The sequence below is a fragment of the bacterium genome (genome assembly GCA_016708315.1).
Lineage (GTDB): Bacteria > Zixibacteria > MSB-5A5 > CAIYYT01 > CAIYYT01 > JADJGC01.
The window spans coordinates 286,779-344,449 of sequence record JADJGC010000002.1 but is presented as its reverse complement, the minus strand read 5'-3'; the positions used below and the strand labels follow the sequence as shown (position 1 = coordinate 344,449).

General features: G+C 51.3%; 51 protein-coding genes and 1 pseudogene (2 of these 52 cut by a window edge). 17 read left to right on the top strand and 35 right to left on the bottom strand.

Annotation, left to right across the window (positions count from 1 at the left end; translation table 11 throughout):
- Positions 1 to 1,251: the 3' portion of a carboxypeptidase regulatory-like domain-containing protein gene (locus IPH59_01820; GenBank protein MBK7090452.1), read on the top strand. It extends 969 nt beyond the left edge of the window; only the last 1,251 of its 2,220 coding nucleotides appear in the window; its start codon lies beyond the left edge, outside the window; its stop codon occupies positions 1,249 to 1,251.
- Positions 1,252 to 1,324: 73 nt separating this feature from the next.
- Here the strand turns inward: IPH59_01820 and IPH59_01815 are convergent, their stop codons facing one another.
- The 10 genes from IPH59_01815 to IPH59_01770 all read right to left on the bottom strand — a co-directional run bounded on the left by IPH59_01815 (position 1,325) and on the right by IPH59_01770 (position 11,379).
- Positions 1,325 to 1,792, bottom strand: coding sequence for a 23S rRNA (pseudouridine(1915)-N(3))-methyltransferase RlmH (locus tag IPH59_01815; protein ID MBK7090451.1), 468 nt, complete (start codon positions 1,790 to 1,792; stop codon positions 1,325 to 1,327).
- A complete protein-coding gene (locus IPH59_01810; protein MBK7090450.1) occupies positions 1,792 to 2,190 on the bottom strand; it encodes a YjbQ family protein in 399 nt (132 codons plus the stop codon). Before IPH59_01810 ends, IPH59_01815 begins: the two co-directional genes overlap by 1 nt.
- Positions 2,187 to 3,107: a signal recognition particle-docking protein FtsY gene (ftsY, locus tag IPH59_01805; GenBank protein ID MBK7090449.1), complete on the bottom strand. Its 921-nt coding sequence runs from the start codon at positions 3,105 to 3,107 to the stop codon at positions 2,187 to 2,189. The genes IPH59_01810 and ftsY overlap by 4 nt, the downstream gene beginning before the upstream one ends.
- Entirely contained in the window at positions 3,107 to 6,931 is a 3,825-nt protein-coding gene (gene smc / locus IPH59_01800; GenBank protein MBK7090448.1) for a chromosome segregation protein SMC, read from the bottom strand. Before smc ends, ftsY begins: the two co-directional genes overlap by 1 nt.
- Before the next feature lie 21 nt (positions 6,932 to 6,952).
- Positions 6,953 to 7,504 (bottom strand): hypothetical protein, encoded by a 552-nt coding sequence (locus tag IPH59_01795; protein MBK7090447.1) that lies wholly within the window; start codon positions 7,502 to 7,504, stop codon positions 6,953 to 6,955.
- A 14-nt stretch (positions 7,505 to 7,518) separates the two neighbouring features.
- Positions 7,519 to 8,394 (bottom strand): DUF4115 domain-containing protein, encoded by an 876-nt coding sequence (locus IPH59_01790; protein ID MBK7090446.1) that lies wholly within the window; start codon positions 8,392 to 8,394, stop codon positions 7,519 to 7,521.
- Positions 8,391 to 8,939 (bottom strand): septum formation protein Maf, encoded by a 549-nt coding sequence (maf, locus tag IPH59_01785; GenBank protein MBK7090445.1) that lies wholly within the window; start codon positions 8,937 to 8,939, stop codon positions 8,391 to 8,393. The genes IPH59_01790 and maf overlap by 4 nt, the downstream gene beginning before the upstream one ends.
- An 86-nt stretch (positions 8,940 to 9,025) precedes the next feature.
- Positions 9,026 to 9,478 carry a D-tyrosyl-tRNA(Tyr) deacylase gene (locus IPH59_01780; GenBank protein ID MBK7090444.1) on the bottom strand — a complete coding sequence of 151 codons (453 nt, stop codon included), beginning with the start codon at positions 9,476 to 9,478 and terminating at the stop codon, positions 9,026 to 9,028.
- 232 nt (positions 9,479 to 9,710) lie between these two features.
- Positions 9,711 to 9,899 (bottom strand): hypothetical protein, encoded by a 189-nt coding sequence (locus tag IPH59_01775; GenBank protein ID MBK7090443.1) that lies wholly within the window; start codon positions 9,897 to 9,899, stop codon positions 9,711 to 9,713.
- Complete coding sequence (locus IPH59_01770) at positions 9,889 to 11,379, bottom strand: hypothetical protein (protein MBK7090442.1); 1,491 nt, start codon at positions 11,377 to 11,379, stop codon at positions 9,889 to 9,891. The genes IPH59_01775 and IPH59_01770 overlap by 11 nt, the downstream gene beginning before the upstream one ends.
- A gap of 220 nt (positions 11,380 to 11,599) precedes the next feature.
- Between IPH59_01770 and IPH59_01765 the strand changes: the two genes are divergently transcribed.
- The 4 genes from IPH59_01765 (at position 11,600) to IPH59_01750 (ending at position 14,921) form a co-directional block, all read left to right on the top strand.
- Positions 11,600 to 11,863 carry a hypothetical protein gene (locus IPH59_01765; GenBank protein ID MBK7090441.1) on the top strand — a complete coding sequence of 88 codons (264 nt, stop codon included), beginning with the start codon at positions 11,600 to 11,602 and terminating at the stop codon, positions 11,861 to 11,863.
- Between the two features lie 78 nt (positions 11,864 to 11,941).
- Positions 11,942 to 12,526 carry a dockerin type I repeat-containing protein gene (locus tag IPH59_01760; protein ID MBK7090440.1) on the top strand — a complete coding sequence of 195 codons (585 nt, stop codon included), beginning with the start codon at positions 11,942 to 11,944 and terminating at the stop codon, positions 12,524 to 12,526.
- A gap of 156 nt (positions 12,527 to 12,682) precedes the next feature.
- The gene (locus IPH59_01755) at positions 12,683 to 13,942 is read left to right on the top strand and encodes a hypothetical protein (GenBank protein MBK7090439.1); all 1,260 of its coding nucleotides are present in this window, start codon (positions 12,683 to 12,685) and stop codon (positions 13,940 to 13,942) included.
- 22 nt (positions 13,943 to 13,964) lie between these two features.
- Positions 13,965 to 14,921, top strand: coding sequence for a hypothetical protein (locus IPH59_01750; protein MBK7090438.1), 957 nt, complete (start codon positions 13,965 to 13,967; stop codon positions 14,919 to 14,921).
- Between the two features lie 66 nt (positions 14,922 to 14,987).
- On the opposite strand, the gene dnaK is transcribed toward IPH59_01750, so the two are convergent.
- The 24 genes from dnaK to IPH59_01630 all read right to left on the bottom strand — a co-directional run bounded on the left by dnaK (position 14,988) and on the right by IPH59_01630 (position 46,864).
- Complete coding sequence (gene dnaK, locus IPH59_01745) at positions 14,988 to 16,898, bottom strand: molecular chaperone DnaK (GenBank protein ID MBK7090437.1); 1,911 nt, start codon at positions 16,896 to 16,898, stop codon at positions 14,988 to 14,990.
- A 98-nt stretch (positions 16,899 to 16,996) separates the two neighbouring features.
- On the bottom strand, positions 16,997 to 17,437 hold the full coding sequence (locus tag IPH59_01740; protein ID MBK7090436.1) for an Hsp20/alpha crystallin family protein: 441 nt from the start codon (positions 17,435 to 17,437) through the stop codon (positions 16,997 to 16,999).
- Positions 17,438 to 17,671: 234 nt separating this feature from the next.
- On the bottom strand, positions 17,672 to 18,823 hold the full coding sequence (locus IPH59_01735) for a PQQ-binding-like beta-propeller repeat protein (protein ID MBK7090435.1): 1,152 nt from the start codon (positions 18,821 to 18,823) through the stop codon (positions 17,672 to 17,674).
- The gene (locus IPH59_01730) at positions 18,804 to 19,346 is read right to left on the bottom strand and encodes a hypothetical protein (protein MBK7090434.1); all 543 of its coding nucleotides are present in this window, start codon (positions 19,344 to 19,346) and stop codon (positions 18,804 to 18,806) included. Before IPH59_01730 ends, IPH59_01735 begins: the two co-directional genes overlap by 20 nt.
- A 56-nt stretch (positions 19,347 to 19,402) precedes the next feature.
- On the bottom strand, positions 19,403 to 22,135 hold the full coding sequence (locus IPH59_01725; protein MBK7090433.1) for a PD40 domain-containing protein: 2,733 nt from the start codon (positions 22,133 to 22,135) through the stop codon (positions 19,403 to 19,405).
- 23 nt (positions 22,136 to 22,158) lie between these two features.
- Entirely contained in the window at positions 22,159 to 24,792 is a 2,634-nt protein-coding gene (locus IPH59_01720) for a HEAT repeat domain-containing protein (protein ID MBK7090432.1), read from the bottom strand.
- A 215-nt stretch (positions 24,793 to 25,007) separates the two neighbouring features.
- Positions 25,008 to 26,084, bottom strand: a complete 1,077-nt coding sequence (locus IPH59_01715; protein MBK7090431.1) for a hypothetical protein — start codon at positions 26,082 to 26,084, stop codon at positions 25,008 to 25,010.
- Positions 26,085 to 26,223: 139 nt separating this feature from the next.
- The gene (locus tag IPH59_01710; GenBank protein ID MBK7090430.1) at positions 26,224 to 27,111 is read right to left on the bottom strand and encodes a DUF3473 domain-containing protein; all 888 of its coding nucleotides are present in this window, start codon (positions 27,109 to 27,111) and stop codon (positions 26,224 to 26,226) included.
- Between the two features lie 5 nt (positions 27,112 to 27,116).
- Positions 27,117 to 27,821 carry a CpsD/CapB family tyrosine-protein kinase gene (locus tag IPH59_01705; GenBank protein ID MBK7090429.1) on the bottom strand — a complete coding sequence of 235 codons (705 nt, stop codon included), beginning with the start codon at positions 27,819 to 27,821 and terminating at the stop codon, positions 27,117 to 27,119.
- A gap of 3 nt (positions 27,822 to 27,824) precedes the next feature.
- The gene (locus IPH59_01700; protein ID MBK7090428.1) at positions 27,825 to 28,943 is read right to left on the bottom strand and encodes a tetratricopeptide repeat protein; all 1,119 of its coding nucleotides are present in this window, start codon (positions 28,941 to 28,943) and stop codon (positions 27,825 to 27,827) included.
- Positions 28,944 to 28,953: 10 nt separating this feature from the next.
- Positions 28,954 to 30,468 carry a hypothetical protein gene (locus IPH59_01695; protein ID MBK7090427.1) on the bottom strand — a complete coding sequence of 505 codons (1,515 nt, stop codon included), beginning with the start codon at positions 30,466 to 30,468 and terminating at the stop codon, positions 28,954 to 28,956.
- Between the two features lie 12 nt (positions 30,469 to 30,480).
- Positions 30,481 to 30,837 carry an SLBB domain-containing protein gene (locus tag IPH59_01690; GenBank protein ID MBK7090426.1) on the bottom strand — a complete coding sequence of 119 codons (357 nt, stop codon included), beginning with the start codon at positions 30,835 to 30,837 and terminating at the stop codon, positions 30,481 to 30,483.
- Positions 30,797 to 31,462: a polysaccharide biosynthesis/export family protein gene (locus IPH59_01685; protein ID MBK7090425.1), complete on the bottom strand. Its 666-nt coding sequence runs from the start codon at positions 31,460 to 31,462 to the stop codon at positions 30,797 to 30,799. The genes IPH59_01690 and IPH59_01685 overlap by 41 nt, the downstream gene beginning before the upstream one ends.
- 5 nt (positions 31,463 to 31,467) lie before the next feature.
- Positions 31,468 to 31,752 (bottom strand): diguanylate cyclase, encoded by a 285-nt coding sequence (locus IPH59_01680; protein MBK7090424.1) that lies wholly within the window; start codon positions 31,750 to 31,752, stop codon positions 31,468 to 31,470.
- Complete coding sequence (locus IPH59_01675; protein MBK7090423.1) at positions 31,652 to 33,214, bottom strand: GGDEF domain-containing protein; 1,563 nt, start codon at positions 33,212 to 33,214, stop codon at positions 31,652 to 31,654. Before IPH59_01675 ends, IPH59_01680 begins: the two co-directional genes overlap by 101 nt.
- Positions 33,215 to 33,331: 117 nt before the next feature.
- On the bottom strand, positions 33,332 to 33,508 hold the full coding sequence (locus IPH59_01670) for a hypothetical protein (GenBank protein MBK7090422.1): 177 nt from the start codon (positions 33,506 to 33,508) through the stop codon (positions 33,332 to 33,334).
- Positions 33,502 to 34,056, bottom strand: coding sequence for an STAS domain-containing protein (locus IPH59_01665; GenBank protein MBK7090421.1), 555 nt, complete (start codon positions 34,054 to 34,056; stop codon positions 33,502 to 33,504). Before IPH59_01665 ends, IPH59_01670 begins: the two co-directional genes overlap by 7 nt.
- The gene (locus IPH59_01660; protein MBK7090420.1) at positions 34,044 to 34,835 is read right to left on the bottom strand and encodes a ParA family protein; all 792 of its coding nucleotides are present in this window, start codon (positions 34,833 to 34,835) and stop codon (positions 34,044 to 34,046) included. The genes IPH59_01665 and IPH59_01660 overlap by 13 nt, the downstream gene beginning before the upstream one ends.
- A complete protein-coding gene (locus tag IPH59_01655) occupies positions 34,832 to 36,892 on the bottom strand; it encodes a SpoIIE family protein phosphatase (protein MBK7090419.1) in 2,061 nt (686 codons plus the stop codon). The genes IPH59_01660 and IPH59_01655 overlap by 4 nt, the downstream gene beginning before the upstream one ends.
- On the bottom strand, positions 36,858 to 37,661 hold the full coding sequence (locus tag IPH59_01650) for an ATP-binding protein (protein ID MBK7090418.1): 804 nt from the start codon (positions 37,659 to 37,661) through the stop codon (positions 36,858 to 36,860). The genes IPH59_01655 and IPH59_01650 overlap by 35 nt, the downstream gene beginning before the upstream one ends.
- An 84-nt stretch (positions 37,662 to 37,745) precedes the next feature.
- On the bottom strand, positions 37,746 to 39,596 hold the full coding sequence (locus IPH59_01645) for a PorV/PorQ family protein (protein MBK7090417.1): 1,851 nt from the start codon (positions 39,594 to 39,596) through the stop codon (positions 37,746 to 37,748).
- Entirely contained in the window at positions 39,593 to 43,882 is a 4,290-nt protein-coding gene (locus tag IPH59_01640) for a hypothetical protein (protein MBK7090416.1), read from the bottom strand. The genes IPH59_01645 and IPH59_01640 overlap by 4 nt, the downstream gene beginning before the upstream one ends.
- Positions 43,883 to 43,991: 109 nt before the next feature.
- On the bottom strand, positions 43,992 to 45,065 hold the full coding sequence (locus IPH59_01635) for a mechanosensitive ion channel family protein (GenBank protein MBK7090415.1): 1,074 nt from the start codon (positions 45,063 to 45,065) through the stop codon (positions 43,992 to 43,994).
- A 17-nt stretch (positions 45,066 to 45,082) separates the two neighbouring features.
- A complete protein-coding gene (locus tag IPH59_01630; protein MBK7090414.1) occupies positions 45,083 to 46,864 on the bottom strand; it encodes an Ig-like domain-containing protein in 1,782 nt (593 codons plus the stop codon).
- 99 nt (positions 46,865 to 46,963) lie between these two features.
- On the opposite strand from IPH59_01630, the gene IPH59_01625 reads away from it, so the two are divergent.
- The 10 genes and pseudogenes from IPH59_01625 (at position 46,964) to IPH59_01580 (ending at position 55,561) form a co-directional block, all read left to right on the top strand.
- On the top strand, positions 46,964 to 48,118 hold the full coding sequence (locus IPH59_01625) for an aminopeptidase (GenBank protein ID MBK7090413.1): 1,155 nt from the start codon (positions 46,964 to 46,966) through the stop codon (positions 48,116 to 48,118).
- 1,978 nt (positions 48,119 to 50,096) lie between these two features.
- Positions 50,097 to 50,576, top strand: coding sequence for a DUF2975 domain-containing protein (locus IPH59_01620; protein MBK7090412.1), 480 nt, complete (start codon positions 50,097 to 50,099; stop codon positions 50,574 to 50,576).
- Positions 50,577 to 50,586: 10 nt separating this feature from the next.
- On the top strand, positions 50,587 to 50,790 hold the full coding sequence (locus IPH59_01615) for a helix-turn-helix transcriptional regulator (protein MBK7090411.1): 204 nt from the start codon (positions 50,587 to 50,589) through the stop codon (positions 50,788 to 50,790).
- A 202-nt stretch (positions 50,791 to 50,992) separates the two neighbouring features.
- Positions 50,993 to 51,625, top strand: a complete 633-nt coding sequence (locus IPH59_01610) for a hypothetical protein (protein ID MBK7090410.1) — start codon at positions 50,993 to 50,995, stop codon at positions 51,623 to 51,625.
- Positions 51,626 to 51,715: 90 nt separating this feature from the next.
- Positions 51,716 to 52,405 (top strand): zf-TFIIB domain-containing protein, encoded by a 690-nt coding sequence (locus tag IPH59_01605; protein MBK7090409.1) that lies wholly within the window; start codon positions 51,716 to 51,718, stop codon positions 52,403 to 52,405.
- A 187-nt stretch (positions 52,406 to 52,592) separates the two neighbouring features.
- Positions 52,593 to 53,190: pseudogene (locus IPH59_01600) on the top strand (dihydrofolate reductase family protein).
- 8 nt (positions 53,191 to 53,198) lie between these two features.
- On the top strand, positions 53,199 to 53,753 hold the full coding sequence (locus tag IPH59_01595; protein MBK7090408.1) for a dihydrofolate reductase: 555 nt from the start codon (positions 53,199 to 53,201) through the stop codon (positions 53,751 to 53,753).
- Positions 53,754 to 53,761: 8 nt separating this feature from the next.
- Positions 53,762 to 54,118, top strand: a complete 357-nt coding sequence (locus tag IPH59_01590; protein ID MBK7090407.1) for a nuclear transport factor 2 family protein — start codon at positions 53,762 to 53,764, stop codon at positions 54,116 to 54,118.
- Positions 54,119 to 54,249: 131 nt separating this feature from the next.
- Positions 54,250 to 54,759, top strand: coding sequence for an SRPBCC domain-containing protein (locus IPH59_01585; protein MBK7090406.1), 510 nt, complete (start codon positions 54,250 to 54,252; stop codon positions 54,757 to 54,759).
- Between the two features lie 118 nt (positions 54,760 to 54,877).
- On the top strand, positions 54,878 to 55,561 hold the full coding sequence (locus IPH59_01580) for a hypothetical protein (GenBank protein ID MBK7090405.1): 684 nt from the start codon (positions 54,878 to 54,880) through the stop codon (positions 55,559 to 55,561).
- 595 nt (positions 55,562 to 56,156) lie between these two features.
- Here the strand turns inward: IPH59_01580 and IPH59_01575 are convergent.
- A complete protein-coding gene (locus IPH59_01575) occupies positions 56,157 to 56,606 on the bottom strand; it encodes a hypothetical protein (GenBank protein ID MBK7090404.1) in 450 nt (149 codons plus the stop codon).
- Positions 56,607 to 56,785: 179 nt separating this feature from the next.
- Here IPH59_01575 and IPH59_01570 point away from each other — a divergent pair, with 179 nt between their 5' ends.
- Together IPH59_01570 and IPH59_01565 are read left to right on the top strand one after the other, a co-directional pair.
- The gene (locus IPH59_01570; GenBank protein ID MBK7090403.1) at positions 56,786 to 57,283 is read left to right on the top strand and encodes a VOC family protein; all 498 of its coding nucleotides are present in this window, start codon (positions 56,786 to 56,788) and stop codon (positions 57,281 to 57,283) included.
- Positions 57,284 to 57,449: 166 nt separating this feature from the next.
- Positions 57,450 to 57,671: the beginning of a hypothetical protein gene (locus IPH59_01565; GenBank protein ID MBK7090402.1), read on the top strand. Its footprint extends 321 nt past the window's final position; only the first 222 of its 543 coding nucleotides appear in the window; the start codon lies at positions 57,450 to 57,452; its stop codon lies beyond the right edge, outside the window.

Genomic DNA, 57,671 nt, shown 5'->3' with positions numbered 1-57,671 from the left:
GCCGCCGTTCTGGTAACGGTAATGATCATTCAGAGTCTCACCGCACCGGCTCCGATGAAAGCTACCCTCTTTGGTGTTGTCACCAATTCCGAGACCAGCGAAGTCCTTGCCGGGATTTCCGTCTCTATTCCGCAGATTAATGCGTCGACCGTCACAGATGAGCACGGCGTTTTCAAATTCGCCTCCGTTCCAGATGGACGCTACGATGTCAAAGTTGAAGGCGGTCTCTATGAAGCTCGCTTCTTCCCCGTCGTCATCCAGAACAACCAAAGCGATATCGTCTACGGCAGTGTCAATCCGATTCTCCCGCAGTCGACTACCAGTTCATTAACGTCGCGTCCGGCGCCGGTAGAATCAGTTCCTTCCGAAGAACAGCCCGAATTGGGAACACTCAAGATTCACTGCAATGTTCCTGATGCTACTGTCCTTCTCGACGGAAAGATGCTCGGCAAAATCAGTCAGACCTTCAAGCGTCTCAAACCGGGAGCCCGTAATTTCGTCATCCGCGCGGACGGTTATCAAGAGATCGCGCAAGTCGTCAATATCGTTGGCGGCGAAACAACCGAACTCACCGCGAATTTGCTCGCACTCGCTGATGACAAACCGGTAGAATACACCGCAGATGATTTCTTTGATCAAGCCGAATCGCTTTTCCGTGAACAGAAGTACATCGAAGCTGTCGGCTACTATACCTTGGCATTGGCAAAGAACTCTTCAATGGTGAAGTCATATCTCCGCCGTGCAGAAGCTCATCTTCAGGCCGGCAAGCGTTTGAATGCTCGCGCTGACTATCGCTCTGCCGCTGACCTCTATATCAACTCGGCAATGTATAGCCAGGCAATCTTCTGTTACGACAAGATCATCGAATTCCAACCCGATGCTTCTGACGCCTTCAGCCTTCGCGGCTGGGCTAAAATCTCAGCGGGAGACTACGACAATGGACTGACCGACCTCCAGAAGGCTCTCTCCTTCACGCCGGACGACCAGCAGGCGCTGTTCGACGTCGGCAAGGCATACTATGTCACCAATCGTTACAAAGACGCTGAGAAGATTCTCAAGAAGATTCGCAAACACGGCGATGAATCCCCTGAAATCTATGGCTACCTTGCCCTGACTGAATTGGCGCAAGGCGACGAAAGTGATGCCCGCAAGGCGTACGATTCCTTCCGTAAAGTCGCGACATCGGCACAGCTTGCCCGCATGTCAACCCAATCCGGTTGGCAGAGATTAACGGCGTTGGCAGGAAACTAATACAGAAAAGAGAGGCTAGTCCAGTTTCGGGGCTCGGCCCCACCGTTAACGCGGTGGGGCCTTTTATTTGTATCTACTTGTGGTACTTCGATCCCGCTTCAATCGAGCAGGCACGATACAACTGCTCAAGCAGTACGACGAGTGTCAGCTCATGCGGAAATGTCATCGCCGAAAGTGAAATGTGGTCTTTGTACTGCTGCTTGAGTTCATCACTCAGTCCGAAAGCACCGCCGACAACCAAGTGTACATGCGAACTTCCCTGTTTGATATGACTGATCAGTGCAGAGAACTGCTCCGAACTTAATCGCTTCCCCTGTACATCGAGCAAAAGAACATAGCTTCGCGGTGCTATCGCTTTGCTAATCCGCTCAGCTTCAATTTCAAGTACCTGAGCCGGAGTCTGCGTCGCGCTGTCCGCTTCCTTGACAGATGTCAGTTTTAGTTCGGCGTACTTCGACAATAGCTTTCGATAGTGATCAATCCCCTCTTGAATCCAAGGGAATTTGATCTTACCAACACTGATAATCTCAATCTGCAACATCAGCCGCTCACCAGCTTGACTATGAACTCCCGACTCCTCGGTCCATCAAATTCGCAGAAGTACACACCCTGCCACGTTCCAAGCACCAACGCCCCATTCGCCACGATGATTGTTTCCGAACAACCAACTAACGACGACTTAATGTGCGAGTCTGAATTTCCCTCGGCGTGGCGGTAGCCATCTTCTTTGGGAAATGACTCACCCAACTTTTTCAGGACATCTGATTTCACCGATGGATCAGCATTCTCATTGATCGTTATTGCCGCTGTCGTATGTGGCGTGAAGACCACGCAGATCCCGTCTCGGAATTTTGCGGTGTTAATGAACTCTTGAATTTGTGTGGTGATGTCGATGAGCTGATTGCGAGCCGTCGTTCGGAGAGCAAATCGCTGGATCATGCAAACATTGCTTCGACGAAGTCGCGCGGCTTAAACTCGTCGAGATCGTCCATTTGCTCGCCAATTCCGATCAGTACGACCGGAAGTTTGAACTTGTCGACAATTGAAAACACGGCCCCGCCTTTGGCGGTCCCGTCAAGCTTCGTAATGATCACGCCATCGAGCTGAAGCAACTTATCAAATATTTCCACCTGCTGGAGCGCATTCTGCCCCGTCGTCCCGTCGATCACAAGTAACGTCTTATGCGGCGCGTCGGGCATCGCCTTCTTGATGACCCGCTTCACCTTGCTAAGCTCTTCCATCAAATTCAACTTGGTGTGCAACCGCCCGGCAGTGTCAATGATCACCATGTCATCGCCCCGCGATATCGCCGCTGATACGGCATCAAATGCCACCGATGCGCTGTCGCCGCCTTCTTGACCTTTGACAATGTTACAGCCGACGCGTCCGGCCCAGATCGTCAGTTGCTCGATCGCCGCCGCCCTAAACGTGTCTGCCGCCGCCATCGTTACCTTCTTGCCGTCATTCATGAATCGGCGCGCGATTTTCGCAATCGATGTTGTCTTGCCGGTACCGTTGACGCCGACAATCATAATGACATGAGGCTTCTGCGCCACTTCAAAGAACGAACGCCCGCTATCTTGAAAAGCAAACAGTTCCGTCAGCGAATCTTTCAAAAGTCCATACACTTCATCGGAATTATCAATGCCCTGTTTTGCTACGCGCGATTTGAGATCGTCAACAACCTTGCCGGTTGTTTCTACACTGATATCTGCGGAAATGAGAATTTCTTCGATTTCGTCTAACAACCCCGCGTCGATCTTCTTGTGCAGACCGACCGCAGTCTTGAGTTTGCTGACGATGTTTTCTTTTGTCTTGAGAAGCCCCTGGGCGAGCTTCTTAAACGAGAATCCCATTAATCATCGTCCTCATCATCGTCATCATCATCCTCGTATTCATCGTCATCGTCTTCATCGTACTCTTCGTCATCTTCTGGACCGCCCAAGGTCGACTCACCTGCCGCAGGTCTCGTTTCAATCGCTTTCTCGCTCTTTCCAACCGGCTCATCGAATTCTGCGCCAAGCTCTTCATCAAAAGCAGTCATTGCGAGCACTGGTTCGGGCTGAGGTTCCGGCTCAACAGACTTTGCCTCTTGTCCAGTGAACTTCATCACCTCAAGTTCGGTGCGTCGACCCTTGCCCTCAAAATCAACCGATACAATCTGGCTCACACCCGGTTGTTGCATCGTGACACCGTAAAGACGATCGCATTGTTCCATCGTCCGCTTGTTGTGAGTGATGATGATAAACTGCGTCTTGCCGATGAAACTCCGCACCATGCGCAAGAATCGCATTACGTTGGCATCATCCAACGGCGCGTCAACTTCGTCAAGAATACAGAACGGTGAAGGCTTTACAAGATAGATGGCAAACAACAGCGAAATCGCCGTCAATGCCTTTTCGCCGCCCGACAACTGCGTGATATTCAAAAACCGCTTGCCGCGTGGACGTGCCGAAATTTGCACCGGCGATTCCAGCGGGTCCTCTTCATTCTCAAGACGCAAATCTGCTTCGCCGCCCTGGAATAACTCCGCGAACACTTGCTGGAAATTCGTGCGCACTTGAACGAAAGTCTCCGAGAACATCTTGCGCGCGGTCGTGTTGATGCGCGTTATCGTCGACTTGAGATCATCTTTGGCTCTGGTGAGATCGTCGATTTGTCCGCGCAAGAAACGCTCGCGTTCCGACTCACGCTCATATTCTTCCAGCGCCAGCATGTTGACCATGCCGATCTGTTGTTGCTTACTGCGGCAATCCTGAAGTTCCGCTTCCAGTTCATGGAACGTTTCATCCGCCAGCGGCTCCGGCATGACGATTGAGATTACATCAATATCGTAAAGCTCACGCAACTGACCGATTACATCTTCGTGACGTGCGTTGAGTTCAGTCTCCTGCACCAACAGCGTCTGATTCTGATTATTCAGTTCTTCGCGTTGTCTGCGATTCGCTTTGAGTATCTGGTCGAATTCCGACTGCTTCTCGCTCAGTTCGCCTTGCTTAGACGTCAACGCCAATTCTTCGCTTCGCAATGACTCGCGCTCTCCAGCCTTCTCTTCCAGCTGTCTGCGGCAATCCGCAATGCGTTCTCTTAGTCCCGCAATCTCAGTCACTCTCGCTTCACACGTGCGAATCCGATACTCGCGCTGAGAGTGCATCTCCGTGGTTAACTCGTCAATGCGTTGAAGATTGTTTTCCAGCGAGTTGAGTTCTGTCTGCTGACGAATTCCCCGAAGTCGCAATTCCTCGACTTGTTGCGCCGCACTGTTGACATCGTGCTGAAGCGTCTCCACGGTGGATTGTTGCGACTGTAGCGACATCAACCTGCCTTCGGAATCAGCCGCTAACCGCGTGACATCACCCTCAAGCGCCTCAAGCTGGCTCCTCAGATTTTGGCTCTTTTCATTCAGTCTTTCGGTTTCGGTGCCGAATTCCCGATGCAAGTCCACGATCTGCTGTACCCGTAGCTTGTGGCTTGCTTGCTCGATCTGAAGTTCCGCCGCTGTGTTTCGAAGTTGCGAGACCTGTCTAGCGGCATCGGCAAGATTGCTTTCAATCTGAGTCTTATGTAATCCCCACCGTTCGATTTCACTACGCGTTGATTCCGTTACACCCGTCAACTCCTCGATCTCAACTTTCAATCGAGTAAGATCGCTCTCGCGTCCCAGAAGCGGAACCTGCTTGTCGCCGCCGCCGGTATGAATCTGACGCGCTGGATAATAATGACCGTCAAGCGTCACCACACGGAAATCGCCCTGCCCCAATTCGATTAACTTCTCGGCGGAATTCTGTTCATTGACAATCAACACGTCGCCCAGAAGCAGATCAGCCAACTTCTCATATCCCGGCACCGCCGAAATCACTTCGGATGCGTGAACCAAGTTGCCGCCGAAACCGCCCGGACGTGCCAGCTTATGATCCTTTGACCAACTATCAAGTTCCGACTTGATGATAAATGTCGCTCGTCCACGCTTGTTTGCACGCAAATGAGTTATTGCTTGGTGTGCCGCCTTGCGGTCCTCTACGACAATGTACTCTGCCGCATCACCCATGGCCGTTTCAATCGCCGCCGTGTATTCCGGCTGGACGCGAATCAGATTTGCCGCAGTATCAATCACGCCTGGAATCTCTTCGCGATTCGAGAAGATGCTGGTGACACCCGAGCCATATCCTTCGTAGTGCGCCATCATCCGTGACAGAAGCTCGGCCTGCGCTTGCACAGTGTTAAGCTGCACACTCTTCGTATTGAGCGTCGTTTGCAATTCCGCCAATCGAGCTGTTGTCTCATCGCGTTCGGTGCTCAGCGCCGTTGTGCTTTCTTCAAGGAACGCTATCTCATCACGGCTCTTCTGCTGTCTCTCTTCGACAATTGCCAGCTTCCTGACGCATTCTTCGTTCTCGGTGGTAAGCAATGCCTCGCGCTCTCGGATCTTCTCTATTTGCACCCGTAGGTCTTCAATTTGCTGTCCAAGTTGCGTCCGCGTTTGCTCGGAGAGATTCTTCTTACCCTCAATTTCAAATAGGTCGCGTTGCTGGCTCTGCGTGGAATTACGCGCCTGATCCAACTCGGCGATCTTTGCGTTGAGTGTCGCCTCGCGCGCTAGCAAGTCGGCGTGGGCTTCGGCAAGACTGCTTTGAAGTGATTCCTTCTTTGATAGGAGGTTCACCTTCTCCTGCGCCAATTGTTCTATCTTAATCTTGAGATTCTCAATATCGCGCTGGTCATTTTGCTCGCTGACGTCCGCCGAGTGAATGCGCTCCTCCGTCACCGAAATCTCTGACTCGAGGCGGTAGCAGTTGGACGACACTTCCTCAACTTTCTGCCGTATCTCGCGCAATTGCTCGGACAATTCGAGGCTCTTTGCCGCGTAGTCTTCACGCGCCAATTCCCAGCGGTCGATTTCGCCGCTCAGCTCTGCCAGCTTTATCTGACTCAGCCGCTTTTCGTCGCGCACACTCTGAAGTTGTCCGTGGAGTCTGCGATATTTCTCTTTGAGAATTACTTGTCCGACAGTCTTGACGCGATCTTCATAATACTTGTATCGCTCGGCCTTCTTCATCTGTCGGCTCAGACTATTGACCTGCGTCGAGACTTCGCTGAGAATATCCAGTAACCGAAGAAGATCCTGCTCAGTCGCTTCCAACTTCCGCAATGCCGCTTTCTTGCGATGCTTGTACTTGGTGATACCGGCGGCTTCCTCAAACAACATCCTCCGTTGATCGGCCTTGTCGGAGAGAATAGCCTCCACCATATCCAGCTCAATCACCGAATATGCATGTGCGCCCATCCCAGTATCGGCAAACAGATCATTGATATCTTTGAGTCGGCAGGAAACGTTATTGAGAAGATATTCCGAATCACCTGAACGGTGAAGACGGCGTGTAATAGTCAGATTGTTGTACTCTGTTGGCAGGACTCCGCGATTATTGACAATGTGCAGCGCGACTTCCGCCATTCCCAGCGGTTTCATTTCGCGCGTCCCGGCAAAAATGACATCTTCCATCTTGCCGCCGCGAAGAATCGAAATTCTCTGCTCGCCGAGTACCCAGCGGATAGCATCAAGCACATTCGTCTTGCCACAACCATTCGGTCCGACAACACCGGTGATACCCGCTGCGAACTCAACCGACGTCTTTAACGGAAATGATTTAAATCCAAGTATTTCTAAACCCGATAAATACAAGTCTGACTCCTGTCCCCGAAGTTAATTTGTCTCGCGAAAATCAGGCATGACCGACGTCAATTGTATCGACGTCAGCAGATCGATCATACTGCGATAGACCTTGAGTTCGTCATGTTGGAAACTCGACCGAATCTCGAAGTTGTGAATTGGCGCTCCCCAGACTCCGGCTAATCCGATCCTAAGACCGGCCCCGGAGTTGATTGCCACCAGTGCGTTGAATATATTCCGATGTGTCTCGAAATCGATGAACACTGAAGAATCAAAATCGGCCACCTTCTTGAAGAAATCCTGCTTTGGCAATCCGAACAAGTTTGCCGCATACAGATCCGGCGAGATAGCGTGCATCCCCGTCTTGCGGGCCACTTCGGTGCAACCGGCGGGCACAACTACCATCAAATCACTCGATGGAAAAATCACCGGCAATTCACTGACCATTCTCAGCAATACGCTGTTCGTCTGAATGCCGGCCGGAAGAGTAACAACAATGCGCTTCGATCCGCGAATCGAACCCGGAAATTCGTAGGCAACCATGCGGCATTGGCGCGATTTCACGCGCACTACCCATTGCTGCATTCTCTCCTTAAACTTCAAGGCACAATCCTCGCACTGTCGACATAGTTCTTGTAATTGGTACGCGTCAAAGTGTATGTACGCACGGTCCCATCATCTTTCGCCGCCAATGCCAATGGCTGGGCATTGCACCAAACATCGACATTATTCGCCCGTCCCAGCTTGAAACTGATGCTGTCCTGCATCGCGAACCACAAAGTATCCTGCGTTTTCATCAGTTCCGAAAAACTGCTGTCGCCGTCTATACTGACCTCGATCCAGCATTCCCCTCGTCCAACCATCAGCAGATTTATCATCTCTTGCGCCGCCGGGACCGAACTCAACGTATCATTCCCGGTCGAATCAGAGACAACCACTGGCTCAGGTATTGGCTCCGGTTTTTTCACCGCAGCCGCTGGTGTCGAACTCTTAGGATCGCTGAACAGCTCGCCGCGATAAACCTGTACGGCTACTATCGCCAAGACTATAACCAAAACTGCCAGAGTCGCAACCAGAAATCTGCTGCCGCCGCCATTCTTTTGCGGTTCAGCCTCGGCTGTCGCCGACACCGGCTGCGGCGCATAGGCCGGTCGTTTGGCTGGCTGCTTTGCCGGTTGCGGAGTCGCTTCGGCTCCCTCTTGCTCTGCCGGCACCGGCTCATGTTCCGGCAGGCGCAACAGCAACTCGTCTATTGAGATTCCCAAAAATTCGCAATACGACTTGAGGAACAACTCCTTATAGACGTGACCCGGAAGGTCTTCATCCTTGCCTTCTTCGATCGCCGTCAAATACTTTACATGGATTTTGATTCTCTCGGCTACTTCCTCAAGTGACAAGTCTCGCCCTTGACGGCGACGCCGCAGAAAATCTCCCAGTGACTGAACATCTTCATCTGAACCAAATTCAAAAGTCACGATCTTAACTCCCGCATCATCCGGACAAACATCTCAATCGGAAATCCGATTACATTGTGCAGACTTCCTTCGAGACCATCCACCAGCAGTTCACCCATTCCCTGTATTCCATAGGCGCCGGCTTTATCCATCGGCTCCTTAGATTCAACATATGATCTAATTGCATCCTCATCCAAATTTCGAAACCGCACGAACGTCTTGTCTGCTTGCGCAATCACTCGACCATTCTTATCCCGCACCGCCAATGCGGTTATGACGAAATGCGTCTTCCCTGAAAGTGTCCTCAGCATTCGCACGGCGTCAGCAGCATCTGTCGGCTTGCCCAGAATTATACTCCCCAGAACGACAATCGTGTCCGCAGCTACAGTAAGTTGTCCTGTGCCGTTCGTTGCCGCCAACTTCTCTTTCGCTAATCTGATCGCGAATTCAATTGGCTCGGCACCTTCCGGGACCGACTCATCAACATCAGGCGGATCAACAATGCAATCGACACCTGCCAATCGCAATATCTCCCGCCTGCGCGGCGAACCCGATGCCAATACGATCTGCTCTTCTCCGAGAAGTCGCCGAAGCTCCTCTCGAATTGCATCATCTACATCAAGTACAAATCGCTTCTCAATACCCATAGTTGTCATTTTCTCATCTCATCCGAATTGAGAATGATCGTCACCGGACCTGCGTTACAAAGTTCCACTTCCATGCTGGCGCCGAACACGCCAGACTCTACTCGAATCCCGGAGGCCGCAACGCTCTTCTTAAAATGCTCGAACAACCGTTCAGCCTCGACCGGTTCCAATGCGTCGGTGAATGCCGGTCGTCTGCCTTTGCGCGTGTCCGCATAAAGCGTGAACTGACTGACCGCCAGAAGCGACCCGCCCACATCCAAAAGCGACAGGTTCATTTTTCCCTGACCGTCACCGAAAACCCGCAAGTTCACGGTTTTGTCGGCAAGAACTTCAGCGTCCACGTCCTTGTCTCCATTGGTCGCCCCGACTAAGGCCATGAATCCATTATCGATAGCACCTACAACTTCATTTTCTACTTTTACTCTCGCCCATGTCACACGTTGCAGTACTAATCTCATTAACTAACCTTGCCGGCGCGTTAGATACTGGCGATATTCAACTTTGTCAACTAAAACTGTGCGCCCAATTTTAACCGTCAGTTGGAATCGGAGCTATTGCATCAATAGATTCGCGTAACTCATCGTATGGCAATGCATTATGTTTGTCGTTGTCGAAAGAAAGTAAAAAGGTCGAAACCTCTCGATCCCGACCTTCTCAAACTGCAATTTACCGCTCTTGACAGGATGTTTCTCAAAGCTCGCCTAACGTCAGCTCCACATCAGCGATCTTCCAGGATTCATCAAACTCAGCTTTGACCTTCTTGGCATCTTCTGCCTTACCCTGAGCCTTCAGCGCTTCCCACAATCCAAACAGTGCTCGACCGCTCTTCGGGTGAACCACTAACTCTTCCCGGAAGGCTTTCTCTGCTTCAGGAGCCATTTTGTTCTTGAGCAGTATCGCTCCCAAAGCTTCCCCTCGAATTGACATACCATCCTTCCGGCTCATCATAGCTCAGCGTATCCTGAGCCGCGACTGCATGCCGAAGATGTCCAATCGCCTCGCTATCTTTCCCTTCAGCCTCGGCAATCTTCGCCCTAAGCATGTGACGCGCAATCTCCGTTGCCTTGCGAGCGTCATTGATCGCCCCGACAACACATACTTCCGGCATTTTCTTCTCGGAACTCTCGAAGCCTGCAAATTCCTCGCGCGCCGCCGTTATATTGCCCTTGGCAGCCTGCGCCATGCCCCTCGCAAAGTGCTTGAATGTCGCCATGATCGCCAGCCCGCTGTCCGGAATGTTCGTCGCCAGTATCTCGTCCCACTTGTTGAATTGCGCGAGCACGAAATACCGTGTCGGCAAAATTCCTGCCACCATTGGATCCTGCGCTGCGTACGGAAATATCTCGCTCTCAAGGCGCGCCGTTTCGCGCATTGCCTCTTCGTACCGCCCTGCAAAAGCACACGACACCGCCAGGAAATGGATGTTATGCGGATAGTAGCTCATCGTATAGAATCCGCCTCCGCCGTTGGCCACGTATGTACTGTCAACCTTGACTGCCTGACGATTCGCAAGTATCGACTGCTCATATTCGCCCATCCTGATATAGGTGTGCGCCGGCATATGCACCAGATGCCCCGCATCCGGCACAAGAGAAGGCAAACGCTTTGCGCACGGCATTGCCCGTTGCGGTTCTCTCGATGCCTCTACCGCGTGTATGTAATAGTGATTCGCTCCCGGATGATTCGGGTTCTTTGCCATCACTTTTTCAAGCACCATCACGATTTCTTCCGTCCCCTCTGCAGGAGTGCCATCCCGATTCCAGAGCTGCCACGGCTTGAGATTCATCATGCTCTCGCCATACAGTGTCGCCGCATCGAGATCATCCGGATACTTCTCCCACAAAGCTTTCATCGCCGCCGAATACGCCGCCTCAAACTTCGAGTAGTCCGCTTTCGGATCACTCGAGTATCGCTTCGTCAGCGCCTCGATATAGTCGCGCTCTTTCTCGCTTACTTTCGACATTAGCGCCCTTGCCTTCTGCAATTCCGTCCAAGCCCCTGCTGCCTGAAGGGTATCCATCGGGCGATTGTAATTTGTCCCCAGTGCCAAGGCAATCCCCCAATGCGCCATCGCCAGATTCGAGTCTAGCGAAGCTGCCTTGCAGAACGAGCGAATCGCTTCATCGTGATTGAACGCGAAACACATCGTCAGCCCTTGGTCGAAGTATGCTTGCGCCTCGGCGTTCTTCGTCGACACCGGGTGGTGATGGTTCCCGCGCCCCTTCATCAACTCCGTAGGCAGCGATTGAAGATAATTCTGATTATTCGAACAATACGGACAAGCGTTAGCTATTGACGATGCCGCGAAAAGCACCGCAAGGCAGATAAGTGTTCTCATTAAACTGAAACGTCTTTTCATTTTTCCTCCTTACTTGAAGACGTGTTCCGCATTTTAACAATCTCGACCCAAGGCGGCAACAAGAATATAGTTAAAATCGAGCCATGTTTAGTCCTTGCTTGCGCGTCAACGCCAGAATTCGCACTTGCTTAATCGTAGATATTGTTGTATACTACTTTGACTTTAGGAGGCTGCTATCTTCAATATAACGCACTTCGTTCTGATTGCCCTGTTCGCGCTGATGCTCACTTGGGCAAATCCGATTACTCTTCGCGCCGACACCTGCGATACCTTGGACTGCGGCGATGCCAACGGTGATGGCTTCATCAACATTTCCGATGTAGCCCAGGCCAGTTATTATCTCTCACACCCCAATTCAGTACCCACGAACTGCGCTGACGGTGATGGCTACGATCTCGTAACGCACCGCGATCTCTTCCGTGCTTTAGATACATGTTCTTGCCAGTTACGGAACCACCGTTATGTGTTGCGCGTCCAAAGTTAGTAGGGACCTGACGAATTCCGATTTATCGATTACTTTTGATCAAATCATCAATGAAAATGACAGTTCGCGACCCTTAAGTTGAGACTCTCAAATTGGCTACCTTTACGGCTAATTTGCGTTCAGTATGCCGTTCTTAGTTCGAGTCAATGGCGAACCCCTCTATCACTTGCCATTGATCGTGAAGCCTCGACATTACCCTCAACTCCGGGCTTCTTTATCGATGCCTCGACAGGTTCTGCTCTTGTTCGATATGTTGACACACCAATCGACTCCGGCGAATACATTATCTGCGACATCATCGTCCGCGTCGAACCCTCTCCCATCGTGCGCCACGTTACTCTCGAATACACCGAGCTCGGTCCCTACATGACCGGCGTCTTCGAACCGCCCAACTCCGCTTGCAACTATGTCATGTTCCTCGATGACAGCCTCAACGCCTGGCAACCCGAGCTTGTACCGACATGTATGTGCGGCGATGCCGACAACAACGGCTTTTGGACTGTCTCCGATGCTGTCTATATCATATATCACATTTTCGGGAACAACAATCCGCCCGCTCAGCCCTGTCTCGGCGACGCCAACGGCAGCGGCGGAGTTTCCATCTCTGACGCAATCTACCTAATTGTGTACATCTTAGGCGGCCCGCCTCCTCGTTGTCCATAATCGACTCAGCCGCATATCACAATCGCCCTAACAATCATGGATATCTGGCGCAACTATAGTGTTGCTAAGAATCGCATTCCATCCTATATTGAATTCAACAATAGCATTCTACCAACCTTGCACCGCGAAACACGTGCAATTCAGGAGGTTGCGAACATGAGAAGCCCAATTCGCAAGTTACGAGTAATCTTTCTCTCCTTGATCTCCCTCACAGTCGCGATGACTCTCTTTGCCGAAAACTCCGGCAAGAATTCGGTGGCTGATATCCCGCCTGAACGCGGCCTGCGCACGGCCTGCCTGCGCATGGATGTTTATCCAAACTCACAGATCGCGTCGAACACACCCGGGTATGCTTTTAGCTATTTTGGGGATCCAAACGACTACATCTATGATGGCTATCTCATACTCGGCAATTCTGCCGCCAATCTGAGTTATTCGACTAGTCTCCAGGGAACCGGGATTCCCACACCATCGAACCCGTTTGGATATTTGTATCCGGATGCGATCGCTATGACCATCGATTCAGTTTCCTATGCCAGCCATCGCGTGGCCGCGGGCAAGGGCTACAATCGCGACTCGACAATCATGTTCGATGTACGTTGGTTTGCCGCCAAACACCCGGATACATGCAACTCTATGGTTGCCGAGTTCAAGATCTACAAGGGACCCAACGGCGGAACCGTTACCGGATTAACCATCGCGTATTATGTCGATGTGGACGTTCCAGCAGACTCTTTCTCGCGCAACTACTGTGGAGTTGATCCTTCCCGCTCGATGGTCTACCAGCGTGGTGCATCTACTGACGGACCCAACAATAATGCCAGCAGATATGCTGCAATGGCCGGACTTAGTTACAGGCGACAGATCATTGGCGGATTAGTACTCCCAGCATCCACCTACATCTATCCGGAGGCCGGGGTCTTCGAAAACGATTCTATCTGGAATCGCATGAGCATTCTCCAGGACGGACAATATTCGATTGCACCCGGTTTTGCCGATCCCGGCGTTGGGACCGGACCAGCTACCGATCTCGTTTCCGTACTGGTGCTCGATAGGAATCAGACCGTTACCAGTAGTGACACGCTTTACTACGGCGTCGTATTGGCCGGCCAGTCTGACGGTGGCACTTTGACTAGTCTTAAAAACGCCATCGATAAAGGCCTCTATTTTGCCGCGGACCACGACTTGGTTCCCGGCGCGTTTGTTGAGGGTTGTCTCTGCGGCGATGCAAACAACTCCGGTGGTTTCACTATCTCTGATGTTGTATATATCATTACCGCTGTGTTTGCAGGGGGACCTTTGCCCTCACAGCCATGTCTCGGCGATGCCAATGGCAGTGGCGACATGAGCGTTTCCGATGCTGTGTTTTTAATTGGCTTTCACTTCTTTGGCGGTCCCGAACCGCTTTGCCCATAAGATTTGAACGTTGGAGATGAATATGAACCGTCAGTTGAAGCTATTTTCGTTGATTCTGAGCCTCACCTTTGTCTCGATTCCAACATTAGACCTCCGCGCCGACACCTGCGACAGCGTCGTCTGCGGCGATATCGACGGCGACGGCTCCTACAATATCAGCGACTATGTGTACATCACCCAGTTCATCTTCGGCGGCGGACCCGCCCCTGCGCCCTGTCGTGATATCGATGGCTACGACCTGATTACTGTCCGCGATCTCATCTTGAGCGCATCGATGCAGCCCGCGAGTTGCGTTACCCAGCCCAAAATCGTCGCCCAGCCGACAAATCAGATGACGATTAGGTACCAGCGACTCTTCTCGCAGAATCAAAGCACTTCGACCTTCCCTTTGGAGTTCACAAACTCCTCGTCTAGCAACATCCGGGCATTCGATCTGCCGTTAGCCGTCAGAGTTGATGGCCAGATCCCGCAGGCAATATCCGTCAGTCTCGCAGGCTCGACTTGGCCCGATCAAAACATCGCTGTCAAGATTGACACTGCTGCTGGAACGATTTTACTTTCCGACCTGACTGGATCGGTTCCTCCCGGAACCTACACACTGTGCTATATCACAATTGAGATGCCGTTTTCAACAAGCACGCGCTATACCAGCTTTACCTACACCGACCTTGGACCCTATATGACCGGCGTATTCGAACCGCCGAACTCCGCCTGCCGTTATCCAATGTTCCTTGACGACAATCTCAACGCTTTACAGCCGATGCTTCGAACATTCTGTCTCTGCGGAGATGTGAACAGCTCCGGTAATTTCACTATCACTGATGCTATATGGCTCATTGCAATGATATTTGGCGGGGGACCAATGCCAGCCACGCCATGTCTTGGCGACGCCAATGGCAACGGTCACATGAGCAATTCCGATGCTGTGTATCTAATCAGCTATATTTGGCTCGGCGGTCCCGAACCGCATTGCCCGTAAGTACCAATCTGCAAAGAAACCCCTCTCCGTTTCCAGAGAGGGGTCTTTTCATTGTGAACATACAGATTACTTCACGACCTCATAGTCCGCATCCACCGCTTCACCACCCGGAGAGCCCTGTGTTTGACCACCGTTATCCCCTTGCGGTTGCGCCTGACTTTGCTGTTGCTGCTGCGAAGCAGCCCGCTGGTACAACTGCGATGATGCATTCTGCATGATCGTCTGCAAGCGGTCAGTCTCTGACTTCATCGCCGCAAAGTCCGTTCCATTCGTCAGCTCGCGAACCTTCTGAATCTGGCTCTCAAGATCGCTCTTCACCGAAGCGTCAACCTTGTCACCATTTTCCTTCACGAACTTCTCGCACTGGAACGCAAGTTGATCGGCGTTGTTCTTCGTCTCGACCTCGCTCTTGCGCTTGCGGTCAGCATCGGCATTCGACTCAGCATCCCGCACCATCTTCTCGATTTCGGGCTTCGAAAGTCCCGATGACGACTCAATCCGGATATTCTGCGACTTGCCGGTTCCAAGATCACGCGCCGAGACATTGAGAATGCCGTTGGCGTCGATATCGAATGTCACTTCGATCTGCGGTACGCCACGCGGCGCCGTCGGAATACCGTCAAGAATGAACCGCCCGATCGTGCGATTGTCGATCGCCATCTCGCGCTCACCTTGAAGCACATGTATCTCCACCGAGTTCTGATTATCAGCCGCGGTCGAAAACACCTGCGCCTTCTTGGTCGGAATCGTCGTATTGCGCTCAATCAATCTGGTCGCCACTCCGCCGAGCGTCTCAAGACCCAGAGACAACGGTGTCACATCCAGAAGAAGCACATCCTTCACGTCGCCGGTCAAGACACCGCCCTGAATCGCCGCGCCGATCGCCACGACTTCATCCGGGTTGACACCCTTATGCGCTTCTCTGCCGAAGAATTTTTCGACTTCTTCGATCACCTTCGGCATACGGGTCATACCGCCGACCAGCACCACTTCGCCGATATCGCTGTTCGACACCTTGGCATCAGCCATCGCCTTGCGCACTGGTTCCATACTGCGGGCAATCAGGTCTTCCACCATGCCCTCATATTTCGCGCGTGTCAAAGTCAGATTCAAATGCCTCGGACCTGAAGCGTCCGCTGTTACGAACGGAAGATTGATCGTCGTCTCCTTAGTGGACGACAGTTCGATCTTCGCTTTCTCAGCGGCTTCCTTCAAACGCTGAATCGCCATCGGATCACGCGACAGGTCGATTCCATCCGTCTTCTTGAATTCCGCGACCATCCAATCGATGATGCGCTTGTCGAAGTCGTCGCCGCCCAAATGCGTGTCACCATTGGTCGACAACACTTCGAATACTCCATCTCCCAATTCGAGAATGGAAATATCAAAAGTACCGCCGCCGAGATCGAACACGGCAACTTTCTGGCTCTTCTTTTTGTCAAGACCGTAAGCCAGCGCCGCCGCTGTCGGCTCGTTGATGATTCGCATCACCTCAAGCCCGGCAATCTTGCCGGCATCCTTAGTCGCCTGACGCTGTGCATCATTAAAGTACGCCGGCACAGTGATCACGGCCTTTGTCACCTTCTGCCCAAGGTAATCCTCTGCAGCCTGTTTCAGCCTCGCGAGAATCATCGCCGAGACTTCCTGCGGCGTGTAGTCCTTGCCTGCTATTTCGATTACAGCCAGACCGTTGCTTCCCCGCTTAACTTTGTAAGGGAAGTTCTTGATCTCGCTCGTTACTTCATCAAAGTTGCGCCCCATGAACCGCTTCACCGAGAACACGGTATTCATAGGATTCGTCACCGCCTGGCGCTTGGCAATCTGGCCAACGAGTTTTTCGCTGCCCTTGAAACCAACCACCGAGGGCGTGGTCCGCGCACCTTCCGAATTCGGGATCACCACCGGCTCGTTGCCTTCCATCACGGACAGGCACGAGTTCGTCGTTCCCAGGTCTATTCCAATTATTTTGTTCGACATTGTCTATTCTCCTCTCGATTACAGCTTACCTGCTCTCATTATGAAGCCCGCACGGGTCCTCCATGCGGGCTTCGAGAAACACGTTTCAGCGATTTGTCTTAGCCGATCTTGATTTCGATCTCTTTCGGCTTCACTTCTTCCGCCTTCGGCAGAGTGATCTCAAGCACACCATTCTTGTAGTTGGCTGCGATCTTCTGCGCGTCGACGTCCTTCGGCAGTTTCAACGTTCTGGTGAACGTGCCGTAGATTCGCTCGACGTGGCGGTAATTCTTGTCCTCTTCCTTGTTCTCGTATTTCCGCTCACCGCTGACAATCAGGGTGTTGTCTTCGAACTTCACCTTGATGTCGTTCTTGTCGATTCCCGGAACATCCAGCTGAATCAGGAACGTCTCATCGGTTTCGTGCACATCAGCGCGCGGCACCCAGCCGACTTCGCTTTCGACAACTGATCCACCGTTGAAGATTTCGTTGAACATACGGTCGATTTCGCCATTCATCAGGCCGAACCGATTGCGGGGTCTTGATACTGTGAGATACATACTGTTTCCTCCTCTGCTATTACTTAGTTACTCTGACTTTCGTTTCTCGTCAGCACCGTTGCTGACAGCCATACTAATAGCAGAGACCGTGCCAACTTTGTCGATTGGCTCGTAACACATGATTTATCACTGACTTACATTGTTTTGTTGAAGTTGATTATTGGAAAGATACGACTGCCGAAATAGCAGAGAAAATGTCAACTCGGCAGAATTCGCGCCAAGTCGACAGAGAAGTTATGGCACATTGGCAGGCGCTTGCGCCGAACCAAACGCGTAGACTCGCCTCTGTGTGGTTCCGATGTAGAGCATTCCGTTAATGAAAGCCGGCGGCGCCTCAACGGAACCACGCACCTGGAACTCCGCCATCTTGGTTCCGTCAAACCCGAATTGATAGACTCCTCCTGCGCTGTTCGCCACTACGAATGTCCGGCCAATCGCAATCGGTGAAGCATGTACAATTCCACTCGTCTCATATTTCCACAATACGCCGCCGTCTGTCGCGCTGAGACAGTACACCGTGTTGTCATCGCTGCCGAAAACCAATCGGCCGTCCACTAATACCGGCGTCGTGTGAATCTGATTCGTCGTCTCGAACTTCCATACCAGCTCACCTGTCTTTGGCTGCAAAGCATACATACTTCCATCCGCCGAACCGCAGTAAACCAGTCCCTCAATCAACGCCTGCGCATAGATTGCCCCGTGTGCCGAGAACGACCACAGTCGTTCGCCTTTCTTTCGATCAAGCGCCACTATCTCGCCTGAATCCGTTCCAAACACCACGATCTCGGAATTCGCCGACACTGTCGGATAGATCGTTCGTTTGGAAGAATGCACCCACACGCTATCACCCGTCCACCGATTGAGACAAAATACATCTCCGTCGCTGGCGCCGATCAGCACCTCGTCGCCTTCAATAATTGGCGCACCTTGCGGGTCTCTCATTCGCTGCTGCCACACTATCTTTCCGCTGACAAGATTGAAGCAAACCAACCGGTCGCCGCCCGCCTCTTCTGCATAATAGAGCAATTCGTTTCGCAACGCAGCAGCATCGCTGACAGCCGACTCCGTAACCAATGCCGTCATTTCGTCGCCGTTTTGCGGATTCAGAAAATAGATGCGCTTGTTGTAAGTCGGCACAACGATGAATTGCGAGTTGCCGACAATCTGCGCCGACACCGCCGAGTTCAATTTGCGTTCGAATACTACCCGGCTAAGCGGCTCGCCCTTGGATTCCGTCACCGCATTGCCGTTAGCGTTAACGCGATGCTGGATGAACCCCGAATTTACATCGTCCGTCTGCCTGAACTTCTTGAACGACGGCACACAGCCGAACATCAACAAACAGCAAACCAGAATGATCCCGCGACTAATCAAATATGTGTGCAATATACCTCTCAAAAGTCAGATTCCGCTCCCGAATCAGTATGGAGTCCTGTGGAAACATCGGCATCGGCCGGTGCACCAGTTCATAGAGACTATCAACTACCGGCGATAAATCACGCCCAATGTACTGAAGCGCCTTTGCACGCGCCGCAGCCTCCCGCTGTGTCAATCCCGTAATCACCAATTTCTGATTTGCTTCCGCGACACTATACTCTGCATCGCTCACCGCAACGTCAGCGTTCTTCATTACACTTAGAGAGTCTCTTATTCGCAGGACGTAGTTCAGCACATCAATATATTGGTCTATCTTTTCTTGCGGCAATTGCCGGATTTGATCCGCTGTCGCAAAGTCCGCATTCTGATACACCTGCATCTGCTTCTCCCTCGCAACCTCAACTGATGACATCGGCGCCGGCTTGAACAGTACCGTCACGAGAGCCGCTATTCCCATTACCAATACAATCACTATGACGACGACATTGCCGCGAACGTTCATTGCCCCGTCAGAGTTCGGTGTCTTAATCATGAAGTGAAGTAAGCGGTTTTGATGGCGAGCAACAAGAAATTATGAGCAGATTCGACTTAGAAATTCCATCCAAAGAAGAAATCGAATTTCATCCCCGGTTCCAGCTTCTGAAAGTCTGTCTTTTTCGAAAAGTCAAACCTCAGCACCGCCATGTAGCCCAGCGCTACACGCGCTCCAAATCCGAATGACCCATAGAATCGATCAAAATCGTCATTCCAGGCAGACCCTGCATCAAAGAACAGCGCCCCGCGAATTGCTTGGAATCCGACTGGTCCAAATGGAAACCCGATGAACAAATTATCGATCAATGGGAAGCGCAATTCGTTGGAGAAAAGCAGTACCTTGCGAGCGTAGAATTCCCTTCGATCATATCCGCGCAGCGACCAGCTGCCGCCAAGATAAATCCTCTGCGGCTCTTCACCGGAAGATATAAACCCGAAAGCGCGGGTCGCAAACGCCGAATACTTGCGGATTCGCAGATAGTTCCGCAAATCCACAAACGCCAGTCGATTGAAAATACGTCCTGAGTAAAAGTCCGTCGTCAATCCGACTGTCGCATTGGCGCGGATTCCGTCCAACGGTCCCGAAATATCCCAGAGCGAATTGTCATGAATGATTGAAGCATAGTTAGTCGCAAGTATTGCGTGTCGCTCATCCTGGAACAGCGGCCGCTTCTTGAAAGAGTGCCGCGCAAACATCGAGGTCTCGACGCGCGAGAACTTCGATATTGGATAAGAAACCAACCCCTGAACACCACTTTGTCGCTCTGAATAATACCCCTCATAGTCATCGAAATGTTCGTCATACAAGTGGTAAGCGCCGATTCCATAGTTAATCCGATGACTCTTGTTGATGTATGTCACCCCGACATTAAACGATTCCAGCAACTCGCTCTTCTCGCTCGCCGAATTTGACAGCAATACATAGTACATCTGATTACCAAGCATATCCGAGAACACTGCCTGGAACCCACCGATCGTTCCAAACACCGCATCGTATGAAATGGCCGACTGCGCGATATCGAATGAGAACTCGTTGGCATAGTCGACCACGCCTTCTTCTTCGTCGCCGCCTAATCGCGTAGGACTCCAAAGTGTGTATTGCGGTTCTTCGACCTGAACTTCCTCTAAGTCCGTCGTGTCCAGAGGAAGTGAAAAGAGATTGAATCCAAATCGCTGGTAACCAGAGAACACCAGCTTTCCATCATGAAGGCACGGATCAAACGCACCCGTCGCAAAATTGCTCACGCGGTGAAGCCCCCCGCCGCGCTTGAGCAGATATGTATTCGTCACGCCAACACGATCAGATGAGAACAGTATTCCCTCTTCAGAAATGAATGGCGCGCGATCGTTAAATCGTCCATACGTCAAAGGCGTGATCGTTGAATCAGCAAGGGACAGTCGGAAGAGATTGCTGAAACCGGCGTAACCAAAACTGCAGCGGTCCGACGAAAACACGATACTGCCGTCCAGATCGATGACCGGCTCGGTATCGAAGTAGATATCATCCGTCAGCCGTTTCAACGAGGAATCCACTACCGAAAACAAGTACAAGTCGTGATATCCCCGGGTCGATGCGCCGGAAAACACGATACTCTTTCCATCTTGCGACCAAGTCGGCGAGAGAAGTTGATACAGTTTCGGAAATTCAAACGTCTCGGTGATTTTCTCTTCAAAGACATTATAGACGTATAGCACATCGCGTTCATATCGCTTCGAAACAAACACGATCCGCCCGTCATCCGTCCCGGAAATCTTCGATTGCAGCAAATGCAGCGATTCAAATGCCGGCGAACGTTCCCCCTTCACCAAAGTCACTTCCTGATCCGTCGACGGCGACCGCATGTACAGCCCCGAGTATCCCAGTTTATTCGCTTTGTAAGCAATCCAGTCGGAAGCGCCGCGATAGGTAATATTCAGCGGCAGCGGCTTCACTGCGAACAGCTTCTCCGCCAAAGGCGTCGAAACCCGCTCAGGCAGATCACTGTCCTTGAGCTCGGGAAAGTATTTCTTCTTCAGGTGATACACCCACTCAGCGCCGACTTCTTCGAGCGACTTCCCGACGGTAAGCTTGAACACCTGCCTGAATGTCTTGGTCTTCCACCAATTGTCGAAAATGACTTGAAGCTTGTCCTCGCCGTAATTGTCCGCTACAAAATGGCAAAACGACTCGCCGTACTTGTACATGAAGAACGTGCCCGACAAGTACTCGAGTTCATGGATCGGTCGCAGGTTGCCTTCCAGCGCCATGTCCGCCATCACCATGTCAGCCTCAGAATCCCACTCGCGCGACCAAAATTCCGCCAGCCCTTCTGTGAACCACAGTGGCGGTCCGTACAAACTCAGTTTCCGATGCTGCGACATCACTGACGGAATCTTGTCAAATGTGAACACATGCACTAGTTCGTGCCGGATAACCCTCTGGAAATCCGCAATCGAGCCGTTAAACGGCACAACCATACGGCCCTTGTAGAACTCGGTAAATCCGGCAACACTCTCCGGCAATAAGGTCGGGGTTACATTTGTCTGAGTGAAGAAAGTAGGCGCGCTGTAGATGATCAGCGGTATTTTGCGAAATATGTGGTGATTAAACTTGTCGGCCAGAAGATCGTACGACTCTTCCGCAGCTGCCGCAGCAATTTCAGCGAGATCGCTTTCCTGATCGTAAAAATAGATACGAAAATGCGGCGTCGCCAGCACTTTCCAGTTGAACGGCTGGTACTGGACCTTGTTCTTCCCAAAATAGAATTGACCTGACGCAACGCTTGGTAGAAGCAGCAGCGCCGCCAATAGCCAGTGTATTTACAACTTCATCATTCATCTGTCGAGACGGTCTTTAAATACCGTTCTGCCATTTTTACGGATTCGGACTTGCGGAACTGCCCGAAAAGTGAACGCGTTGAAATGCGCACATATTTGCGCAAAACATCGTCGAAGATCACCGATCTCAACAGTATAAACGTTTTCACTATCGTCTCGTTCAACTCTTCATCCGCTTTTGCGAACAGTTTGTTATAAATTTCTGACTCGCCAAGGAGAACTTGGGCAAGGAAGCTTAAGCTCCGTTGTTTGTCCAGTCTTATCAGAACCGGCAGAATCGCCTGTCTATCGGTCACATTATGCAGGAAATAGTCTTCAACATAGGGATATTCGTCCTGGGTGCCGATCTGTCCAAGCGCATGCAGGGCTTTAACATGGATTTCATGGGTCGGATGTTGCAACAATTTGGCAACTACCTTTGCCGACTCCGGTCCGCCAAGCTTTTCCAGCGCCAGCAAAGCTTCCATAACCACGCGGTCATCTGGATCCTGTGCGAATTTGCGGACAATGTCCACCGAGTCCGGATGCAAGATATTACCCAACACGAAGATCAAATTCCGCAGTTTGAACCACGTCTCGGTCGGAAGCTCCGACTTGCCCAGCGGTCGCTGAGTCAGAGTTCGATCCGACAATACCAGTTTGAATGCGTTAAGAGTCTTCTCTCCAAAGCTCGACAGGATTCGAATCAGTGTGATTCGAACGCCGCGATCCTGATGGTTCAGGTAACTCGCAAACACCAAGATCGGCTCAAGATTGCTGAACTTCTCCAACAGAGGAATCATCGGCTTGCCGACCAGTTCAAGGCTCTTGCCCAGCTTGGCTACCAATTGCTCCGCCAACTGCGCCGAGGACATCCGCTGATACACCTTGGCGGCATATTCAGTCACGCCCTCGGTGTATATTACTTCAGCGTCCTGCTTCTGAATCACCAGATCCAGCAATACCCCCGCTTCGTTATACAAATCAAGCTCGATGTACTTGAGATAGTACTTCTCAAGCATCTCCGCCAACAGCATAAATTCTTTCAGATCGACTGCCGGGTCCGATAGCCGCTCGCGGATTTCATGAATCTGCTCGCGCGAAACCTGGGCGCCTGCGTCTTCCGCACACAGCGAAGCAAACCGCAATAGCGCCTCGTGCTGCGTTTCTGTCAGCTCGTAACCCTGCCGCGCCATCCCATCGTAGAATTTCTTGATGAAGTCTTCGGTATATTGTTTATCGCTGATCGTCTCCAGCCAGCCGAGTACATCGTCAACATTGCTCGGATTCACGGCTCCCATGAAGAAATCTGACTTGAAGTTCTCAATCTCGATATGCGCCACTTTTTTCGGAGTCGCGTCAGCCGAAAGAATCTCTCGCAAATAATCGTTGTCTACAAGATCAAGGCTCTCGATTTCCGCCTTGAGTCGCGGTAGCATTTCAATCGCGTCGCGTTCGGCAAGCAACTCGCGGAAACCGACCAACGTTTTGCCAACTTCGACTCGGTCGACACCTTTCGATTCTCCCAGTGAGACTTTCAGGGCCGATATCAAAAGCCCAAGCAGCTCTTCGTTGTCAACCTGCTTGAATGCGTCCTTGAGTTTCTTATAGTCGTCCGGCGAAAACTTGACACCGGTTCCCGATCCACTCCCTGAGCCGCTTCCAGAACCGCTGCCCGTACCACTGCCGGAACCGGAGCCTGTACCGCCCGCTGAAGCAACTCCCAGCGCACGTAATCCTTCACGCACAGCGCTGGCAATATTGCCATTCCATTCAATTTCGCTATCGATACCTAAGCCGCGCCCGCTGCCTGATCCGCCTCCTGAGCCTCCGCCGCCGAAGCCTGCTCCTTCGCCATTTCCTCCGGTACCCGTACCGCTGCCGCCACCATTGCCTGAGCCGCTGCTGCTGCCTCCGCCATTTCCTGAGCCGGTTCCGCGTCCGCCTTTACCGTCTCCAGGACCAATTCCCGAGCCAACACCGCCGCCGCTTCCACCTCCGCTGCCGCTGACTCCGAGTTTGCGAACGACGATTTGAAGCAGTAGCTCAGGGTACTTGCGCAGTACATCCGACATCGTGCGCTCGACCTGTTGCACTACCTCGGGCGAGTCCAGCGAGTACTCTCCCGAACCACCACCGGAACCGCTTCCGCTTCCAGAGCCGCCGCCACCGAAAGTCATTTCATCTTCGGAGATTACGCGCTCATTATCCTTTACAAGCTGATACTGAAATTTGCCGAACCTGATCTTGCGAACCTGCCGGTCTTCTGAGAACTTGAGCAGGTCTCGATGTTCCTTCTTGAGATTAAGCTGGGCGAGCAACAGTTCAAACTCTTCACTCGTGATACCCGGCTCAAAAGTAATGGACGACAAACCCGATTCGGTTAACGCCTTGCCGAGTCCTTCTGTCATCAATTTTGCATCTAACGGTGCGCCATCGCCAACCAAAGTTCCCTCGCTTAGTGCAAACACAACGGCGCGACCCGATTCTAACAGTTCGCGAAGAAGTGTGAACGGGCGTTCAGCGGCTTTGACTGTTGCGGGATGTCCAGCAGGGTAAATTCCAATCTTCTTGGCTGCAGCTGTAACCTCACGCAGGAATGCCGCAAGGACTTCCGGCGACAATGTAGATTGGACGGTGCGCTCCATATCTAAGTTAATCGACAGCAACTGCTTAATTATTTAACAGATTGCGTGCCCAAATTGCCCCGTTGTTTCGATTCGAGACATATTTAGGGTGACTTACTCGACTGCCCGCGTCCAAACTGATGGCACCGCACTACTTTAGCAGAATCAGTTTTTTGACTCCTTTTTGACCCTCTTGGCGATAGAAATAAACCCCGCTCGGGACTTGAATTCCATTCCTATTTCTGCCATCCCACGCAAATTGGTAAAGCCCGTCTTCGCCCCGATGTTTCGCTTCTAATCGGCACATTTCTGCCCAACAAATCAAGAACGACAACATCGTTTCCGCTTCGTGATTGGATTGTCGTCTCTGCATTGAACGGATTTGGATAGTTCTGCGAGAGATCGCCCAACACGCCTGGCAATATCTCCTCTTCAACAGACGTGGCGGCATCGATCTGTATCAGTTCCGACTTTGGCCCCATTACATTGTCTTGCCACGCTGCCACCGCAACAAACTTGCCCTCTGCATTTTCACGTTCGATACCGACATGAAGCGAATCTTCGATCGTAATCACTGACACTTCGTCAGGAGTCTTTCCTTCCGGCGTATCAAACAGAAAAACGCTGAACGAGTCCGGCGTTGCGTTGCCCGTTGCCCGGCTTTCATAAACATCAGCAAGGTTCACCTGCACCCGCATCAATGCCGCAACGTCAACGAGCTTGCTCCATTCCATCACGCCATTCTTGATTGCGCCAATGTGCGAATTGACATAATTCATTGTATAGACAACTGCCGGCAATGGCGCCGCTGGAGTGCCGTTGAGCCAATTGAACTCCATTGCGACGCTATCCGAACAAAGGACCTTCCTCACCGGAAATCTCAACCACCCACCTGCACTCGACCCGGCAGTCAATCCGTCCTTATACCAAAAACGCTCCGTTGACTCATCAGTGCATAGAACCGAGTCTACGCACAGTCCGAATGAAGAGTGCTCGTCACCAGGCAGTCGCGGAAATGGATCGTTCGGCCAAAGGCGTATCTCCACTGCCTCAATCGCACAAAGACTGTTTGGAAGATCGAACACAGATGCCAGCTTCGCCCCGCAATTTGATGTCCCATAGAGAATGTATGAATTTGGCTCGTCGTCAATCCCAGCCAGCGTCGTCTCATTAACCGCTGGATAGTACCAATAGACAACCACCTTGCTGCCATCAGCGATTTGAGAAACGCCGTATGGCGCCGCCAATTCAGCTTGCGATTGATTCGCGAGAATTACAGTTACAAAAATGACAATCGATACGAAGCGATCCATTGTTCGATACGATTTAGAATTTCCTTTGGAAACAACTTAACCAAACGAACAGAGACAGACAAGTCCAATCTTTGTATTTGCCTGAACATCGACCCCTGAATATATTTTCGTGGCGAAATTGAGATTTTGGATGCTGGAGCTAAACGTGAGTGTTGTCTTTGGCAGAATCTTTCTTCATCGAGTCCGACACCTTGAAGCCGCCCTCGAGATAGACTTCGCGAACAGACCCGAACGGAAACTCCGACAACATCCGCCGCAGCTTTGGCTCAACAGTATGGAGATTCGTGTAGTGACGTAGCCGACTTTTCAATCCCGCATTCTTCTCACGCGGCTGTGTCGGATCGATTTCCCACGGATGCAAGTACACCATCGATGGATACCCGCTTGCGTTGTAAGCCTTCGTCGCCCGCTGTGTATACCAATACGGAAACAGCCGGAAACTCCCGCCGCCACATGCCGGCAGTCTTCTTCCAAACACCGTACACGTCGTTGGCGGTATCTCCAGTAACTTCCCTGCCGCTGTGTTGATGTAATACGGGAATCTCGGCGCTGATGGGTCGCCGTAAAGGTCGTGGAAAATCGGATAGATGCTTGAATCATATTCGAATCCGCATTCGACCAGAGTTTCCCAAATCCACTCTTTCTTGCGGTCAACCGAGAATGTCGGCGCGCGATAGCCGCGAACCCTTACTCCCGATGCTTGTTCAATCGCCGCTATCGAACGCATCAAGTCTTCACGAAACTGCTTTTCGTCGAGTCGCTTAATCGAATCGTGACCATAACCATGCGAAGCTAATTCGTGCCCGCGTGCCTTGATCATTGCCATTAGATGCGGGTGACGTTCTGCTACCCAGCCCAATACAAAGAATGTCGCTTTGGCGTGATGCTCATCCAGGATGTCGAGAATTCGCATCATGTTCATAGTGATGCGGCTCTGGCGCGTATCCCACTCATTGCGCGGGACAACACCATAAAAGGCTTCTACCTGGAAGTACTCTTCCACGTCAAACGTGAGGATGTTCTTCATAAAAACTACTGGTTCTTAGTGGCGTAATGATAGCCGTAGTACTGATAGTTGTAGTGATACGGCAATACGCCCGACTGATTGTTTAACACGACACCGACGATATTCGCGTCGGTCTTAGCTATTATATCGACAGCTCGTCGAATAACTTCTTTCTGTGTCGCGCCTGCCTTAACAACAAGAAGTATGCCGTCCATGTCGGGCGCCAAGACAACCGGGTCTGAAACCGGTATAATCGGCGCACAATCAACAAAGACAAGGTCGAAGTAAAATTTGACTTTTTCGATAGCAGTCTTCACCGCGTCGCTCTCAAAAAGCTCCGTCGGATTATGCTTCAGCGTGCCCGCCGTTAGAATCGACAAGTCTGGAATCGGCGTCTGCTTGAACGCCTCTTCAGCGGAAACCTTACCGTCAATAAGATCGGTTATGCCGCGTTCAAGCGGTACATTGAAAATCTTGTGAATCGTCGGACGGCGCAAGTCAGCGTCAATCAGAATCGTCTTCCGCTTCTTGTAAGACGCCGCCGTTATCGCCAGATATGACGAAATCGTCGACTTCCCTTCCGACAACATCGCCGAGGTAATCAAAAACGAACGCTTCGAAACACCGTTGACCGGTCTCGTAATATTATGCAATAACCGGCGAAATTCTGTCCCCACGACGGACTCAGGGTGGTAATAATCAAATATCGGACGACGCCGGTCGATTGCCATCAGTTATCCCTTGAGAATGGCTTTCACTAATACATCAAACCCGCGGAACTCATTCTCAGCCAGCCGCAGGCTCTTTTTGGCGCGGTCGAAGTCAGGATTGATTTTCAACGCCTCCTGATACTCCTTAATCGCCTTTGAATGTACAAATCTGCCCATCAGCGTATACGCAACCGCCAAATCATAATGCAAGTCCGGATAATGCGGGTTCTTGGCAATCGCTTCCTTCAAGCTTTCGATGCGGCGGCGCAGCATCTTTTCATCAACTTTGTCCGCAGCCAACATGAACTTGAGATAGACATTCGAGAATTCCTTGAACCGGCGTTCTTTCTTGCGGTCGCGCGATGCCAAAAACTTGTGGTACGCGCCATCCAGATCGCCGTCGCTCAGTAGCTGTTTGCCTTCATCAAAATTCTTGTCCTGATACTCAGGGCAAACAACAATCGCGCGCTCAATCATCTCCAGCGTCTTGTCAGCGGCTTCTGAAAACAACTTAAAGTCTTCGCGCCGAATTGAATTCAGAATGTAAGTCAGCGCCTTGTTATAATAAGCGTCGCCATAGTAGATGTTGATATTGATCGCTTCATCAAACTCAATCATTGCGCGCTTGCAAGAGCCAATCGCCAGAAATGCCTCGCCAAGATTGTTGTGATAGTCGGCAAACTTGGGCTGCGCTTCCACGCAACGCCCGAATGCTTCCACCGCCTCCGGAAACTTGTGAAGCGTCATCAACACCATTCCCAGATGATTCAACGCTTCATGCGAATCGGGCCGTATCGACACAGCACGGCGGAACAGCGACTCCGCCTCGTTGTGCATATGCTTGTACATCAGCGCCATGCCGAGGTAGTCAATATGCTCCACATCACTAGAACCCAGCGCTTCTTTGTAACGCTCAAAGAGGCTCTCCACCTCTTCCTTGCGTTCCTTATGCGCCGTTTTCACCAGTTCCAGAAGCTCTTGCTCCGGCATATGTGGATACACACTCTCTTCGACAGTCTCCAGAAGATGACCATCCGAAAAAATGGATGACCGAATCTGATGACTGCTGGTGTCATTCACGGTTTGGATTAGATACTCGCGGTCATTCGATGCGACCCGCGAGTTGAGACGGTAGGTTTCCATGAGCACTTCCTTATGCTACCTTTGCGCCCTTGGGTTGTGATGCTTGCATAATATTCGGTATTGTGCCAACCACTTCCAAGCCCAACAGCTCCTCAATATCTTCAATTCGTTTGATGGAATGATCCACCACTTCGGCTATTACTACAGCACATCCGCCCAACACGATTCCCAAAGCCAGCCCCATCAATGCAATCTTGACCCGATTAGGCGAGGCCGGTTCCAACGGTATCGCCGCCGGCTCCAAGATCGTATACTTCGTCTCAGCTTCCGCTTCAGTCGTTGCGCGGCGTATCTTCAGCTTGTCCGCCTCATCCTGCCACGTCTGATATGTCTTTCGTTTTTCCGCAAGCTTGTCTTCAAGCCGCTTCACCATCTGATCATAGTACGGCTGCCCGGCAATCAATCCTTTAATCTCTGAGATTGCTTCCGCCAACACGCGCTCTTTGCCGGAAAGGAACTCAAGCTGATGCGTCAGGTAAATGTACTCTCCAAGATCACCTTGCGCCGAAACCGCCGCACCCTGATTCATTTGCTTCGCCGTGCTATTGCTCAACATCCGCAGCGAGTCAAGAGCATCACTGGTCTTGATAAGCAGACTTTGTATCTTACCGTCTTTCCAAAGATATCGCGGCATGAAGTCGGCAATTTGCGTTGTTGCCGAAAGAGCGCTGTTCTTGTGGCGTGTCAACTCGCGCGAATTTGTCACAGCCGCCGACAAATCAATCCCGGCGTCTGCCAATCGCGTTTTCAGAAACTTCACCCGATCCGATGCTTCGCGCATTTCAAGCCGCGTTGCATCAACTTCCGATTCGACAGTGCTGAGATTGGCATCGGAGCTGATTCCGGTCTGCAATTGACGATTCAGATATGTTGTTTTGAAATCGGATAACTGCTTTTCGATATCCTCGAATTCTTTTTTCGCAATCGCCAACTGCTCATCTGTCAAAGATTGGCCTTCATCGCCGGCAAGTACCTGTCCAGCAAGCTTCCGCTCACGATAAATCTCCGCCAGCGCGGTTGCCATTCGTGCTGAGCTCTGAGGATTCTCTGAACGACAGGTAATGACAACTTGATTCTCGCCGATCAGATCGACGCTAATGTATTTCTTTAGATCTTCTATCTGCAAACTGCGCGACATCACAGCGAAATCATTCTCTGGAAATTTCTCGCGCATCTTCGCCGCGGCTTGCTCTACCTCGGCTGGCAGAGCCAACTTCAGGTCTTCGATCATGTCGTTGATGTATCCCGACGATGTAATCTCCGACCTCGTGGCAGCCAACCAATACTGGCGCGCTCGCGGTTCCGGCAATACTCCGGCTTCGTCCGGAAGCATCCGCTCCAGCGCCGGCGAGATGAACTTCTGATTGGAGATTACAACCTTGGTTGCGGATTCATAAATAGTCGGAAGCAGGTAGCTGCCGCCAAAGGCGACCACTGTCACCAGAATAATCGGCAAAACCAGCCAGAATTTCCGCTTCCAGAGTATCTGCCAGATATCCCGGAGTGTGATCTGTCTTTGGCTCAATTCACACCAAGCCTAGTTGCCGCTGTTATTGTTATCCCCCAACTGGTTGATCAAGAGAATTGTCGAAGTCAATGCTCCACCCATCGTAATGACATCGCGCACGATATTCCACGCCGACGTGCCCGTCCCGCGTGCAGGAACATAAATCGCATTCTCTGGCTGAACCATGTATCGCTGGGGACTACCGCTCTTCAATTGTTTGTCGAGGTCGATTTTGTAAATATTCGCGAAAGCGCCATTCTTGTCAGATACCTTGATAGCCTTGAGATCGGCGTCCGGTTGAGTTCCGCCGGCAAGTGCCAACGCTTCAATCAAATCCATCCGCGACTCAAGTTTGTATACTCCAGGGTTGGCGACCGCACCGATCACGTAGTAGACATCGCGTGCCTCTTCTGACTGCGACGAGCCCAAGTCCGAAGGTACTCCGCCTATGCTTTGAGGTACTCGGATAATATCGTGCGGATGAACTTGCGGCAATTTTGTGAAATCGCGCGCGCACCGCGGCCAACACATCGACCGTGATCACTGTTCCAGGATCAACAGCCCCGCCGCGTACCAATCGCACTTGCGTCAGGTCGCCGGCAGGCGTTGCGCCGCCCATTTCCTTGATGATCGTCCAGATGTCCGGAATAATCTCTCGCGCATAACGTCCCGGCGTGACAACTTCACCCTCGACAAACACTGTCTGCGAATTGTAAGCCGACACGACCACAGTCGCCTGGCTGATGTCACGGTTGAATCGCGACACCTGCTCGACAATCTTCCGTGAAAGCTGGGCCGTCGTCAATCCCGCAGCCGTGATTTCGCCAATGACCGACAAGGTTACCTTGCCGTCAGCGTTTACCACAACTTGCTGATCCAGGGTTGGAGTCTGCCAGAAGCTAACCTGCAGAACATCATCTATGCCAATGACATATTCGGCTTGTGCCGCCGAAAACATGGCAACCGCTAAAATGAAAATCAGTATGACTTTGTGCATTAACATCCGTGTCATAACACCTACTTCTTCACCGTTATGAAATTTTCGTCAAACATGAACGACTTGTTTTTTCCTGTGCTCTTCGCCTGGAGCAATGCCATGTCGGCACAGTATACTAATCGGTCAATTCGTTGTGCATCATTAGGATAAATTGCTCCGCCTAATGATACGGTTATCCGGTGACATTCGGACGAAAATTTGTCCTTAAACTCCTCGCTCAGAATGATCACCCGCAAACGCTCCATAAAAGTCATGCAATCGGCGGCATCGGATTCCGGGCATAATAATGCAAAACTCTTCCCCACCGTATCGCGAAACTATATCTATGGAACGCACAGACTTAGTCAGGAGTTTGCCAAGCTGCTCCAACAGAAAGTCTCCCGACAAGTGACCATAAGTATCGTTAAAAACCTTGAACCCGTCAACATCAAATATGACCAGCGCCAGATGACGGTCAAACCGCTGTGCGCGAAGCATTTCTTCCTGAAGACGTTTATAGAAATAACGGTAATTATGCAGCCCGGTCAGCTCATCCGTATACGAAAGACGCTCGATTTTCTCAAAGTTCGACAAATTCTCCAATACCAACCCGAATGACCGGCAGTACGAAAGAAACGCTTCTACCTCTTCCTTCCGAAACTTGTCCGGCTTACAGCTCATCCCAATGTATCCGTCAAGACTGCTTATCCCGTTCAAAAACGCCAAACACTTGACTCCGCTCGACTGCAGCGCCGCAACAGTTGGATCGATTTGAATCGCGTCAGACAGGCTATCCAATGCCAACGGCAGTTCCGATTTTGTGACCTCCGGCAAGACCGGATGTCCGATATCGATTTGGAAATCATCTGCCAACGATCCCAGCGTGCCGTGCGAAAAACTGCGCTTGAATACCTTGCGGTCCTCGGAAGGCAGCAGCAGCACCAACGCATCGACCTTAAATTGGTCCGTCATCAACTGGATAAACGTCTCATATAATTTCTGACGATCCTGAATTCGCGACAACCGATCCTGAGCAGTAATCAGGAATCTCGCATCATGAACCGGAGTCGCGGCTAACTTGTCGCGCTCGCGCTTAAGCGTTTCAATCTGCTGTTTGAGTTTCAGAACAACCTGATTGTGCTTGAAATTGGCGTCGTCCAGATGTTTGTAGTTGCCGATCTGGTCCGCCAAAGCCAACAAGAATGGACGAAGCAACTTGAATGGCAACCTATCCGGCGCTGAAAACGCGATGAAAAAATTACAGCGTCCCGATGTCAATACCGGCAAGGCATACTCAAAGGGATGCTCTTCGTTTCCCGGTTCGCCGGTTCCCGGGTAGACCTTTCGGAACGATACTATCGCCGCCTTCTTCTCCATCCCATCTTCCAGCTCCGGGCGAGAAAGAACCTTGTACGACTTGAGATCTTCCTTCTTGATTCCATAACAATCGGTAAGCATAAATCCGCGTTTGCGCCGGGCAAATACGGCCGTCACCGGAATGGCGACGTCCTCTTCGAGATATTCGGCAAGATTGGCAACTTGCCTCTCCAATGACGTGCGCGCGCCGAAGTCTGAATATATCCGCTCGGCATAGCGCATGTAGATTCTGACGATGTCTTGAAGTTTGGCCAGCCCTTTGCGATGCATTGTATAGATCAACCCGACACCGCCGACTACGACACAGCCAAGTGCCGCGATGACAAGTTCGGTTGCAAGCTGCGGCAATAGCAAAGCCGCACCCAATAACGCACCGACCACGCCCACGTAGAGAATCAGCGGTATAAACATAGACTGCTAAGTTATATAATTGTATCGTCGGCGAGGGGGAATCAACGCAGAATTCGGCAACGTGGATGTTATTGGAAGGTTTATCTGACTGCACTGTGGGTTGCGTTTGGTGAAAACTTACGCCTTCCGGCTGTAGCGGAATCTCTTTTTGCGCGACAGAAGCGAGTTCTTGCGGAGAATACTCCACACGCCCCACCAGCCGACGCTTGCACCCGAACCGTTAGACTCGCTATTGACCATTTCGGTAATCTCGCGAATCGTGTAGAACGGATCCGCCTTAATCAAACTCAGCACCGTCTTCTCAACGTTGCGTTCGCCGGCTGCGTCTGCACCGCCGGTTCATCGCTAAGCTTCCGTGGAGTCGGTTGCACCTTGGGTGCTTCCATTTCCGCAGTTGCAACTTCGACCTGGCGCGCTACTGAAGCGTTCGCCGCTTCCTTTTGATTATGTGCCCGGGCGTCCGCCACCGGATCCGCCGGCTCGCCGCCGCCACGGAACTCTAATTTTGCTTTTTCGATGTTATCGTATGCTTTAAGAATCGAATCAAACTCCAGAAGTTCAAAAATCTCGTAGACACTCGGAATCATCCGCGCCAGCTTGATATCGCCGGCATTCGCCTTGATCTCGCGGATATTGCTGATGAAAATACCCCAACCTGCCGAAGAGATGTAGTCCACACCGGCAAGGTCAATGATAATTCTGAATCGTTTCTGCTCGATCAATGTATTCATGACACGCTCCAGTTCGGAAGCCGTCATCGTGTCAACCACACCGTCCACGCGCACTACTGAAATGTCGTTTGCCGCGCCGGTGGTATCTAATGAGATTCTTATGTCATCCATGCTTGCGTTTCATCCTGTTTTGTGTCGACCGCGATTCCGTTCTGGCGGTAATTGGCGATTTCCTTCGTGAACAGAAAATAATCCAATGCGCCGTTCGAATATGGCGCGTGCTCAAATACCGTCTTACACAGCATTTGCGCTTCCTTCAACTGGGTATTTATGCGAATCTTGGTCGAGAAGAGTTTGTCCCCGTACTCAGTAAGCAACCGGTTGTAAATTGACTTGGATATCTTGGTCCGCGTGTCAAAGAAGGTCGCCAGTATGCCTAACAGCTCAACCCGATGACCGATCTTTTCATACAGGTCATCAAGCAATTTTAGCGTTTTCTTCGCTCCTTCACAAGCGAAAAAATCCATCGATACGGGAATCACCACGCCATCGACATAATTCAGTACATTCATATTAATCAGATTTATTGCCGGTGGACAGTCGCAGATGACGTAATCAGTCCCGCGCAAGTTAGCCAGCACTCTCTTAAGCCGCTGTTCGCGATCAGTCTGGCGCGCCAAATACAATTCCGTCTCGACAATGCGCGTGCCGCCTGAATCGATCAAATACAGATTGGGACGCAACGAGGTGATTTCGACATCCCCTGTCGTCAGAAGCTCCGCCAGCCCCTTCTGCGGCTGAACATTGAACGCCATTCCGACATTCGCCTGTCCGTCGCAGTCGATCAGCAGTGTCCGTTTACCGGACATCGCAAGGCAATGCGCAAGATTGATTGCGGTCGTGGTCTTGCCAGTCCCGCCCTTGCACGTTATGACTGCGATCTTCTTCAATCCGTCGATTCCTTTCCCTTGCCCTGCGTCAGCTTCTTTTCATAATCGTCGAAATTCATCGGCTCCGGTTCATCCGGCATTTTTATTACTTCCAGACTGATTCCTTCTTCCGCGCGTTTTTCCCACTGCTTTTCGTCAATTGACTCAAGTCGCGCAATCGACAAGACGTTTTTCGTCTCAGCGTCATGATCCAATGCCTTGACTCTGCCGGCAACGCGGTCGAACAACAATCGCAGTTGCTCTGGGGACACCTGTCCCTCCATCTCTTCGAACATTGCTGAAAGCACGTCCGTGCGATCGTCATCGACGCCTAATTCGCGAAGGCGATCTTTGAATTCTGCTAACTTTGTCTCTTCTTGGCGCTGGATGGACTCCTTAATCTGTTCAACGTAAGTTGACCGGTCCACTGTTTGAGGTGTCTGATCGCTTCGTTGAGAAATCTTTAGGTACTCCTCTTCCTGTTGAGGCGTCAAAGCGCCGCCCCATCGTTTGGAAAACTCGTACCGCTGGCGCTTGGTGTTCAGCCGCAGCCGGACAAGTTCAGCATAGATCGTCCGTTCTTCGACTTCACCGGCACCGTTGCCTGCGGTTTCCAACTCTCGTTTTATCCTCGTCGGGCCAAACTCCGGATTCTTGCGAATGATCTCCAATACCAAATTGCGCTGGTTGTAGGTCAACTGTGTTGGCGAATCATCTACGCGCAATGTCTTGTTGAGCAAGCCCTCGTCGCCGTAAAGCTCAAATCTCTTCTTATAGCGATAATATGTCGAAGACGAAAATCCGAGCTGACGACACGCTTCTCCCACCGGGATCTTTTGCACATCAACCATTTCGAGCAGCTTTTTGCGTTGGGCATAAAGGTACTCATCAACTTCCATCTTCTCTTTGATCACCACCATCGTGATGTCATCATTTTGCTCTGCGCCTTGAGTGAAGCCGTTCAAATCGTCCTGGAACTTCTCGGCAAACTCATCCGGCGACAAGTCGGAATTGTCGCGAATAAACTCAAGGAATCGCGGCATCCCATACTGAAGCTTCTTCGGGTTCATCGCTTCGGTGATACCGTCCGTGTACATCACCAGCATGTCGCCCTTCTTAAGTTTGACATTTTCGCTGACAAGATTGTCCTCAAAATTGACACCCTCCGGCAACGTGATGCCGAGCGGTATGCCCTTAGGATTCAGGAAGAATGTCTTGTCGTCATCTTTGCGGTACAGAATCATCGGATTGTGACCCGCCGAAGCGAACGATATCTTGCGCTGCTGTGTGTCTATCACCACGAGGAAGATCGTAACGAACATGCCCTTGCGCACATCTTCCGTCACAAACTCATTCACATTGCACAGAATCTCCACCGGCGAGCGTGTTCCCCGCGACTCAAGCCGAATCGCCGTACGGATCATTGTCATCACCAGCGAACCGGGCACTCCCTTGCCCGATACGTCAGCAACTACGATTCCCAGCGTTCTCTCGTCGATCCACACAAAATCGTAATAGTCGCCGCCGACATCTTTCGCCGCGCGATATATAGTGGCGATGTCGAATCCTTCGATATCCGGGAAGTTCTTCGGCAATAGCGTGTGCTGAATATCCTGCGCTACCTGCATCTCTTTGCGCATCCGCTCCTGCTCCACCATGTTGGCCTGAGCTTCCTTGAACTTCACGCGCATTTCATTAAATGCTTCCGCAATAGCGCTAAACTCGCCCGCGCCTTCGACTGCGATCTTGCTGTCGAGATCGCCCTTGCCAATGCGCTTGACGCCTTCAATCAACTTCTGGATCGGTTGGACAAAGTAGTTCGACAACCAATACACGGCACCCAAGACGGCGATCATTGCGATAACCGCGATCAACAATATCGACTGGCGAGACTGCGCGATACCTTGAAGCAATCGGTCCTCGCCAAATCCGATGTGCAGTTTACCGTAGCGGTTGTCTTGATAATTGATATCCTCGACAACGTAGTAAGTGTTGCCGTATTCCTTCGTATTGAAGAGTTGAGCTTCTCCTGCAAGCGAAGTGTCAATCCCCTCGGGAGCTTGATATGTCGTTCTCAAGAAGGTCCGGCAGCTCCGTCGAAGCTACGATCTTGTTTGCCGCATCAGTGATATAGATGAAGCGCACATCCGCATTTTGCCGCGCGAAGTTGCGGACAAACTCGTCGAACTCGACATCTGAACTTTCATTGATGAAATGATTCGCCGCCTGCGAGGCAATTGCGTTTCCGTATTCGTCGATCGTGCGGACAAACTGCTGATTACGCCAATCAACGACTCGGTCTTCCCAAACCCAATACACTCCGACAATCACGAACGCCATGATCAGCGATGTCCACAGCGCAAACTTCAGACGAATCGGAATTCCTTCGCCCTTGACAGCGGCTTCCGGTTTGGCGTGAGGGTACCGTTTAACTAACCGAAGTTCATTTATTCCCGCAGTGGTGCGATACGACACGTCGTCCGTGACCTTGCGGATGAGATAAATACCCAACCCACCCTTGCGGCCCGTCTTGATGTAATGATCCAAATCTGGATTTGTCAGTTTCTCAAAGTCAAAACTGCGCCCCTTGTCGTAAACTGATATTCCGAGTCGGTCGCGATAAATCGAAATCTTGAGCTTGATGGTGCCTTCGGCGTACAGATAAGCATGGCGAATTACATTGGTGCAGGCCTCTTCTAACGCCAACAGAATTGCCGTGATATCCTTGCGCCGAAATGGCGTATCGGCCAGCACGGTCTCAATGAATCCGCGAATGTCCGGCAACTTGCTTTCGGTCGCCGGAAACTCTGCAAAAATCTCTTTGACGGGGCGGTTAAATAATTTCATCGCGAGCAATTGTATAGTGTGAGTCTGGATGTGTCAACTGGCGATGACATAGTCGCAACACCTGACAATCCAACCTATTATCGTTCAATTCGTTTTGCCGTTTTGTTGAATTCTAAGTTTAGCCTGCTGAATGTTCTTTTCGGCTTCGGAATTGCCGGGATAGCGGTCAAGGACCTGCTCCCAAAGTCGAATTGCCTGCTGATAGTCGCCGCCGCGGAATTTCTCGATACCTTCAAGGTACAGCTTCCAAATCTCCGAGTCCTGCTGAATCTCGGCAAGCGGCGCGCCCGGACCTTTGGCGCCGGTTTCAAATCGATCGAGCATACTTTGCGCGACGGTGTCTTCCGGAGTCATTGCCAGCACCTGTTCGAACATTTGCCGTGCGCGTGTCGTGTCGCCGGAATTGTATGCCGCTACTCCGGTGCGGAGCATGCTCAGCGCCGAGATTCTCGTTTCGATCTGCGTGATGCTGCGGCGTGCACCCGCATCGTCAGAGTTCAGCCGCAATATCTCTCCATATCGCTGTACTGCCTCGCTGAGCTTGCCTTCGTTGACGAAGCGGTTTGCTTCACTGCGAAGTTGGACGATTCGATCAGAGGTCATCAACGAATATTGCGCCTCACTCGCCTTGAATCGTTCATCGTCGCCAAATGCCGGACGAAGTCGCGATAGCATAACATTCGATGCTTCGATGTCCTTGACAGCCAATGCTTCATTGAGATCTCCAAACAACTCCTGCGCCTTAAGCGAGTCGCTCTCCGCAAGCACACCCGCGCGAACCGTCGCGGTCAACTCCTGAGTACGCTGTTTTTCAATTTGCGTCAGGCGCTCAGAAGCTTCACTGTCGTTGTTGTCTGTCAGCGCATTGACTCGCTGATAGTAAACCGCCGCTGAGTCATACATTCCGTTCTGGTAGTAGTAACGCGCCTGCGTCATTGCCGTGCTCAAATCCTGCTCGCGTTGTTCGCGTGCCAATTGAATCGCGGCCTCGCGCTTGTCTTGTTCGCGTTGTGCAAGTATCGATTCTATTGATCCGCCTAACGTAATGTCGAGCGAGATGCGGTGCTGGGCATCGAAGTAATCTTGAGTCTTAAATGTGTAACCGATCTGGGCAAATCCAAACTTGAGTCCCGCGCCAAGATTGATTTGATCGATATCATATCCGGCGCGCAGGAAATACCGATTCATAAATGCAAACTCGCCGCCGACGTGAAACACTGGGTCAATGTTCTCTGTCTTGTCGACATCTGCCTCGAATGACAGAATATGCCTGCCCTCGGATACGGGAAGCATGAGCCCGGCGCCGGCTTTGAGCGTTATCGGCTGTGTCTCTTCATCGCGATCGATTCGCAGCGAGGGCGCAACGATGTTCTGTGCGTTAAGTCCAAGCGCGATGTTCTCCGTCAGTGCGACTTTCAATCCGAAGTCGCCGCCCACACCAAACGCCGACGAATTGTCGAAGCTCTGTCCAAAGAGCTTGAGAGTTGCCCCTAATGACAAGAATTGATTGATCTGCTTGCCGTAGCCAACGAGGAACATCTGCTGATTCGCGCTGAACGTACCCAGCAGTCGACCGGCTTCATCGCGGCGCTCAATATCCCCTGTCGACAAGAGAAATGCGCCGACAGAGAATGTCCCGTAGTCTACCGTCGGCCAACCGAATGCCGCGAAGTCATAGTTTGTGCCTTCCGGTAGCGGCAAATGCATCAGCGACAGCGAACGATCCTGAAGATTGGTCAGTGTTGCCGGATTCCAGAACAACGCCGAAGCATCATTCGCCAGAGCAACATTTGCGCCGCCCATGCCGAGTCCGCGACCGCCGGCACCGAAGTTAAACAGCGGAGTCGTTCCACCGCTGCTTGATCCTTGCAAACTCGCGGTGGCGACAATCGCCAGTATTGAAGCGATTATGACGATGCGATACCGTGTCATCATTTCACCACCGCGATTTTGGTTCTGATTTCTCCCTCGCCATCAACTGCGAGTACTGCGATATAAACACCATTTAACACAATCTGTCCGTCATTGTTGCGTCCATCCCAGAGAATCTGAATCGGTTCCGACAAGGATGACGGCGCCGGAATCTCCCGCACAAGAACTTCATTGCCGGCCAAAGTGTAGATTGTCAATTTCGCCGGCTTGGCTGAGCCTAGATTGTAAACAATCGTCGATGACTCGTGCAGCGGCGAGAACGGATTCGGGAACGCAAAGAATGATTCCGTCAGATTCGATGGCACCAGCGTGAACTTCTGTTCGATCACCAACTTCTGCGCAAAGGATGCAGTGATCGGCACTGGCCTTGGTCCAACTGCCGTTTGATACGAAGCCGACAGTGACAGCGAGTCGATATATAATGTGAAGTCACTCAAGCCCGGCTGTTCAGCAATCTCGACAGTAATTTTGCCGCTCGTCGGCATTCCCAGCTCTTCACCAAGATTGAAGCGCATCGCATCGCCATTGATAACTGCGCCGATATTGTTCTGCCCGTTGTAGAGCAAATTCGCGGAGGCAATGATCGTCGAGGGTGCGACGACGCTATTACTTCGGTCACGCAGTTCAAACTCGATAAAGTTCACGTACGGATTGGCAGCAGCATTGAAAATTCTGAAATCCAAGGTAATCACTTCATACTCGCCTCCGGCACTTAAGAGCTGCGCCGGTGCCGCCTGAAAATCAACCGTAATACCAACCTGACTGACCGTCGAGATGATTTGAATCGTATCCGCCCGATCTTGTACCTTTGCCAACAATCCAGAATTCAACTCAGTCGGTGTTGTCGAAATGCTCACGACAATTAAGGCGGTGTCTTCATCAGCCGGCGCCATGATGTCCCAGAAATTCCGCACTCCAATCGTCATCAATTGCGTGCCTGCGCTGTTAAGGCTGAAGTCTCCCGACACGATGCTCAAGCTGACCTCGCCGGTACTCGCCACCGACTGCGCCAAGTTGTTGACGATGGAGGTAATCTCAAACGATTCGCCCAGACCAACGACGCCGTCCTGTGCCGAAACCGGCGACCAGATGCGTGCGTCGATGTCTAAGCTGGCCGGACTTTGTATCACAATCGCACGATTGCTGTTGCCCAGCGGCGGCTGAATGAGCGCCGCCAGCCCCGACTCTGCGCCTTCAGCTTCAACAATCTGTACCGAAAACACTTCGGAAGCATTAGGGGTAAACGACGCCTCAATTTCGAATTCAATCGTCGTGTCCCTGCCAATCTCCAACTGTTCAATGACCTGCTGTGCCTCAAACAATGAACTGCCGTTGGAACTCAACTGAATCTTGATATCTTTGAGATCTTCATCGCCGGTGTTGCGTATGGTCGCGAACAAACTGAACGCCTGTCCGACATTCACGTTCGGCATATTGGGAGCATCGGCGCTCACTTCCACCAGCCGTGCCGCAGCGCCAAACGGAATTGCCACTGCATTACCGGGAATCCGAAGAGTGAACATCTCTTCCTGTCCATTGGCAGTACCGCGCAGACTTACTGTAATCGAATCATTCTGAAGCGGAAAATCCACAGGTACGAATACTGGCCGGAAAACGAGTGTAGAATCACCGCCGCCAAGACGCATCTGCTCAGCATTCAACCGTGTCAACAACTGCCGCTCGCCTGCGAAGATAGTCAACTCTGCAGTTGAGACTTCCAACTCGAGGACCGCCGTACCGCTGTTGTTTACCCCTACTGAGAACTCCGCCTCTGCGCCGCGATATACCGTGGTTGGCGAAAGAGTTCCCGTTCGATAAGTTACCACCGGTCTTGTTTCAATAGTGATGTCTCCGCCGGCGGCGAATACTTGATCAAATGTCGCAGTGCCGAGCGTTCCCACCAGCCGCACTGTGGCGCCCGAGGCAACCTGCGGCTCAACTTCCGGAATCGTCAACGGCTCAAATGGAAGCAGCACTTCCCCGCCATCACCCGGAACCACCAGCGGCGAGGTCAATGTCGCGGTCAGCGTTGATGCGCCCTCAATCGGAATCGACAACAGACTCGAACCCGACAACAACAAATCGTCGTCGCTATCATTGCGAACGCGCAATACGAATTGATACCCATGTCCAGTGGAAACTTGTTGCGGCAAGATCGTACCGGCAAGAACGCTAATTCCATCCGTCGGAAGAATCGTCAATTGCGCCAGTGCGGTCGCTGAGTCCCCTACCACGCCGCTCGAAATCTGACCGATGAAAACCGCATCAAGTGACAAAACCTGATTCGGAAGCGATGGTACCGCGCCGGTAATCGTAAATTCCTGACTTGATTGTGCTGGAATACTGAAACTCAATCCCGGCGAAATCTGTACCGGCTGAAGCCGTGAACCGTTACCATACAACCGGATCGCCGAAACGCTCGCGGGCTGTGCGCCGAAGTTGGAAATCGTCAATGCGAAAGTGAACTGTTCTCCAATGTATCGAGTCGATTGTGCAAGCTGTCCCGACGAAATCTTCAACAGCGAGAACCCGATGGCTTGCGAGGTGCCGGTGATTCCTGACTTTGAACGCGCGGTGAAAACCACGCTTGGTTCGTTGCCATTGTAGCCTGTCCCGAAATCCTTGAGATCGCAAAGTCCGTTTACGAATCCCGAACTTGTGCCAATCACTCCATTGAAAACGGTACCCGCGCCACTCGACGTAATTCTCACTGTGTCTTCGAACGCGTCGAACTCGGTGTCAATATTACCGTATGGGTCAAGTGCCGTTAAGAGCGCATTGCCAAAGAATGCCCGATTCACTGCCTGCACAGCATCAAGCTCAAACTTAAACCGATTCGCCGGCGCCGGTACTACACCGATAGTGCGCTGAGTAATCTGACCATTAAGCGTAATCGTCACCGCCTGATTTCCCGACTTAAGCAAGCGCATCGTCCCACTGCCCGATCCGTTGATTACGGTGAAAGATGGCGTCGATGGCAGTGCGCCAGATGGTGCAGCGCCGCCACCGGCAAGCGTGATTGTGGCTGTCCCCGAAATTGAATTATTGTAAGCATCAACAGCATTACTGATCGCAAGATTAACATCATTGCCAGCCGTCGTTATCGAAGCCATCTCCAGCGTGTATGAGTTCACACCTGCCGGCAGGATCGCGATCGGAAAAAGACTCCTCTGCACCTGGCCGTTCATCACCAGTGACAGATCTTGGCGACCTGCTGTGAAATAGCGAAATTGCGATCCGCTGATTGTCTTCACACCCTGATCCCCGGCAGTAAATGTGTACGGCGCGGCTTGAGTGTACGGCAGTTGCGCTAATGGATCCGACGAACGAAAATAAACTTGCCCAAGGAACTCGTAGTTGACGTTGCCAAACAGGTCATGCGCTCGTACTACAACATCATCCGCTCCTGTGGTCCAACTCGCTCCGGCAATTGCTGTGTCGGCGCCGCCGGTCAATGTGAAGTATGCAAATGCTCCAGGCAGTACGTACACCAAACCGCTGGTGTCAGCGAACCCGCCGTAGTTTGCGAACACGCGCGACACGCCAGTGTGCTGCGCCTGAAAACTTCCATCTTCCACTATTCCAGCCGGATTCGGTACGCCGATAACACCCCATGTAACTGCGGCGTCAGGAACTCCAACAAGATTTCCAAACTGGTCTGAAGTTTCGACCTGGAAATGTAAAATCGTTCCGGCCCGCAGTTGTTGAATGCCTTCCGGCGTTAAGACAAAAGTTGAGATTGCATCATGTTGGATGAACAACGGATCTGACAAAATCGGCAATGCCAGAAGTTGGCTCTCGTCGGTAAGCAACGTCAGCAATACTTGATATGATTCCGCCAAAGTAGGATTAGTCACTGAGTAGATGTCAATCATCACTCGCGTTCCCATGGGCGGCAGGAATTCCATGCTATCTAAAGTGATGCTGAGATGCCGTCCTGATACCTCAAACTCCGTTATCGTGAAGTCTTCGGTCAGAGCATCCAGATCCGAATAGCGCATTGAATCGATTTGCTCAAGCGAGTAGCCCGCCGGAAAATCCAACTCGATCTTTGAACCGGAGCGCAACGAATCGCCAACTAATGTGAACTTAATACTATAGAGGCCGACCTTCCCGACGGTGTCATTTGCCACTACTATAGAGTAGTCTGTGATTTGCCCTGAGATGTGATCTGTAATCGTGTATCTGTCGCTTGCTTCTGGTGCTAATCCAAACACTGAGGTGATTGGCGTAAGCAGCAACAGTACAACACTTAACGCGATCAAGTAGAGAGTCTCTCGAATATGCATTCTCTTGCTGAAATCCTCTTAATGTTGCCTTAGGTCCGGAAACGTCAAATAAGATAGTACAATTCCAGCCAAAGTCAACGCATTTGGTCGATTTCTGAGCGCAACTGCCTCAGAGAGAAGCATTTCGCGAGATATGAATAACCCGCTGTGGATACGGTATCTCGACCCCGGCCCGATTGAATTCATTGTATATCTTACACCGCAGTTGCTCTGCAGTATCCCAATGTACTTTCAATTGTCCGACGCGGCAGACCAAACGGAACTGCAATGCTGATTCACCGAAGCTCACCAGGAATGCTCCAGGCGGCGGATCTTTCAAGACATTCTCGTGAGTGACCGCCGTCTCCAGAAGGATATTCTTGACCTTGTCGATCGAACTCCCATACGCAACGCCGACATCGATGACGACTCGCATCGCTTCTTCCGGATACGACAAATTGGTGACCTTGGCTTTGACGAGTTCATTGTTCGGGACGATGATCAGAGTATTGTCGAAGGTCATGAACTTTGACGACCGCAATCCGATGTCGTAAACGTCCACGGTCTCCCCCGACGCCAATTGCACACGGTCGCCTTTGCGAAACGGCCGATCCAACATCAAAATGAATCTGGCGATCATGTTGGCTATGGTGTCTTGTGCCGCTAAAGCAATCGCCAATGAACCGACACCGAGAATTGCTATCAAGCCCTTGACATCGACTGCGAAATGATCGAGCACCGTCATGATGCCGATGACGATGATCAGAAGATTCAGCAGCCGCCGCACTAACGGCAGAAGTTCGTCATCGATATTCGATTCCGTCCGCGACGCCACTCGATCAGCGTACCAGCGCGTCATGATCTTGACCATGCGCAGCAACACCATCGTGGCAATCAGCGCGAACGCCACGAAGACGACGCTGTTCGATATCTTGAATATCCAATCGCTCGACTCATCCACCATCAGATCGAGTCGCTTCAATGCGATCGTGACGCCGACGAAAATCATCACATAGCGGATCGGCGCTTTGATGGCATCAAGAATCTTGTCATCGAGATCGGTTTCTGTTTTCGTCGCCAGATATCGTTTGACCAGATTGATCACCAGAACAACGATTTCCGACAATAGGTAGGCGCCCGCGACGATCGCGGCAAAGATGATCGTTTCGGCGAGCCACGGCGGCAAGCTTGAAAGGTCTATCATATGTCCTCCCGGAAGTACTATTTCAAATCGAGATCGAATCCTTCAGTATCGAAACGCGCACGCACGCGCAAAGTGTCCGGCACGATCCAGCCGGGTTCGGCATAGCCGAATGGCAGCAGTGCCCCATAGTCCCATCGACCATTACGATTGCGATCCGCAAATGCAGTGACGGTATACATATCAGGATACATCGTCAGCTTAAATGTTCCGCTCCCCGTTTGCGATCGCGTGTACACCAGTTTGCGCGTAATGCCGACAAAGCGCAATGTCACCTCCGGCTCACGTTCAACGGTAATCGTACCGCTCAGATACCCCACCGAATCGGCGCTCGCTATAGCGAAATCAAATTGATAGGTCGAGTCCTTAGGTGCGTTCCCGTACAAGTCCTTCACCTTTGTCAAATCAGCAATGAGCTTCATTCGCTTCTCAAGCGGAATCGAATCGCTTGCGACAATCGCAAATCGATTTGGCGTCGTCGCAATCGCAGTCGCACTTACAGTTCGCAATGAGTCGATTCGGATTGTCAAAGCGTCATTCGGTATCACCACCGGTTCCGTAAACTCCAATCGCAATGAGTCACCGGGATACACTACTTTGCTTCCGCTTCCGGTGGGCTTGTTTGCAATGTCCGGCAAGTCGGTGTCTTCGCCGCGAATGCGGATGATACAAACTGTGCTTGCGGTGTCGACGCGTTTGTCATCCTGTCCACGCAGTCCAAAGACATTTACTGTGACGATCGAATCGTTGACGAAATGCTTCGACCAGATATAGAGCTTCTCAGCTTCTTTCTCAAAAATTGCGGCATCATCCGGCAAGTAAGTCGAGCCATTCGACATCGTAATCAAAATCGAATCACGTTTCACGCTTGCTGTGTCGAGCTTGCCACCGGAGAATTGCATCACGACGCGACCCTCATATCCGAGACACGTCGCCAGCGAGATCAGACTTGAATCGTAGCGGCTGACATGCATCGCCATTGCTTCTGCGGTGACCTCCGCTGGAAGCGCAAATGCCGGCGCCACCGGAATTCCCACTCGCTCGCTGTAACTGGAAATTCTGTTGTCGCGGTCTTTGTCTTCGACGCCGATCACGAGATACTCGCCCTCGCGAACAAATTGGAAAGTGAATTCTCCATCCGTTCCCGATTCGGTGATGTAGTCAGGCACAGTCGTAAACAATGAATCGGTCAGCCACGGCTTTTTCTCGAAAGCAAATATCCGAAAGTTCGGCGCAGGTTTCAGCTTGTCGAAGATGCGTCCCTTTATGCTGCCGGAATCAATTTGCGCTCCGGTGGAAAACGCCAGCGTCAGCGAGTTCTTCAATTTGTTGCCATTGAGATCAGACACCGAAGCCCCCAGCGTCACGACATAGGTCTTCCCCGAATCAAGCGGCACCGATGGAATAATCCGCAGTCGACTGCCCTTGACTCGCAAGCGCGGTTCTTCTTTGAGCGGCGGCGAAATGAACAACGCATTGCCGATCGTCTTGCCATTGATGCGCTCAGTGAATTCAAACTCGATGACGTCGTTGACACCGACGCCAATCGCACCTGATGCCGGCGTCGCTTGCAAAATCTCCGGCGGCGTCAAATCCGCCGGCCCACCTTGCGGCGCCACATCCTTCGCACACCCGATCAATGCAACCCCTACCACAATCGCTATGACGCCACGCAGTAGGTCGAAACCCCTAATTGACTTCACTCCGGATTTGAGAATCTGTTTGAGGGTTCGCAACGCCCGTCCCCGAAACGCAAACGCGAGGTTCAGCAATTCCCCTCTGAGGCTCTTAACGAGGCTCACGGCCTTCATTCTTCATTTCACGCGCGATTATAATTGATTTGTGCTTCCCCGACCACTTAATTAATCGCGATTACAAATTCTCACTTTGGAGGTTCACAAATGCAAGATCCCCGTCACGACAAACTCGCCGACATTCTCGTCAATTGGTCCTGTCGCGTGAAAAAAGGCGAAATCGTCTATATCGAAATCAAAGGCATCCCCACGCTTGAACTCGGCAAAGCCATCATCCGCGCCGTCACCAAAGCCGGCGGCGTCCCCTTCTGGTTTTACAACGATGAGTCCCTCATCCGCCAGTTCCTGCTCACCAACAACGAAGAGCAAATCAAGGGATTCGCGAAGTTCCAACTCTCGATGATGAAACAAGCGCACTGCTACATCGGCGTACGCGGAAGCGAAAATCCGTTCGACCTCAATGATGTCCCCGGCGCGAAGATCAAAGCCTGGAACAAGCTCTTCTATCATCCGGTGCATCTTGAAGAACGCGTCAAGCGCACCAAGTGGGTCGTGCTTCGCTATCCCAACAATGCAATGGCGCAACTCGCGCAGAAGTCGCAGGAAGAATTCGAAGACTTCTATTTCAATGTCTGCTGTATCGACTACAAGAAAATGTCCAAGGCGATGGACCCGCTGGTCAAATTGATGAAGCGCGCCAACAAGGTCCACATCAAAGGACCCGGCGACACCGATCTGAAATTTTCGATCAAGGGCATCGGCGTCGTCAAGTGCGAAGGCGGCCGCAACATTCCCGACGGCGAGGTCTACACCGCTCCGGTGCGCGACTCGATCAACGGCGTCATCACCTACAACACGCCGTCATTATATGAAGGCACCGTCTTCGAAGGCATCCGCTACGAATTCGTCAACGGCAAGATCGTCAAAGCCACTGCCAAGAACGACACCGCCAAACTCAATCGCATTCTCGACACCGATCCGGGTGCGCGCTACATCGGCGAATGGTCGATCGGCGTCAACCCGATGGTGCTTCACCCGATGAAGGACACCCTCTTCGATGAAAAGATCGCCGGCTCGATTCACCTCACACCGGGACAATGCTACGATGAAGCCTACAACGGCAACAAGTCGGCAATCCATTGGGACAAGGTGCTGATCCAGCGCAAGGAATACGGCGGCGGCGAAATCTACTTCGACGGCAAACTCATCCGCAAAGACGGCGAATTCACGGTACCCGAACTGCGCGGCAAGTTCACGAAGAAGGCGCTGGGGGGAGTCCCGGGTGTGACTTTGAAGAACTGACGAGCTGATCCCCATCAGGGAATGTTTACGCTAAGGAAGGAACGCATGGCAAGGCTCAAAGCAGGTTCGCGATCCGCCCATACATAACGCTATCACTGATTGGGTGTGGTGTCACTTTCACGTCACGTCGTGATCACGAAGGGGGAAGCGGGTGGGGGTATTGGGGGGAATGGGATTTTGGCGGCATGCCGCAAGAAGAACCTCTCAGAAACTCGAACTAGAGTCTCCCGTTTTTATGCTGCCTGAGAGGGGAACAGGGCGGCACCCTACAGGTACGCGGCTACGCGAATCGGGGTAAAGACCACCTGGTTCGTCGCGGGGGCTAAGGTCCGAACCTCTAGGGGAGCAGTTTGGAGTTAAGACTCCCCGGAACCGCCCAAACAAACCAAGAGGGACTAGTTTGGGCCAACCTGGGCCGAAGTCAGAAGAGTGACCTTGTCGGCTGGTATCTTATCGAGGATGCAAGAATACTTCCCAATCATGGGTAAGAATCACTAGATGATTTTCAACTGGTATTCCATGAGGCCCGACTCGGAACAAGTTGGAGAATACATCGCACTCCAGGCGTGCCCTGCCCAAACAGGAGGGATTATTCAGACCAACTAACTCTCGGGGAGTCCCCCCGGGGACCCCCCCGGGGACGTGGTCGCTTGGACAAGTATGGGAGTCGATTAAGAGCCCTGCGGGGAATTCTCGGTACGATGCAATAATTACGAAATGGGGGAATGGTCGGAATACAGGAAACTTCGAACCGACACGGATTGATTATAGGAAGGGAGGTCTTGAGTATTGAAAGAAGGACTTCTTATAAATTTAGCGAACCTAGTCGAGGGTTTTTGAGGTTGGAATCAGAAGGACTTGACAGAGACGACCGAAAGATACATTCCCGAATCGACTTCCCTTAGATCCTGAAATACGCAAGATCTGATTCGCGGTGAAGTTCAAAGAGGTGATCAAGAGGGAAGGGGGGGAGGGATGGGATTGAAGGAAAAAAGACCGGGTTGCGTTGCTCAGGGGGTTCCCAAGCAGGGAAGGGGGGGGGGAGGAGGGGGTGCGATGACTCAGTGGATCACATCATGTCATCGAATCACTACTCTCTCAAGAGGTAGTACAAGCGCGCGACTCGCGAGGAAGAAGGTTCCAGGAAGTTAGGGACTGTATATTAAGACCGCAGGGGGGGATTGCTTTTATGGAAGTGGCCGAGATCTCGTGCGGACATCGGCAACAAATCAAAAATTGATCAAATAAATGCGGGAATTGAACCTGACTTTCAGCAGAGATTTGTGAGTGGAGATGGGGGGTTGACTTCCTTGACGGCATCTTCCCAAAATTCCACTTCCAAGAGGTCTCATTCCTTGAAGTGCCGCATTAAGATTTTCCTGGAAATATCTTATCACGAATCGCCCTATGTCCTTCTAATAAAGAGAAGACGAATTCAAAAAGTGTGCGAAAGTAATTTGATCGAGGGAAAAAAAACTGCCCCGAGGATCATTGTAATCTGAATTCCCAATCACTTCGCCCCGATACACCGCTCTTCACACGAGAGTCTATTTGCCCTACCCTTCATAACTGATTCAAGCTAGGGGGGTTGACTTTGGTCATGTGCTTCAGTTTGGATCTCGCAAGATAAAGGACGATTCCTCAGCAGCGACAATGAACCCATTCTGGAACTCGTCTCATCGTGGCAGAAGCGATTTGGGCGATCTGGAATAAGAAGAATCGCTCAGATGCTTGGGATTTCTTTGGCCCTGTGCTCCTGACATTCCGCGAAGCGGAATCTGCCTCTTCTGGGATCTACATGCCGACCTTCAGAGCGATTGATCGGAGGCGCCAGTATTTGGACCGCGCCATTCGGCGCGGTGTCAGGAGCACAGGGCTCCTGACCTACTAACTAAGTTTCGTATAACAATAAATATATATTGACAAACGATATGCGACAGATTAAGATGAGAATACAAATGACCTTAAGGAGCTATTTATGAAAAGAAGCTCAACAGTGTTTCTTCAGGTAGTTATTGTGCTCATCGGTATTGGCGCGCTTGCCCTTTTGCTTTGGGAACCGCACCTCGAAGGCAGAAATGCGAACGCCACGGTCTTTCAAATCTACTTCAACGATCCCTTCCTGGCGCTGGTCTACGCCGGGTCTATACCTTTCTTCATCGCACTCTATCATGCATTTAAGGTACTCGGATATGCCGGACAGAATAAGGTATTCTCGCTCGAGGCCGTAAAGTCTCTGCGGATAATCAAATACTGCGCTCTCGCGATCATTGGCTTTGTAGTGGTGGAAGAAATCTTCATCATGTTGAACCACGGAGATGATGACGCCGCCGGCGCAATTATGTTGGGTGTCCTCATCATCTTCGCTTCGATCGTAATCGCCACTGCGGCGGCGATGTTTGAGAGGGTTTTGCAAAGTGCCGTGGATATCAAATCCGAAAACGACTTGACGGTATAACGAGACCAACATGCCAATCATCATCAATATCGACGTCATGTTGGCGAAGCGGAAAATGAGCGTCACCGAACTTGCCGAAAGAGTCGGCATCACGATGGCCAATATTTCCGTGCTGAAAAACGGCAAGGTCAGAGCTATCCGGCTATCGACTTTGGAGGCAGTCTGCAGAGCTCTGGACTGTCAGCCCGGCGACATTCTCGAGTATAGAGAATAACGCGCGTTAATCCGCGACTGTCAGACAAGAGGAGCCTGTCCCAAGTGTTTGGTCTGACCACAATGTGTAGTGTTCAAGTTGCTACTATCCCACCGCAAGCGGTGGGGCACCTTCACCTGTCTCGGGCTTGACTTATCGGACAACCTCGGAATGTCTGATCTACCAATCGAAGCGCCAACAACTTCCCCTTGACACACCTTTCGTGAAAAGCGACCTTTCATTCATGACATACGAAAAGCCGTGGCTCGACCTTTACTCTCGGTTACTGACTGATCTCACCTCCACACTCGGAGGTCGAATTGAAGTCCCGAAGTACAACGATGAAGCATTCAAGAATCTCTTCCACGGATTCTCCGGCGATACTTCATATTACCTCTACGATGTATATCACTGCGAAATGAGCGGCATTCAGTTGCAGGTAGAGATCAGCCACCAGGCAATGGCCGGAGATACTTCGCTCGATGATAATGGCATGGTCGAGTTTCTGGTGGTCAGCGCAAACCTGCGACCACAGGGGAACTTTCGCATACGCCCCGAAGGTGTCTTTGACCGTTTCCGCAAGGCGCTGAAACTTCACTGGGAGTTCGAAACCGGAAATCCTCCCTTTGACCGTGCGTTCTATCTGGAAGTTCCAGACGACAGAGCAAAGCCCGGACTTAAGCGGCCGGAAGTGATGGATACGATCACGGCCCTGTTGCCATTTGAATACTTGCAGGCACATCCCGGTGGATTCCGCTGTTCAGAGTTACTGTCTAAAGACGAACAATTAAGTCGCGAGCATGTAACTGAGCAACTTCAACTGATGGTGACACTGGCAGGTTATCTGCGTTTGTGATGTGGAAGACTGCTTCCGTGCCGCCCCAGATAATGACGTTAAAACCGAGTAGTCAACCCGCGAAGTCTTTTCATGTGAAAACAGGCAAAGATGACTAATCAAACCAACAATTCAATTCCCTGCCCGAAATGCTCGCAGCCGCTGCGGAGAATCAAACTGCTCGCTACCGCAACGTATGAATGCCGTCACTGCCACTCATTCTGGCTTGACCGCAACCAATCGAATCCCTTGCGAAGTAAGGACGGTAGCCAAGGTGCGGAACATTTGATGGCGGAGCTGACTTCGAAGAACAACCCCGATCGCAGTCTTAGACAAGCACCGCTGGCTTGGGTGATCAGTGTCTTTCTTCAATTCGTACTTCCACTTCCGGTAATTCTTATTGGCCTAGTCTTCATGATTCTCAGCTTCACCGACGACTCCAAATTTCAGTTCAGTCCCTTCACTCTCGTCATGGCGATTCCCTTAGTGGTGTTGGGAGTTCATTCTTACCACGCCGGGAAAGCGCTTCGGCAGATAAGTTTGACCTCGGTGCCAAGGCTGAATCGATTCTTAATTGCTGCGACAATCTATGGTCTTGCCTCCTCGATCGGATTGGTATGCGGCTTTGACGCAAATCATGATTGGGTCACTAAAATGGGAATGGTTTGTTTTGCCTGGCTTTTATTCTTCCTCCTCCCTCTCTTGCCGGTTTCTCTATACATCCATTTTTCAAAGCGAGTTAAAGAGCTTTACTTGACATGGGACGCGGCGGACTCTGCTCAAAGCCAAACTGGTGGGTAAGCCTCATTTCGAGGGTTGAACCAATCCAAAAAGAATTGATCAATGCGCATGGTCCCCTCCCCTACGATCTGCGAATGTCAGACTGGAATGTCTGACCTACCATCGATTGGTTGACTTGTTTGGTATAATTTATTATCAGATATCGTGCTCCATACTAACATGGCCCCACTTTAACCAAGTAGGACAAATGCGAAAAATAATCGTCATCTCAATGATCACAATGGACGGGGTTCTGCAGGCTCCGGGCGGAGTTAAAGAAGATCAATCGGAGGGATTCAAATACGGCGGCTGGGTAGCACCATTCGAAGACAAGGTTTTTTCCAAGATCCTGCAGAAGGAACTGAAGCCGGCAGACTATCTCCTGGGCAGGAAGACATTTCAGATTTGGGAAGCGTACTGGCCCAAGCATGCAGACTTCTGGCCCGGCATTAACAGCGGCACAAAATACGTTATGTCAAAAAGCAGGAAGAACTCGGATTGGCAACACTCCGTGTTCATCAAGACTGTGGCGGATATCAAGAAGATCAAGAAATCCAAAGGTCGCAATATTCAGGTTTGGGGCAGCGGCAAACTGATCCAGACGCTGCTCAAGAATGATCTGGTTGATGAGCTCTGGCTGAAAAATCTTTCCCCTTACTCTCGGCAAAGGCAAGAAGCTGTTCGACGGCGGCTCGATTCCGGCAGCCTTCAAATTGACAAGCGGCATTGTTACACCGAGCGGTATCGTCATTGTCAGTTACAAGCGCGCCGGCAAGGTCAAGACCGGAAACATCGGGGCTCAATGAGCGAGAATATGAGAAAGATTATTGCTGGAATTAATATGACCCTTGACGGGTACTGCGATCACACGGCGGGCATCGCAGATGATGAATTACATCAACATTACAATGACCTGTTAAGTGACGCAGACACCATCCTGTTCGGAAGGGTGACTTATCAACTCATGGAAAGTTACTGGCCATCGGTGGTGGAAAATCCGACTGGTAACAAGCCGACGGACGAGTTTGCAATTCTCATCGACAATATTTCGAAGATTGTTTTTTCTCGTACGCTGAAAAGTGTTGATTGGAACAATACAGAATTGAAGAAGGACGTTGTTGCGGAAGAGATTTTAGAACTAAAACAACAAGCGGGTAAGAATGTTTTAGTCGGCAGCCGAAGTTTGATAATTGCCCTAACGCAACTTGGCCTCATAGACGAATACCAGCTTTGTGTTCAGCCAATTGTCTTAGGAAGCGGCTTACCGTTGTTTGATAACATCAAGGATAGAGTTGACCTTAAACTCTTGAAGACAAAAACTTTTCGCAGTGGCGTAGTAGCTCTCTACTATGAGCCGACAAAGAGCTGAGGCGTGAGATGAGTTTGAGTATCGATCAAATCGCAGAAACTTTTTGCAGTTGGAAATTCGCCGAGACATTTCCGTACATGGCCGAAGAAATCAAGTGGAACGTAATTAATAGAGCCGAGCTTCTGGGTCGTGATGCGGTCATCGAGCAATGCGGCAAGGCGATGAAATTTCTTGATACTGTAGAAGGTACTGTCACAAGACTTAAGTCTTCCCGTTCGGGAGATACCGTGTTTGTGGAAGCAGCTGCACAATTTCGCGATAAGCAGAATCACACTTCAAGCGTAGCCAGTTGTGATGTCTTTCGATTCTCAGATGGGCAATTGGTTGAGATTACATCATACGTGATCGATTTAGAAACACAGTAGATAAACACACGGCAGTCGATGTCAGACAGAAATGTCTGAGCTACCGAGTGCACGGTCATTGAATGCACAAATCAACTTCATTGACAACTTAGCTCCACCTTCGTATTATTTGCATGAAGGAGAATTTGAAAATGGCAACCAAGAAAAGCACAGCGAAGAGCGCAAAATCAAGCGCGAATAAAACCACGAAAGCAAAACCGAAAGCGAAACCGGCGGGACGCGGCGAGATCAGCTACACGACATCTAACGTGTTCAAGGCGCCTTTGAGCAAAGTTTGGGACGCGGTCGTATTGTCGAAGCACCTGAAGAAGCACTTTGTCGACGACATGAAGGGTGAGTTCGGTCCCAAGTTGACTCCGGTTTTCTGGACATGGAAGGGCTTTGGCGAGATTGAGATACCTGTCCTTAAGTTTGTCAAGCATCAGGAGATTATCTTCACCGGCATGTCGATGGGCGGCAAATATGTGGTCACGGTACGATATGAATTCCTACGCAAAGACGGTAAAACGATCTTCCGCGTTCATGAGAGCGGATATCCGAAGAAGGAACTCAAGACCGCGTTTATGATGTGCGAAGGCTGGAGTGAATTCCACACGGGTGTAAAGGCGTATCTTGCTGGGGTGGATCTGCGGAAGTATTAAATTTCAGACCTTACTCGTAGGTCCAGACCGCTGCGGTCCGGACGCCGCAGTTACTAAGAACAATTGTGAGGCCAAGCTCCGTGCTTCGGACTCACAATTTCGCGCGCAGGAGTCGACTATGCAAATCTATCCAAACAGCTTAGCGAAGACGGTAGAATCGGTTGAGGAGGCATTCTTCTTTGGTGAGAAATCTCCGCAGACGACCAGGGATCAAGTTGCGCGGTGGATTGCGACACGGCAAGGGTTGGATGGATCATACGCTGATATGTTTGCGCCGACGCCTTTCGATATGAAAAATGGTATTCGACTTTTCACGGGTGAAAGAGTTCAGCCGAGCGCATCGCTGAGGCATGTTTCCGGTGAGGAGGCGTGTCGAGCAATGGTGCATTTGAATTCCAAATCAAAAGAAGCAAAGGCAGCCCTTGCACGTGCGACTGCGGGAATGACAGCAAGGCTCAACGACGTCGAGAGCAACAAGCATGGCATGTTTTGTTGCGGGACTTGCGATCCGGCGTTGTGGCGCAATATCACCTCCGGCGGTTTGCACAAGAGTGATCGGTGGTTATCTTCGGGGATGAAAGCGCTGAAGGCTCATCGCGATGACCAAGGACGTTGGCGGAGATTTCCGTTTTTCTTCACGCTGCTCGCACTGGTTGAGATAGACCTCAAGGCGGCACGCGACGAGATGAAGTATGCGGCTCCCAAGTGTGAGAGCTACATAGCGCGCAACAAAGGGACGCGACCAATCATCAAGCGCCGTCTTGCCGTGGCAGAGCGAGTCTTGGAGATTGCGGCAGTTTAGTTTTGGTTGCTGTTTCGTTCTTCTCTAAGTCACTTCCCTTCTTAAGGTATTTCTCCAATCGTGCTACACTTCAATAAATCGGCGTAACCCGGGTCATTCGGGATAGCTAACGCTATTCACCGAAACCGGTGCCCGTTTCAGAGACCATTTGCATCTGCAGTCGGGGCTACCTACTGCAGACTTGCCCCGGCAAGTTCCCACAGCGAGATCGAGATTGTTGAACCGCAACGGCCGTTGCGAACTCACTGCAAACACTTGTTGGGCCGGCAAAGCTGGCGCTTCTGAGCGAACATCAGTGCCTTCACTTATTGGCACGAAAAATAATGTCGAGTGGATGACAACATATTTTGAACTCACCCCTTTCCCTTTTTCCAAAAGGGGGATAAGAATTCGCGAGCGGGGTGTTGGAAGAGCGTGCGACTGCTGAAGAAATAGCAACGGGCGAGGGGACCGCGCCCCTACGGTGTTTAGTCAAATCGAATTGGCGGGTCTCCGGGTGCGTGAGTTCGTAAGGATGTAGATTCGTTCGGTAAGGAGACCCACCCTACATGTTGGTCGCAACGAGTTTGAACCACTGGAATTCTGATCTACTTAGCTACTTCACCATCACAAGATTGAGTTTTGCTGGATCGAGCTGGGAGTCGCTGTCAAAGTCATAGCCGCCATCAAAGCCTGTCAGGTAGAGCGTTGAATCAGTGAGTTGAATATCGGCTCCCTGACCAGCGATTCGAAATAGGTCGCCGTCGATCTCCCAAGTACCCGCCCAATGCCAGGTGTCGGTATCTTTTGGCGTGACTGCCAAATCACCAGTGTTGTCGGAATTGAGAGTCAGAGTTGCAGTCCAACCGGCGTCGGTCGCATTGACTGTCTCCTGCCCTGCTTTGCCGACGTACTCGATTTTGGTTGCGGTCCAGATACCGTAGATCTCGGAAGGCTCGGGACCGAGTTTGTCTTTGCAACCAAGTGAGCCAGCGAGCAAAAGCGTTGCAATTGAGACTGCAAAGAACCGGCACGTGAAAACCAGCTTATGTGATAGATCATTCATTGCTACATCTTTCCATGTTTGGTGAAATCTCAATATAAATTTGAGAGAGTCGCAGCAAAAGTCAAGATGCTCTTTGAATTGAGTACGCCGGCGGTATTCGTTCAAAAGCGATTGACACCCGTCTTACTCCTGAATTAATTGGAGTATGGACTAGTCTATTCCACTATTTTGAAGGAGGTATGAATATGCAAGTTTCGAAATTCCGCCCGTGTCTCTGGTATGTCGACAACGCTGAAGAAGCGGCAAATTTCTATGTGTCGATTTTCAAGAATTCCCGAATCAAACACGTCGCGCGATATAGCAAAGAAGTCTCCGTTGTTGCGGGACAACCTGAAGGTTCGGTGTTGTTTGTGATGTTCGAGCTTGAGGGGCAGGAGTTTCTTGCGCTCAATGGCCGTCCGCAATTTACTTTTAATGATTCGATTTCGTTTATGGTCGATTGCAAGGATCAAAACGAAGTCGACGAGTTGTGGGAGAAGTTATCGGCAGGCGGTGCAAAGAGCCAGTGCGGTTGGCTTAAGGACAAATTCGGTTTGTCGTGGCAGATAGTTCCAACAATTCTTGGCGAATACATCACTCACAAAGACCCGGAGGTCACGAGCCGGGCGATGCAAGCAATACTGCCGATGAGCAAGATCGATATCGCAACAGTCAAGCGGGCCGTAGAGGGAAAGTAATCATGGGATCATCACGGCAGTAGCGGTTGCGTTGTCACGCAATTGAAATAGCCGTGCGGCGCGATGTAATATTCGATTGACGACTCGTCGATTTCTGCCGATAATCGTACAATTAGAGATATCTATTGAACGCAACTTGTCAGAATGATACTAAGGAGATCCCGCAATGAAATCCCGATTCGCAGGCAGCATTATAGTCTTGATTGCATTAGTCCTTGTTGCAAGTAGTGAAGTCTACTCTGCCCCCTTCCCTCTGAACTTCAGTCTTGATTCGCTGCGTAAAGCGGATAAGGCACCCGAAAAGTTTATCGAGCGCACAGTTGCCTTTAAGGGACATATTACGGTTGCGAAGCAACTGCCTGATGGCAAGCCGTACATCTTCGTGAAG

Coding starts and splice junctions, on each gene's coding strand:
- IPH59_01705 (MBK7090429.1), bottom strand. CDS start 27,821: ATGGCAATCGACCGGCGTCGTCCGATATTTGATTATTACCACCCTGAG.
- IPH59_01780 (MBK7090444.1), bottom strand. CDS start 9,478: ATGAGATTAGTACTGCAACGTGTGACATGGGCGAGAGTAAAAGTAGAA.
- IPH59_01635 (MBK7090415.1), bottom strand. CDS start 45,065: ATGATAGACCTTTCAAGCTTGCCGCCGTGGCTCGCCGAAACGATCATC.
- IPH59_01685 (MBK7090425.1), bottom strand. CDS start 31,462: ATGACACGGATGTTAATGCACAAAGTCATACTGATTTTCATTTTAGCG.
- IPH59_01625 (MBK7090413.1), top strand. CDS start 46,964: ATGCAAGATCCCCGTCACGACAAACTCGCCGACATTCTCGTCAATTGG.
- IPH59_01710 (MBK7090430.1), bottom strand. CDS start 27,111: ATGAAGAACATCCTCACGTTTGACGTGGAAGAGTACTTCCAGGTAGAA.
- IPH59_01595 (MBK7090408.1), top strand. CDS start 53,199: ATGAGAAAGATTATTGCTGGAATTAATATGACCCTTGACGGGTACTGC.
- IPH59_01570 (MBK7090403.1), top strand. CDS start 56,786: ATGAATATGCAAGTTTCGAAATTCCGCCCGTGTCTCTGGTATGTCGAC.
- IPH59_01585 (MBK7090406.1), top strand. CDS start 54,250: ATGGCAACCAAGAAAAGCACAGCGAAGAGCGCAAAATCAAGCGCGAAT.
- IPH59_01775 (MBK7090443.1), bottom strand. CDS start 9,899: ATGGCTCCTGAAGCAGAGAAAGCCTTCCGGGAAGAGTTAGTGGTTCAC.
- IPH59_01640 (MBK7090416.1), bottom strand. CDS start 43,882: ATGCATATTCGAGAGACTCTCTACTTGATCGCGTTAAGTGTTGTACTG.
- IPH59_01650 (MBK7090418.1), bottom strand. CDS start 37,661: ATGAAATTATTTAACCGCCCCGTCAAAGAGATTTTTGCAGAGTTTCCG.
- IPH59_01720 (MBK7090432.1), bottom strand. CDS start 24,792: ATGGAGCGCACCGTCCAATCTACATTGTCGCCGGAAGTCCTTGCGGCA.
- IPH59_01815 (MBK7090451.1), bottom strand. CDS start 1,792: ATGTTGCAGATTGAGATTATCAGTGTTGGTAAGATCAAATTCCCTTGG.
- IPH59_01795 (MBK7090447.1), bottom strand. CDS start 7,504: ATGCAGCAATGGGTAGTGCGCGTGAAATCGCGCCAATGCCGCATGGTT.
- IPH59_01740 (MBK7090436.1), bottom strand. CDS start 17,437: ATGTATCTCACAGTATCAAGACCCCGCAATCGGTTCGGCCTGATGAAT.
- IPH59_01750 (MBK7090438.1), top strand. CDS start 13,965: ATGAACCGTCAGTTGAAGCTATTTTCGTTGATTCTGAGCCTCACCTTT.
- IPH59_01810 (MBK7090450.1), bottom strand. CDS start 2,190: ATGATCCAGCGATTTGCTCTCCGAACGACGGCTCGCAATCAGCTCATC.
- IPH59_01645 (MBK7090417.1), bottom strand. CDS start 39,596: ATGATGACACGGTATCGCATCGTCATAATCGCTTCAATACTGGCGATT.
- IPH59_01730 (MBK7090434.1), bottom strand. CDS start 19,346: ATGATTAAGACACCGAACTCTGACGGGGCAATGAACGTTCGCGGCAAT.
- IPH59_01615 (MBK7090411.1), top strand. CDS start 50,587: ATGCCAATCATCATCAATATCGACGTCATGTTGGCGAAGCGGAAAATG.
- IPH59_01620 (MBK7090412.1), top strand. CDS start 50,097: ATGAAAAGAAGCTCAACAGTGTTTCTTCAGGTAGTTATTGTGCTCATC.
- IPH59_01755 (MBK7090439.1), top strand. CDS start 12,683: ATGAGAAGCCCAATTCGCAAGTTACGAGTAATCTTTCTCTCCTTGATC.
- IPH59_01715 (MBK7090431.1), bottom strand. CDS start 26,084: ATGGATCGCTTCGTATCGATTGTCATTTTTGTAACTGTAATTCTCGCG.
- IPH59_01765 (MBK7090441.1), top strand. CDS start 11,600: ATGCTCACTTGGGCAAATCCGATTACTCTTCGCGCCGACACCTGCGAT.
- ftsY (MBK7090449.1), bottom strand. CDS start 3,107: ATGGGATTCTCGTTTAAGAAGCTCGCCCAGGGGCTTCTCAAGACAAAA.
- dnaK (MBK7090437.1), bottom strand. CDS start 16,898: ATGTCGAACAAAATAATTGGAATAGACCTGGGAACGACGAACTCGTGC.
- IPH59_01605 (MBK7090409.1), top strand. CDS start 51,716: ATGACTAATCAAACCAACAATTCAATTCCCTGCCCGAAATGCTCGCAG.
- IPH59_01675 (MBK7090423.1), bottom strand. CDS start 33,214: ATGTTTATACCGCTGATTCTCTACGTGGGCGTGGTCGGTGCGTTATTG.
- IPH59_01575 (MBK7090404.1), bottom strand. CDS start 56,606: ATGAATGATCTATCACATAAGCTGGTTTTCACGTGCCGGTTCTTTGCA.
- IPH59_01590 (MBK7090407.1), top strand. CDS start 53,762: ATGAGTTTGAGTATCGATCAAATCGCAGAAACTTTTTGCAGTTGGAAA.
- IPH59_01665 (MBK7090421.1), bottom strand. CDS start 34,056: ATGGATGACATAAGAATCTCATTAGATACCACCGGCGCGGCAAACGAC.
- IPH59_01580 (MBK7090405.1), top strand. CDS start 54,878: ATGCAAATCTATCCAAACAGCTTAGCGAAGACGGTAGAATCGGTTGAG.
- IPH59_01700 (MBK7090428.1), bottom strand. CDS start 28,943: ATGGAAACCTACCGTCTCAACTCGCGGGTCGCATCGAATGACCGCGAG.
- IPH59_01770 (MBK7090442.1), bottom strand. CDS start 11,379: ATGAAAAGACGTTTCAGTTTAATGAGAACACTTATCTGCCTTGCGGTG.